53 protein-coding genes (1 of these 53 running past the window's edge) are annotated in these 56,300 nt (G+C 64.9%); 17 read left to right on the top strand and 36 right to left on the bottom strand.

What is annotated here, in order from left to right; all coding sequences use genetic code 11:
- The 14 genes from iolB to MF270_RS18045 form a co-directional block, all read right to left on the bottom strand.
- On the bottom strand, nt 1–210 hold the beginning of the coding sequence (gene iolB, locus MF270_RS18110) for a 5-deoxy-glucuronate isomerase (RefSeq protein ID WP_238367185.1). 597 nt of this gene lie to the left of the window's left edge; 210 of the gene's 807 nt are visible here — the first part of the coding sequence; the start codon lies at nt 208–210; its stop codon lies off the left edge, out of view.
- Nucleotides 203–406: a hypothetical protein gene (locus tag MF270_RS18105; RefSeq protein WP_238367184.1), complete on the bottom strand. Its 204-nt coding sequence runs from the start codon at nt 404–406 to the stop codon at nt 203–205. The genes iolB and MF270_RS18105 overlap by 8 nt, the downstream gene beginning before the upstream one ends.
- A 1-nt stretch (nt 407) precedes the next feature.
- Nucleotides 408–1,313 (bottom strand): myo-inosose-2 dehydratase, encoded by a 906-nt coding sequence (gene iolE, locus MF270_RS18100; RefSeq protein ID WP_238367183.1) that lies wholly within the window; start codon nt 1,311–1,313, stop codon nt 408–410.
- Nucleotides 1,314–1,337: 24 nt separating this feature from the next.
- Nucleotides 1,338–3,182, bottom strand: a complete 1,845-nt coding sequence (gene iolD, locus MF270_RS18095) for a 3D-(3,5/4)-trihydroxycyclohexane-1,2-dione acylhydrolase (decyclizing) (RefSeq protein WP_238367182.1) — start codon at nt 3,180–3,182, stop codon at nt 1,338–1,340.
- Between the two features lie 12 nt (nt 3,183–3,194).
- Entirely contained in the window at nt 3,195–5,120 is a 1,926-nt protein-coding gene (locus MF270_RS18090; protein ID WP_238367181.1) for a bifunctional 5-dehydro-2-deoxygluconokinase/5-dehydro-2-deoxyphosphogluconate aldolase, read from the bottom strand.
- A gap of 58 nt (nt 5,121–5,178) precedes the next feature.
- On the bottom strand, nt 5,179–6,177 hold the full coding sequence (gene iolG, locus MF270_RS18085) for an inositol 2-dehydrogenase (RefSeq protein ID WP_238367282.1): 999 nt from the start codon (nt 6,175–6,177) through the stop codon (nt 5,179–5,181).
- An 83-nt stretch (nt 6,178–6,260) separates the two neighbouring features.
- Nucleotides 6,261–7,094, bottom strand: a complete 834-nt coding sequence (locus MF270_RS18080; protein ID WP_238367180.1) for an ATP-binding cassette domain-containing protein — start codon at nt 7,092–7,094, stop codon at nt 6,261–6,263.
- Between the two features lie 12 nt (nt 7,095–7,106).
- Nucleotides 7,107–8,201 (bottom strand): ABC transporter permease, encoded by a 1,095-nt coding sequence (locus tag MF270_RS18075; RefSeq protein WP_238367179.1) that lies wholly within the window; start codon nt 8,199–8,201, stop codon nt 7,107–7,109.
- A gap of 211 nt (nt 8,202–8,412) precedes the next feature.
- On the bottom strand, nt 8,413–9,357 hold the full coding sequence (locus MF270_RS18070; RefSeq protein ID WP_238367178.1) for a sugar ABC transporter substrate-binding protein: 945 nt from the start codon (nt 9,355–9,357) through the stop codon (nt 8,413–8,415).
- 82 nt (nt 9,358–9,439) lie between these two features.
- Nucleotides 9,440–10,255 carry a TIM barrel protein gene (locus MF270_RS18065; protein WP_238367177.1) on the bottom strand — a complete coding sequence of 272 codons (816 nt, stop codon included), beginning with the start codon at nt 10,253–10,255 and terminating at the stop codon, nt 9,440–9,442.
- A 143-nt stretch (nt 10,256–10,398) separates the two neighbouring features.
- Nucleotides 10,399–11,427 (bottom strand): LacI family DNA-binding transcriptional regulator, encoded by a 1,029-nt coding sequence (locus tag MF270_RS18060; protein WP_238367176.1) that lies wholly within the window; start codon nt 11,425–11,427, stop codon nt 10,399–10,401.
- A gap of 63 nt (nt 11,428–11,490) precedes the next feature.
- Nucleotides 11,491–12,273, bottom strand: a complete 783-nt coding sequence (locus tag MF270_RS18055; RefSeq protein ID WP_238367175.1) for a 3-methyl-2-oxobutanoate hydroxymethyltransferase — start codon at nt 12,271–12,273, stop codon at nt 11,491–11,493.
- Between the two features lies 1 nt (nt 12,274).
- On the bottom strand, nt 12,275–12,583 hold the full coding sequence (locus tag MF270_RS18050) for a MocE family 2Fe-2S type ferredoxin (RefSeq protein ID WP_238367174.1): 309 nt from the start codon (nt 12,581–12,583) through the stop codon (nt 12,275–12,277).
- Between the two features lie 65 nt (nt 12,584–12,648).
- Entirely contained in the window at nt 12,649–13,728 is a 1,080-nt protein-coding gene (locus MF270_RS18045; RefSeq protein ID WP_238367173.1) for a fatty acid desaturase family protein, read from the bottom strand.
- Between the two features lie 138 nt (nt 13,729–13,866).
- Here MF270_RS18045 and MF270_RS18040 point away from each other — a divergent pair, with 138 nt between their 5' ends.
- Both MF270_RS18040 and MF270_RS18035 read left to right on the top strand, forming a co-directional pair.
- Nucleotides 13,867–14,895, top strand: a complete 1,029-nt coding sequence (locus MF270_RS18040; protein ID WP_238367172.1) for a LacI family DNA-binding transcriptional regulator — start codon at nt 13,867–13,869, stop codon at nt 14,893–14,895.
- 22 nt (nt 14,896–14,917) lie between these two features.
- Nucleotides 14,918–15,907, top strand: coding sequence for a LacI family DNA-binding transcriptional regulator (locus MF270_RS18035; protein ID WP_238367171.1), 990 nt, complete (start codon nt 14,918–14,920; stop codon nt 15,905–15,907).
- Here MF270_RS18035 and MF270_RS18030 read toward each other — a convergent pair.
- Genes MF270_RS18030 through MF270_RS18020 form a run of 3 tightly spaced genes read right to left on the bottom strand, consistent with a single transcriptional unit; the run spans nt 15,904 to nt 19,056 of the window.
- A complete protein-coding gene (locus tag MF270_RS18030) occupies nt 15,904–17,037 on the bottom strand; it encodes a Gfo/Idh/MocA family protein (RefSeq protein ID WP_238367170.1) in 1,134 nt (377 codons plus the stop codon). The two genes, MF270_RS18035 and MF270_RS18030, sit on opposite strands and share 4 nt — an antisense overlap.
- A gap of 12 nt (nt 17,038–17,049) precedes the next feature.
- Nucleotides 17,050–17,943 carry a TIM barrel protein gene (locus MF270_RS18025; protein ID WP_238367169.1) on the bottom strand — a complete coding sequence of 298 codons (894 nt, stop codon included), beginning with the start codon at nt 17,941–17,943 and terminating at the stop codon, nt 17,050–17,052.
- Between the two features lie 9 nt (nt 17,944–17,952).
- Nucleotides 17,953–19,056: a Gfo/Idh/MocA family protein gene (locus tag MF270_RS18020; RefSeq protein WP_238367168.1), complete on the bottom strand. Its 1,104-nt coding sequence runs from the start codon at nt 19,054–19,056 to the stop codon at nt 17,953–17,955.
- 87 nt (nt 19,057–19,143) lie between these two features.
- Between MF270_RS18020 and iolC the strand changes: the two genes are divergently transcribed.
- Genes iolC through MF270_RS18005 form a run of 3 tightly spaced genes read left to right on the top strand, consistent with a single transcriptional unit; the run spans nt 19,144 to nt 21,806 of the window.
- Nucleotides 19,144–20,118, top strand: a complete 975-nt coding sequence (iolC, locus tag MF270_RS18015) for a 5-dehydro-2-deoxygluconokinase (protein ID WP_238367167.1) — start codon at nt 19,144–19,146, stop codon at nt 20,116–20,118.
- A 12-nt stretch (nt 20,119–20,130) separates the two neighbouring features.
- A complete protein-coding gene (locus MF270_RS18010) occupies nt 20,131–20,982 on the top strand; it encodes a 5-deoxy-glucuronate isomerase (protein ID WP_238367166.1) in 852 nt (283 codons plus the stop codon).
- A complete protein-coding gene (locus MF270_RS18005; protein ID WP_238367165.1) occupies nt 20,979–21,806 on the top strand; it encodes a class II fructose-bisphosphate aldolase in 828 nt (275 codons plus the stop codon). Before MF270_RS18010 ends, MF270_RS18005 begins: the two co-directional genes overlap by 4 nt.
- Before the next feature lie 636 nt (nt 21,807–22,442).
- Here MF270_RS18005 and MF270_RS18000 read toward each other — a convergent pair.
- The 5 genes from MF270_RS18000 to MF270_RS17980 form a co-directional block, all read right to left on the bottom strand.
- Nucleotides 22,443–23,276 carry a shikimate dehydrogenase family protein gene (locus tag MF270_RS18000; protein WP_238367164.1) on the bottom strand — a complete coding sequence of 278 codons (834 nt, stop codon included), beginning with the start codon at nt 23,274–23,276 and terminating at the stop codon, nt 22,443–22,445.
- Nucleotides 23,277–23,280: 4 nt separating this feature from the next.
- The gene (locus MF270_RS17995) at nt 23,281–24,783 is read right to left on the bottom strand and encodes a tripartite tricarboxylate transporter permease (protein WP_238367163.1); all 1,503 of its coding nucleotides are present in this window, start codon (nt 24,781–24,783) and stop codon (nt 23,281–23,283) included.
- A complete protein-coding gene (locus MF270_RS17990) occupies nt 24,780–25,352 on the bottom strand; it encodes a tripartite tricarboxylate transporter TctB family protein (RefSeq protein WP_238367162.1) in 573 nt (190 codons plus the stop codon). Before MF270_RS17990 ends, MF270_RS17995 begins: the two co-directional genes overlap by 4 nt.
- A gap of 104 nt (nt 25,353–25,456) precedes the next feature.
- Nucleotides 25,457–26,458, bottom strand: coding sequence for a tripartite tricarboxylate transporter substrate binding protein (locus tag MF270_RS17985; RefSeq protein WP_238367161.1), 1,002 nt, complete (start codon nt 26,456–26,458; stop codon nt 25,457–25,459).
- A 144-nt stretch (nt 26,459–26,602) separates the two neighbouring features.
- Nucleotides 26,603–27,535 carry a LysR family transcriptional regulator gene (locus MF270_RS17980; RefSeq protein ID WP_238367160.1) on the bottom strand — a complete coding sequence of 311 codons (933 nt, stop codon included), beginning with the start codon at nt 27,533–27,535 and terminating at the stop codon, nt 26,603–26,605.
- Between the two features lie 21 nt (nt 27,536–27,556).
- Between MF270_RS17980 and MF270_RS17975 the strand changes: the two genes are divergently transcribed.
- Together MF270_RS17975 and MF270_RS17970 are read left to right on the top strand one after the other, a co-directional pair.
- On the top strand, nt 27,557–29,320 hold the full coding sequence (locus MF270_RS17975; RefSeq protein ID WP_336246033.1) for an FAD-dependent oxidoreductase: 1,764 nt from the start codon (nt 27,557–27,559) through the stop codon (nt 29,318–29,320).
- A gap of 2 nt (nt 29,321–29,322) precedes the next feature.
- Entirely contained in the window at nt 29,323–30,132 is an 810-nt protein-coding gene (locus MF270_RS17970; RefSeq protein WP_238367158.1) for a sugar phosphate isomerase/epimerase family protein, read from the top strand.
- 95 nt (nt 30,133–30,227) lie between these two features.
- Here MF270_RS17970 and MF270_RS17965 read toward each other — a convergent pair whose 3' ends face one another.
- Nucleotides 30,228–31,286, bottom strand: coding sequence for an MBL fold metallo-hydrolase (locus MF270_RS17965; protein ID WP_238367157.1), 1,059 nt, complete (start codon nt 31,284–31,286; stop codon nt 30,228–30,230).
- 383 nt (nt 31,287–31,669) lie between these two features.
- Here MF270_RS17965 and MF270_RS17960 point away from each other — a divergent pair, with 383 nt between their 5' ends.
- Together MF270_RS17960 and MF270_RS17955 are read left to right on the top strand one after the other, a co-directional pair.
- Nucleotides 31,670–32,440: an NUDIX hydrolase gene (locus MF270_RS17960; RefSeq protein WP_238367156.1), complete on the top strand. Its 771-nt coding sequence runs from the start codon at nt 31,670–31,672 to the stop codon at nt 32,438–32,440.
- 78 nt (nt 32,441–32,518) lie between these two features.
- A complete protein-coding gene (locus MF270_RS17955) occupies nt 32,519–33,211 on the top strand; it encodes a TetR/AcrR family transcriptional regulator (RefSeq protein ID WP_238367155.1) in 693 nt (230 codons plus the stop codon).
- A gap of 3 nt (nt 33,212–33,214) precedes the next feature.
- Here the strand turns inward: MF270_RS17955 and MF270_RS17950 are convergent, their stop codons facing one another.
- Nucleotides 33,215–34,342, bottom strand: coding sequence for a CaiB/BaiF CoA transferase family protein (locus tag MF270_RS17950; RefSeq protein ID WP_336246032.1), 1,128 nt, complete (start codon nt 34,340–34,342; stop codon nt 33,215–33,217).
- Between the two features lie 220 nt (nt 34,343–34,562).
- Here MF270_RS17950 and MF270_RS17945 point away from each other — a divergent pair, with 220 nt between their 5' ends.
- From MF270_RS17945 to MF270_RS17930, 4 genes are all read left to right on the top strand, one after another.
- Nucleotides 34,563–35,717 (top strand): 2-hydroxyacyl-CoA dehydratase subunit D, encoded by a 1,155-nt coding sequence (locus MF270_RS17945; protein ID WP_238367153.1) that lies wholly within the window; start codon nt 34,563–34,565, stop codon nt 35,715–35,717.
- A gap of 19 nt (nt 35,718–35,736) precedes the next feature.
- Entirely contained in the window at nt 35,737–37,071 is a 1,335-nt protein-coding gene (locus tag MF270_RS17940) for a 2-hydroxyacyl-CoA dehydratase subunit D (RefSeq protein WP_238367152.1), read from the top strand.
- Between the two features lie 23 nt (nt 37,072–37,094).
- A complete protein-coding gene (locus MF270_RS17935) occupies nt 37,095–38,063 on the top strand; it encodes an acyl-CoA dehydratase activase (RefSeq protein WP_238367151.1) in 969 nt (322 codons plus the stop codon).
- A 73-nt stretch (nt 38,064–38,136) separates the two neighbouring features.
- The gene (locus MF270_RS17930) at nt 38,137–38,292 is read left to right on the top strand and encodes a hypothetical protein (RefSeq protein WP_238367150.1); all 156 of its coding nucleotides are present in this window, start codon (nt 38,137–38,139) and stop codon (nt 38,290–38,292) included.
- A 177-nt stretch (nt 38,293–38,469) separates the two neighbouring features.
- On the opposite strand, the gene MF270_RS17925 is transcribed toward MF270_RS17930, so the two are convergent.
- The 6 genes from MF270_RS17925 to MF270_RS17900 form a co-directional block, all read right to left on the bottom strand.
- Nucleotides 38,470–40,122: a class I adenylate-forming enzyme family protein gene (locus MF270_RS17925; RefSeq protein ID WP_238367149.1), complete on the bottom strand. Its 1,653-nt coding sequence runs from the start codon at nt 40,120–40,122 to the stop codon at nt 38,470–38,472.
- Nucleotides 40,123–40,157: 35 nt separating this feature from the next.
- Nucleotides 40,158–41,036: an SDR family oxidoreductase gene (locus tag MF270_RS17920; RefSeq protein WP_238367148.1), complete on the bottom strand. Its 879-nt coding sequence runs from the start codon at nt 41,034–41,036 to the stop codon at nt 40,158–40,160.
- A complete protein-coding gene (locus MF270_RS17915) occupies nt 41,033–41,833 on the bottom strand; it encodes an SDR family NAD(P)-dependent oxidoreductase (RefSeq protein WP_238367147.1) in 801 nt (266 codons plus the stop codon). Before MF270_RS17915 ends, MF270_RS17920 begins: the two co-directional genes overlap by 4 nt.
- Before the next feature lie 23 nt (nt 41,834–41,856).
- Nucleotides 41,857–43,215 carry a 2-hydroxyacyl-CoA dehydratase subunit D gene (locus tag MF270_RS17910; RefSeq protein ID WP_238367146.1) on the bottom strand — a complete coding sequence of 453 codons (1,359 nt, stop codon included), beginning with the start codon at nt 43,213–43,215 and terminating at the stop codon, nt 41,857–41,859.
- Between the two features lie 11 nt (nt 43,216–43,226).
- Entirely contained in the window at nt 43,227–44,378 is a 1,152-nt protein-coding gene (locus tag MF270_RS17905; RefSeq protein WP_238367145.1) for a 2-hydroxyacyl-CoA dehydratase subunit D, read from the bottom strand.
- Between the two features lie 138 nt (nt 44,379–44,516).
- Nucleotides 44,517–46,142 carry a class I adenylate-forming enzyme family protein gene (locus tag MF270_RS17900; RefSeq protein WP_238367144.1) on the bottom strand — a complete coding sequence of 542 codons (1,626 nt, stop codon included), beginning with the start codon at nt 46,140–46,142 and terminating at the stop codon, nt 44,517–44,519.
- Between the two features lie 272 nt (nt 46,143–46,414).
- On the opposite strand from MF270_RS17900, the gene MF270_RS17895 reads away from it, so the two are divergent.
- Nucleotides 46,415–47,656, top strand: coding sequence for an acyl-CoA dehydrogenase family protein (locus tag MF270_RS17895; protein WP_238367143.1), 1,242 nt, complete (start codon nt 46,415–46,417; stop codon nt 47,654–47,656).
- On the top strand, nt 47,653–48,681 hold the full coding sequence (locus MF270_RS17890) for a phosphotransferase family protein (RefSeq protein WP_238367142.1): 1,029 nt from the start codon (nt 47,653–47,655) through the stop codon (nt 48,679–48,681). The genes MF270_RS17895 and MF270_RS17890 overlap by 4 nt, the downstream gene beginning before the upstream one ends.
- A 73-nt stretch (nt 48,682–48,754) precedes the next feature.
- Here MF270_RS17890 and MF270_RS17885 read toward each other — a convergent pair whose 3' ends face one another.
- From MF270_RS17885 to MF270_RS17865, 5 genes are all read right to left on the bottom strand, one after another.
- Nucleotides 48,755–50,047 (bottom strand): TRAP transporter large permease, encoded by a 1,293-nt coding sequence (locus tag MF270_RS17885; RefSeq protein ID WP_238367141.1) that lies wholly within the window; start codon nt 50,045–50,047, stop codon nt 48,755–48,757.
- Nucleotides 50,044–50,532 carry a TRAP transporter small permease gene (locus MF270_RS17880; RefSeq protein WP_238367140.1) on the bottom strand — a complete coding sequence of 163 codons (489 nt, stop codon included), beginning with the start codon at nt 50,530–50,532 and terminating at the stop codon, nt 50,044–50,046. The genes MF270_RS17885 and MF270_RS17880 overlap by 4 nt, the downstream gene beginning before the upstream one ends.
- A gap of 105 nt (nt 50,533–50,637) precedes the next feature.
- Nucleotides 50,638–51,681: a TRAP transporter substrate-binding protein gene (locus tag MF270_RS17875; protein ID WP_238367139.1), complete on the bottom strand. Its 1,044-nt coding sequence runs from the start codon at nt 51,679–51,681 to the stop codon at nt 50,638–50,640.
- A gap of 209 nt (nt 51,682–51,890) precedes the next feature.
- Nucleotides 51,891–53,441, bottom strand: coding sequence for a long-chain-fatty-acid--CoA ligase (locus tag MF270_RS17870; RefSeq protein ID WP_238367138.1), 1,551 nt, complete (start codon nt 53,439–53,441; stop codon nt 51,891–51,893).
- Between the two features lie 36 nt (nt 53,442–53,477).
- Nucleotides 53,478–54,218, bottom strand: coding sequence for an SDR family NAD(P)-dependent oxidoreductase (locus tag MF270_RS17865; protein WP_238367137.1), 741 nt, complete (start codon nt 54,216–54,218; stop codon nt 53,478–53,480).
- Nucleotides 54,219–54,335: 117 nt separating this feature from the next.
- On the opposite strand from MF270_RS17865, the gene MF270_RS17860 reads away from it, so the two are divergent.
- A complete protein-coding gene (locus tag MF270_RS17860; protein ID WP_238367136.1) occupies nt 54,336–55,514 on the top strand; it encodes an acyl-CoA dehydrogenase family protein in 1,179 nt (392 codons plus the stop codon).
- 145 nt (nt 55,515–55,659) lie between these two features.
- Nucleotides 55,660–56,130 (top strand): MaoC family dehydratase, encoded by a 471-nt coding sequence (locus MF270_RS17855; RefSeq protein ID WP_238367135.1) that lies wholly within the window; start codon nt 55,660–55,662, stop codon nt 56,128–56,130.
- Nucleotides 56,131–56,210: 80 nt separating this feature from the next.
- Here the strand turns inward: MF270_RS17855 and MF270_RS17850 are convergent.
- On the bottom strand, nt 56,211–56,300 hold a 90-nt coding region (locus MF270_RS17850; RefSeq protein ID WP_238367281.1), incomplete at its 5' end, for an electron transfer flavoprotein subunit alpha.

Here is a 56,300-nt window from a genome sequence, read left to right as displayed (position 1 = left end):
CTCGCCCCAATCCTGCCCCGCGCCGGTGACGCGTGCCTTGCCCTCGACCATGACAAGGATCACCTCGCGGTCGCCTGTCGCCTCGGCCACGGTTTCGCCCGCGCGCAGGCGGTACAGCGAGAAGCCGACATAGCGCCAGCCCGCCGATTGCGGCGTGATCTCATGCACCTTGCCATGGGTGCCAAAGGGTTTACGCAGCAGATCAGTCATCAGAAGTCCTCTTATCGGTGACCGGCACCCAGGTCAGCAGCAGGACATAGCCTGCCCAGGCCCCGACCGCGCCGAACATCAAAGCCCATCCCGGGCTGCCGGTCAGGAGTTCGACCACGGCCCATCCAAGCGCCAGGACCACCGTCAGGATGCGGCGCCAGATCGGATTGAAGAAGGGGTGGCGCAGGTCGAACATCTCAGCGCGCCACGGTCAGGCCGGACTTGGCGCAGATATCCAGGATGTGATCATAACCCAGCTTGGAATACTCGTAGGGCGGGGCCTTGGCCGGGTCCTGCTCGGCCTCGACGACGATCCAGCCGGTGTAGTCCATCTGGGCCAGACGGTCGGTGATCGCCTGGAAGTCGATGCAGCCTTCGGGGTCGCCCGGCACGGAATAGACCCCCGCCGCCACGCCATCCAGAAAGCTCTCGTCCTGCGCATGGACCCAGTCCAGCACCGGCTGGCGCACGTCCTTGAAGTGGACATGCTTTACCCGGTGGCCCCATCTGTCCAGCACGGCCAAGGGATCGGCCCCGGCAAAATGCAAATGCCCGGTGTCGTAAAGCAGGTGCAGATCGGGGGTCGAGCCCTCCATCAGCCAGTCGATATCCTCGGCATCCTGAACCATCGCGCCCATGTGGTGGTGATAGGCCAAGGGCGTGCCGCGATCCGCCGACCACTTCGCCAGCTCGGACAGTTTGGCGGCATAGGTCCTGACCTCGTCACGGCTCAGCTTGGGACGGCGCGACACGGGCGTGTCGATGGCCCCCTGAATGGTGTTCGAACACTCGGCGTAGACGATGCAGGGCGCGTTCAGCGCGGCGAACTGGTCGACCTGCTGGCGGATCGCGTCTTGTTCGGTCGCCAGATCGTTGACCATCAGGTTGCCTGAACACCAGCCGCCGCACAGCGACACGCCATAGCGGTCCAGATAGGCCCGCAAGCCCTCGGTATCGGCGGGCATGCGGCGGCCGCGCTCGACCCCCTGATAGCCGACCTTCCCCGCATCCTCCATCGCGCCTGTCGTGGTGAAGGCGGCGGTCAGGTCAGGCAGGTCGTCGTTCTGCCAGGCGATCAGCGAGATCCCGATCTTCACGCTCATATCAGTGTCTTTCCCAAAAGGCGGTCAGTTGACCAGCCGTTGCTTCGTCATACCGTCCAGGTAGGCCGCATAGGCCTTGTTCACGCCGTCATGGTCGCTGACCGCGGGCACCGCCACGTCCCACCAGTGGCCTGCCGCGCCAAATCCGGGTCCCTCGGCCGGGTTGGTCTCGATCACGATCACGGTGGGGATGGTGCGGCCACGGGCGTTTGCAATCTCGGTTTCCAAAGCCGCGATGTCGGCGGCCTTGACCGCATGGGCCCCCATGCTGGCGGCGTGGGCGACATAGTCGATCTGCGGCTGGTCCTGCACATTGCAGGTCTCGTAGAGGTTGTTGAAGGACGGCCCGCCGCAGACCAGGGTTTGCAGGCGGTTGATGCAGCCGTAGCCCCGGTTGTCGGTCAGCACGACGGTGAAGGGCACGCGGCGCATCACCGCCGTGGCCAACTCGCTGTTCGCCATCATGTAGCTGCCGTCACCCACAAAGCAGATCACCTCGCGTTCGGGAGACGCCAGTTTCAGGCCCATCGCGCCGGCGATCTCGTAGCCCATGCAGCTGAAGCCGTATTCCATGTGATAGCCGCCCTGGCTGGCTTGCCACAGCAGCTTGAGCGCACCGGGCATCGTGCCGGCGGCGCACATCGCCACGGCATCCTCGCCGGTCGCGCGCTGGACGGCACCGATCACCTCGGCATCGAGCGGGCGATAGCCTTCGCCGCCCGTGCGGGGCTGACAATGGGCGGTGACGGCGTCCAGCCACTCGGCGCGCAGCCTGGCGTCCGGGGCGCTTGCCGCATGGTCGCCCAGGGCGGCGCTGATCTTGTTCAGCGCCACTTTCGCGTCGGCCACCATCGGCACCGCGCCGTGTTTGACGGCGTCATAAGCCGCCACGTTGATCGAGACCAACCGCCGCGCGGGGTTCTTGAACAAGGCCCAGGACCCGGTGGTGAAGTCCTGGAACCGCGTGCCGACCCCGATCACCAGGTCGGCGGTCTCGGACACCGCGTTCGCCGCCGCCGAGCCATCGACACCCGAGGCGCCAAAGTTCATCGGGTGCGCCTGCGCCAGCGCCGACTTGCCCGCCTGGGTTTCCACGAAGGGGATGTTGTGGCGCGTGGCGAAGTCGCCCAGCACGTCTTCGGCCCGAGAGTAGATCACCCCGCCTCCGCAGACGATGACCGGGTTCTTCGCCGCCTTGATCAGGTCAACGACCTCGGCCAGTTCGCCCGCATCCGGCTCCGGGCGACGGATGCGCCAGACGCGCGGCTCAAAGAAGGCGTGCGGATAGTCATGCGCCTCGGCCTGCACATCCTGACAGAAGGACAGCGTGACGGGGCCGCAATTGGCCGGATCGGTCATCACCGCCATCGCACGCGGCAGGCAGGTCAGCAGGTGTTCGGGCCGGGTGATCCGGTCAAAGTACCGGCTGACGGGCCGGAAACAGTCATTCGCCGAGACCGTGCCATCGTCAAAATCCTCGACCTGCTGCAGCACCGGATCGGGGCGGCGATTGGCGAACACGTCGCCGGGGATCAAGAGCAGCGGAATGCGGTTCACATGCGCCAGCGCCGCCGCCGTCACCATGTTGGTCGCGCCCGGCCCGATGCTCGAGGTCACTGCCATGGCGCGCGTCCGCCTGGACGCCTTGGCAAAGGCAATCGCCGCATGTGCCATGGTCTGTTCGTTCTGGCCGCGCCAGGTCGGCAGCGCATCGCCCGCGTCATGCAGCGCTTCGCCGAGGCCGGCCACGTTGCCATGGCCGAAGATCGCCCAGACACCGTCGATGAAGCGCTCGCCGGTTTCGGTCCTTTGCGCCGCAAGGTAACGCACCATGGCCTGCGCGGCGGTCAGTCGGATCGTTTGTGTCATGTCACCAGCCCTTTATTCGGCAGCTTGCAGGGCACCGGCGCGGGCCGTGTCCCAGACTTCGCACAGGTGGGAAAACCGCCTGGCCATCATCCCGACCGCGTCCGCGTCGCTCATCTCGCCCTGCATCCAGGCGCGGGCCGCATCGCCAAAGATCGTGCGGCCGACGGCAAAGCCCTTGACCAGCGGCTGCTTGGCCGCCAGCTGGAACGAAGCCGCCAGTTCATCCTCGGGCGCATCGAGGCCCAGCACCACGATGCCCCGCGTGCGCGGGTCGTTGCGGGTGATCGCATCCACGGCGTTCTGCCAGGCGGCGTCGGTCTTGAACGGCTCCAGTTTCCACCAGTCGGGGTAGACCCCCGCATCGTAGAACTGCTGGATCAGCGTGGCCGTGGTGGTGTCATCGACGGGCGCGACCTTCGACGGGATCACCTCCAGCAGGAATTCCAGCCCGGCCCGCCGCGCGGCGGTGAAGAGGCGCAGGACGCGTTCCTCTTGCAGCGCGCGCGTGGTCGCATCGTCGTCCGGGTGGCAGAAGACCAGCAGCTTGACCACGTCCTCGACCGCCCACTCCCGGAACCGGCCAAAGTCGATGCCAAGGTCCTTTTCGAACTGGATCGGGCGCGAGCCCGGATCCTCGGTCGGGCGCCCGATCCACAGGCCCGAGCCGCTGGCGCGGTGCAGCGCAGACCGCCCGATGCGGTTGTCGCACAGGATCCCATAGCCGGGCTGGCCGTTCCGCACCTTCAGCGCCGCGTCGAGGCACAGCTCCTTGAAGGTCGCGCCCTTGTCGGGCGTATAGCCCGCCATCTCCTCCAGCTGCATCCGGTGGTCAAAGGCAAAGGTCCGCAGCACCTCCGCCTGCGCGCCGGGGCGCGTATGGCGGTTGGTGGCCCAATGGACCTGCTCCAGCTCTGCGTCGTTGCGCAGGTCGGGCTGGATGATGCCGCGCTCGAAGAAGAACTGAAGTTCATCCCATGACGGGTACGCCGGGGTGCAGCCATGCCGCGACACGGCAAACGCCCCGCAGGCATTGGCGTATTTCAGCGCAACGGGCCAGGGCTCGCCATCCAGCCAGCCCTTGAGCAGCCCGGACATGAAGCCATCGCCCGCGCCCAGCACGTTGAACACCTCGATCGGGAAGCCGGGGCCGGTCTGGCCATCGTCCAGCGAGTCCGGAATATCCCCTTCAAAGGCCACGGCCCCCATCGGCCCGCGCTTGCAGACCAGCGCCGCCCCCGACACGGCCCGCACGGCGCGCAGGGCGGCGATGGTGTCGGTCGAGCCGCCCGCGATGTGGAATTCCTCCTCAGTGCCGACGATCAGGTCGAATAGGTGCAGCGTCGATTGCAACTGCGCCGTCACCTCGGCGCTTTCGGCAAAGCGACTTTCGCCGTCGCCATGACCCAAGACGCCCCAGAGGTTCGGTCGGTAGTCGATGTCCAAAGCGGTCTTCACCCCGTTTTCACGCGCGATGGTCAGCGCCTTGAGCACGGCGGCGCGGGTGCGTTCGTGGCTCAGGTGCGTGCCGGTGGGCACGACCGAGCGCGCGGATTTGATGAACTCGGGGTCGATGTCGCCTTCGCACAGCGCCATATCCGCGCAATTCTCGCGGTAGAAGATCAGCGGAAATTGCTCCTGATCGCGGATGCCAAGGATCACCAGCGCCGTCAGCCGCTCGGGATCGGTCTTGACGCCTCTGGTCTCGACCCCCTCGCGCCGCAACTGCTCGACGATGAACCGCCCCATGTGCTCGTCGCCCACGCGGCTGATCAGCGCCGACTTCAGCCCCAACCGCGCCGTCCCGCAGGCGATATTGGTCGGAGACCCCCCGATATACTTGTCGAAGGACGCCATGTCCTCGAGCCGCCCGCCAATCTGCGCGCCATACAGGTCCACGCCCGCGCGGCCAATCGTGATAACGTCCAAGGGTTTCGTCATGGGGAGGCTCCCGTCAAAGGCTGCGACGGATCAAGCGAGACCCGGCGCAGGGATCGTTTCAGTTGGTGGCCAAGGTAACGGCCTGACCGGATTTTGCGGATTGCAGCGCCGCATCGGCCAGCTCGAGCGCGCGCAACCCGTCCAGACCCGTGGTCGGCGTCGGCGCCCCCTGTTCGACCGCTTCGACAAAGGCCGAGATCTCGGCCGCATAGGCCGCCGTGTAGCGCGACATGAAGAAGTTCAGAAGCGGCGGCTTGGTGTAGCCGTCACCATTGGCCAGCTCGATGTTCGCCTCGCGGTGGTTCATGGCAGAAACGGACCCCTTGGAGCCGTGCACCTCGATCCGCTGGTCGTAGCCATAGGTGGCGCGGCGGGTGTTGGTGATGGTGCATTGCTTGCCGCTGGCGGTGCGCAGGATCACGTTGAGGCTGTCGTAATCGCCCAGCTTGCCGATCTCGGGGTCGGTCAGGACCGAAGCCTGCGCCATCACGGTTTCCACCTCTTCGCCCAAGAGCCAGCGCGCCACGTCGAAATCGTGGATCGTCATGTCGCGGAAGATGCCGCCGGAGCTTTTGATGTAAGCGGGCGGCGGCGCGCCCGGATCGCGCGAGGTCAGCGTGACCATCTCGACCTCGCCGATGCGGCCCTCGTCGATGGCGGCCTTGAGCGCCCGGAAATCGGGATCGAACCGGCGCTGGAAGCCGACCATCAGGGTGCCGTTCTGGGCCGCGACGGTTTCGATCACCTGGCGCGCGCGGGCCACGTCGAGATCGACGGGCTTTTCGCAGAACACGGCCTTGCCGGCCTTCACGAAGCGTTCGATCAGATCGGCATGGGTGTCGGTGGGCGTGCAGATGATCACCGCGTCGATGTCATCCGCCTGTTCGATGGCCTCGATGCTGCGGATTTCGCAGCCGTACTGATCCTGCAGCGCCTGTGCCGCTGCCGCGACCGCGTCCGCCACGGCGACCAGAGTGGCCCCGGGGACCGAGGCGATGGCGCGGGCGTGGACTTGTCCGATGCGACCTGCGCCGAGAACTCCGAATTTCACAGTCATAGTCTTCCTCATGAAGGGCACAGCCCGGTTGAGCGCCGCAGGTTCGAGACCGACGGCGATTGTCTTTGCGGCGTGACCGGCGATCAGGCGGCGTCGGCATATTCCGGCTGGGTCTTGGCGCCGGTGATATAGGCCACGACGTCCTCGCCGGAGATTTCGCCGGCCCGGATGTCGAGATTTGCGCAGATGCGCCCGCGCCGGAAGACGACAATCCGATCACACAGGTCCATCACCTGCCGCATGTTGTGGCTGACCAGGATCAGCGGCTCGCCCTGCTCTTTCAGCGTGCGGATGATGTTCTCGACCTGCGCGGTCTCCTGCACGCCAAGCGCGGCCGTGGGTTCGTCCATGATGGTCAGCTTGGAATGGAAGGTCGCGGTGCGGGCGATGGCCACGCATTGCCGCTGCCCCCCCGACATCCGTTCGATCGTGCCACGGATGTTGGGGATCTTGACGCCGGTCTTTTCCAGCGCGCCGATCGTCCGCTCGCGCATGGCCTTGTAGTCGAGGATCGAGAACGGCCCGAGCTTGAACTTGACCAGCTCGCGCCCGAGGAACAGGTTGTCGGGCACATCGAGCTGATCGGCCAGCGCCAGCGTCTGGAACACCGTCTCGATCCCCGCGTCGCGGGCATCCATCGGGTTCTCGAAATGCACCGGCCTGCCGTCAAAGACGACCTCGCCGCGGGTGCGGGTTTCGACCCCGGTGATCTGGCGCACGAAGGTGGACTTGCCCGCCCCGTTGTCGCCCATGATCGCCACGTGCTCGCCCTTGTGCAGGATGAAATTCGCGTCCTGCAGGGCATGCACGCCACCGTAATGCTTGGTGAGGCCGCGCGTTTCCAGGATCACCTCGCCCGACGGCGCCGCGCCGTGAGAGAAGTCCGTGCTGTAAAGATTTGTCTGTACGTCGCTCATGGTCTCTCTCCCTTATCCGCGCGCCGCGGCGCGCCCACGGCGCCACTGGTCGAGCACCACGGCAGCCACGATGATCGCCCCCTTGACCATCTCCTGGTAGTAGGCGTCGAGGCGCAGGTAGGTGAAGCCCGAGATGATCACGCCAAAGATCAACGCCCCCAGCACGGTGCCCACGATGGATCCGCGCCCGCCGGCCAGGCTGACGCCGCCGATGACGGTCATGGCGATGGCGTCAAGTTCATACATCACCCCCATGCCGGCCTGCGCCGTCAGGTTCTTGGAGGCCAGCACCAGCGCCGACAGGCCCGCCAGCATCCCTGCAATCGTGTAGACCAGCACCTTGTGGCGGTCGACCTTGATGCCGGACATGCGCGCCGCGTCCTCGTTGGACCCGATGGCATAGGTGTGCTTGCCGTAGACGGTGTACTTCAGGACAAAGTGGAACAGGATTGCCAGGCCGATGAAGATGACCACGGGCGACCAGCCCGCCAGCCCGTTGCCGATGTCGGCGAAGGGGTCGGTCGGAAACGAGATTGGCTGCCCCTTGGACCACCACTTGGCGGCCCCGCGCGCCGCGACCATCATTCCGAGCGTTGCGATGAAAGGGGGAATCTTGGTGTAGGCGATGAGCAATCCGTTCACCGCCCCGGCAAGGATGCCGATGGCGAGGGCCACGATGATCGGTACGATCACCGGCAGATCCATGAAGGCTTCGCCAAAGATCGCCTTGGGGTTCGGGTTGCCGTTCACCAGCGCGGTCTGCGCGAAACTCATCGAGACCATCGCGGTCAGCCCGACAACCGAGCCGGGCGACAGGTCGATGCCGCCGGAAATGATCACCTGCGTCGATCCGATGGCAATGATGCCGATGATCGAAACCTGAAGGATGATGATCTTCAGGCGGACCATGTTCAGGATGGTGCCGTCGCGGGCTGTGTTGAAATCGAACAGCAGGCTCTGACCGTTCATATAGGGCAGGACTTGCCCCAGCAGCTCGAAGATCGCGATGATGGCGACGAGCGCGATGAACACGTTCATCTCGTTCGGCCATGCGCGTTTCTTTGCGTCGAACGTCAGTCCGCCAATGCCATGGGACGTCTCGGACATCCTCTTCCCTCCCTGTTGCGCGACTTCGTATTAGCGATCGGGCCCGACTTTGCCGCGATCAAATTTGATCTGATCTGATCAAGCGCGCGCCATGACCCTGATCTGGCGCGAAATCGGACGCCGCGCATGTCATCCTTACCCATTTCCGCAGCGGGAAAGTCGGGAGAGCGGAGCCACGAGGGCTCCGCCCAGGCGTCGCATGTCGCGACGGTCAGTTCTTCGACGTATAGTCGGCGAGGTTTGCCGGGGTCACCAGTTCGAACGGGATGTAGACCTTCTGCGGCACGTCCTCGCCGCGCGCCAGTTTCAGCGCCGCGTCAAGCGCGCCGGCGCCCTGGCCCGCCGCGTTCTGGAACACGGTCACATCGAGATCGCCCGCCTGCATCGACGCAAGTGCATCCTGGGTGGCATCCACACCGGTCACGACCACGTCGTCCATCGAGACACCCGCCGCCTTCAGGGCCTGGAGCGCGCCGATGGCCATTTCGTCGTTGTTGGCGAACACGGCCTGGAAAGATGCGCCCGAAGACAGCCAGTTGGTCATCAGGTCCTGCGCCTCGTCTCGCGACCAGTTCGCCGTCTGCTCGTCGATGACGTTGATGAAGCTGCACATGTCCATGCCGATCACGTCATGGAAGTCCTTGGTGCGCTGCACGGCCGCCTGGTTCGACAGCTCGCCCATCATGATGTAGATATCCGCCCCGGCAGAATGACCTGCCGCACGCAGCATCTGGCAGCCTTCGAAGGCGGCCAGCGTGCCGGACTCGATCTCGTTGGACGCCACGAATGCCTGATTGTCGGGGAGGTTATCGACGTTCACGGGCTGGCGGTTCACGTAGACGAGCGGAATGCCTGCAGCGGCGGCAGCCTGCGTCATCGCTTCGGTCGCCGAGGTGTCGACCGGGTTCACGATGATCGCATCGACGCCCGACGCGGCAAAGTTGTTGATCTGGTCCAGCTGCTTGGCCACGTCGTTCTGCGCGTCCTCGATCTGGATGTCGATGCCTTCAAGGCTGTCCGCATAGTCCTGCATGCCGTTGCGCAGCACCGTCAGGAAGTTGTCGTCGAACAGCGCCATCGACACGCCGATGGTTTCGGCCATCGCGGTGGTGGACATGAGCGACACGAGGCTCGCTGCGATCAGGGTCTTTTTCATGGGTTTCCTCCCGTTGATGGTGTCCGGCGCACCACTCCCTATGCCGGATACCCCCTCCTCCAGGGGCCGTCTCGCCTCTGGCTCAGGCGGCTTTCGCCTGAAGTTCAGAGGTGATGAAGTCGAAAGAGCGCTGGAGCGCCGTGAACGGATCGTCCAGCGCGTGAATCTCCGGCGCAAAGCATTCGTAAGAGATCGCGCCGTCGTACCCGGCGGCGGTCAGCGCCTTGATCTGGTCGATATTGCCAAGGCGGTCATGTTCGTTGACCAGCACGCGGTGCGCGTCCTCCATCTGCTCGACGCTCAGGGACGGATCCACCACGCCCGAGATATGCACGATCCCCGTATGCTCCGGAAACAGCGGGCCGCCATCGGCCAGCGTGTGGTGGAAGGTGTCATGCACCAGTTTGTAGCGGTGGCCGGCGTCCAGCGCCTCGATCACGTCGACCAGTTCCTGCTTGGACCGCAGGGACGACCGGCCAAAGCCCAGGGGCTCGACAAGTGCGGTCATGTCCGCGGCCTCCAGCATGGGCAGCACTTCCTTCAGGGCGATGCGCAGGTTGGCCTGACGCTCGCCATTGCCGGTCTGGGTGCCGTCGTTGCGCGGGATCAGGCTGATGGTCTCCGCGCCGGACGCCTTGGCCGCCGCAATGATCGTCTCGACCTTGGTGCGGATCTCGTCGGACCAGCTGTTGAAGGCATAGACCTCGCTCATGCCCAACAGGCGCAGCCCGCGCGTGCGAGCCATGTCGCCTGCTTGCTTCGGATCGATCCCGTCAAACAGCGGGCGATCAAGATCGTTGCGCACCTCGACGCCGATGCATCCAAGCGCCTTGGCAAGATCAAGGAAGGCCACGTAGTCAAGACGGCGCACCGTCATCTGGTTGAGTGCAAATTTCATGGTGTCCTCCCGCCGCGACGCGTTTGCGCCGTCTGTCACGAGGCGGACGTTGCGCCGAAGCGCGGCATTCGGTCAATTGATCGGCCGCATTTTGCGCCATGAATGACGTTTTTCTGCGCGCGCAAAATGACGTTTTAACGCCATTACAGCATTTCCGGCAGCACCAGGTGCGGATCAAGGAAATGTTGCCCCGAGATACCGTCATCCCCCTCTTTGACCGACCGCACCATGTGCGAGATCAGATCAGCGCACAGGGCCGGAAGCGGCGTGCAAATCGCCATGGTGACATAGCCATCCACCAGCGCCGCGCGACTTTCCTTGGTCACCTCGTTGACGACCAAGGCCACGCGCGGGCTGGAATGGGCTTCGCGCAGCGCGGCGATGGCGCCCTCCATCCCGCCGCCCGCCACATAGATTCCCTTGAGGTCCGAATGCCGGCTCAGCAGGTCCAGCGTCGCCTCGTATGTCAGTTGCCGAGTTTCGAGATTGACGAGCGTATCCAGAACGGAAAACCCGGGCGCATTTTCCCGCACATAGGAGCGGAATCCGACCTCTCGCAGGTCATGCCCATGCCAGCGGTTGCCACCGACAAAGATGGCCAGCTTGCCCGGTTGCGGCAGCGTCTTGGTGATCATCCACGCCGCAACCCGCCCTATTTTCATATTGTTCATGCCCAGGTAATTGCGACGCACGCCTTGCGCGAAGTCGTTGAGCAACGAAAAGACCGGTATACCCTTATGCTTCAGCTCGGTGACGACCTGGGCCAGCAGCTGATGGTTGACCGCCGTGGCCGCAATGGCATCGCACTGCGACAGGCTTTGCAGCGCCCTGGCGAAATCTTCGGGGCTTTGTGAGGACGCATACCGGACAACCGCCCGGCCCCGGATATCGGTTCGCGCGGCGACGGCCTGCTCCACCTCGCGCACGAAGTTCTGGTAAAATTCCTGGCTCTTCTTGATGAAGACAAAGCCAAAGGTCATCTCGGGCACGGCGGCGTCGATGTTCTGTTCGATGAGCCCACGCGCATGGTAGCCGACCTTGTGCGCGGCTTGCGCGATCTTGCGCATGGTCTCCTTGCGCACCTTGGCGCGTCCGTTCAGCGCCCGATCGACCGTGGTGACGCTGACGCCCGCCTCGCGGGCGACATCCTGGGTGGTGGGGCGACGGGCCATGACGTCCTCCGTGACGGAATTACGTCATGTCGTCGTAGCGTATCGCCTGATGCGTTGCAAGGATCAGAGCGCGGCGAGGAAACTGTCGAACTCGGCGTCGTCGATCGGCACGACATGACTTGGCGCGGGATACGCCCCGCTGTCCACATCGGCGCGGAATTCACCAAAGGCCGCGACCCGCTCGCGCTGCAGCCGGGAATATTCGCCGGCAAAGTCGCGATAGGTCTTGGCGTGGCGCGGTTTGTGCCCGCGCGTGCAGCCCAGCACATCCTCGGCGAAAAGGTACTGCGCATCGGCCCCCGACCCGGCCCCCATGCCCAGCATGATCAATGGCGTGCGCCTGCTGATCTCGGCCCCGACCCGATCCGGGACCACTTCCAGTTCAGCCCCGAAGGCTCCGACCTCTTCCAGCTGCTTCACATGCCGCCAGACCGCCAGTGCACTGTCCGCCGTCTTGCCGACAGCCTTGAACCCGCCGGTCCAGGTCGATTTGGACGGGATCAGGCCGACATGGCTGACCACGGGGACGCCGTCATCCGCCAACGCCTTGATGGTGCCAAGCGAGGATGCGCAATAGACGCAATCGCCGCCAATCTGCATGACGCGATGCGCCGCGCGCAGGTAGTCCTCTTGCGTGACGAGCTTACCGTAAAGCAAGCCCACCTGAACAAAGCAATCGCCCGCCGCCTCGCGCATCTCCGGGGTCCAGACCGGATCGATGATCGACAGCATGTCGATCCCGGCCTCGGCGGCGGCGGCGGCTTCGTCGGGGGTTTCGACATAAAGCATCGTCAGGGTGCGCTGGCCTTTCAGCGCGCGGATATCCGCAACGGTGGGGCGTGTCATGTCAGACCTCGATCATCACGCGTCCACCTTCCACCTTCACGGGGTAGGTGTTCAGGTTGACGCAGGCGGGGGCGCGCAGCGCCTCGCCGGTGCGATAGTCGAAGGTCGCGTTGTGCTTGGGGCATTCGATCTCGTATTCCATCACCAGTCCATCCTCCAGATGCACCTCTTCGTGGGTGCACTTGCCGTCGGTGCAAAAAAAATCTCCGTCCGGCGAGTGGTAGATCGCGAAGGTCCGTCCGTCGTGGTCGAAGCGGATCAGATCCTCCTGGTCGATGTCGTCGGTCGCGCAAGCGTCAATCCAGGGCATTTTCCTGTGTCCTCCCTAAAGTCCTGTTCGGTGGTAGTGGGCGGGCCCCTCCGACCCGCCCGATGTCATTCTGCCGCGGTGCCAAGGGCATCCTGGTGGAAATCCCCGCGGTACGGTTTGGCCGTGGGGGGCAACCCGCGCTTGATGAAGAAATCCTCGTTCCTGAGCTGCCGCTTCAAGGCGGGCCACATCTCGCGGAACCCGGCGGCAATCGACCGGTTCGGCGCGGGCAGATCATGCTTGATCGCCTCGTGCAGCGCGGGCAGCTGGTGATAGGGCACCATCGGGAACATGTGATGTTCGACGTGGTAGTTCATGTTCCAGTAGATGAAGCGCGAAACCGGATTCATGTAGACCGTGCGCGAATTCAGCCGGTGGTCGATGACGTTGTCCGCCAGTCCGCCGTGCTGCAGCAGCCCGGTCATCACATGGTGCCACGCGCCATAAAGCCGGGGCAGACCGATCACCATCAGCGGCAGGATCGAACCCATCGCCAGGGCCAGCCCGATCGTGGCGGCGTAGATCGCCACCCAGATCCGGGCGACACGGACGACCTTGTGCTGCTCCTGCTCGGGAATCCAGGTGGCCTCTTCCGGGTGGATCTTGCCCGCGGCGTTGTAAAGCATCCGCGCCCAGCCGTTCCATGCATCGAAGATCCCGAAGAAATTCGCGATCAGCCGGGCGAACTCCGGCGGCCGCATGATCGCAATCTCGGGATCACGCCCGACGATGACCGTGTCGGTGTGGTGCCGTGTGTGGCTCCAGCGCCAGGTCACGGGGTTGCGGATCATGCAAAAGCACGCGACCTGATAGAGCCAGTCGTTGTAGTGCCGCGTCTTGAAGGCGGTGCCGTGGCTGCATTCGTGCCAACGCGAATCCATCGCCGAACCGTAGAGCACGCCATAGGCCAGCCAGAACGGCGCCGACCACCAGGACGGCCAAAGCGCGATGCCGATGGCGGCAAACAGGATCATCGACCCGAACAGGATCGCGGTGTCGCGGATGGCCGGGCCATCCTCGCGCTTCATCAGGTCCTTCATCTGCTTGCGCGGGATGTCGGTGTGATACCACTCGGCGGCAGCCAGACCGGTTTCAACCGCGCGCTGCGCATCCGGGCCCAACATGGAATAGTCACGCTTGGTCATAGGTCCTCCCCCTCGCAAAGGCGTGTCGATGGGGCACATTATCCCGGTGCCGTCGGGCAACGAAGACTTTCCGCTTGGAAAGACCTCAAAACACATCATATTGAGAGCTCAGATTGATGTGATTACCCCAAGGCTGGCATGACCCGCAAACCCACGATCGCCGATCTGGCCAAGGCCGCGCAGGTCGGCGCAGCCACAGTCGACCGCGTGCTCAACGCGCGCCCCAACGTCTCGGAGCACGCTCGGATACGCGTGACCGAGGCGGCGGTGCGGTTGGGGTATCCCCTGCCCGCACCCCTTGCCCGGCTGGGCGCCCGGGATCGACCGGAGCTGTCGCTGGGCTTTGTGCTGCACAAGCGCAATCAGGATTTCTACCAGCGCTTCGCGGCAGAGATCGAGACCGCCTGCAAAGCGCGCAGCGATGTGGCGATCGCGCTGCGGTTGAGATTTTCCGGGTCTCAGTCCCCGGATGATTTCGTCAAGGAAATCCGCGCCCTCGCGGGGTCTTGCACGGCTATCGCTGCCACCGGGGTCAACCATGCCAGCCTGACCGGACTTGCCCAAGACCTGGCGCAGCAGGGCATTGCGTTGTTTTCGCTGCTCAATGATTTTGCGGGCTCTGCCGGGCGCGGCTATGTCGGTCTCGACAATCTGAAGGTTGGGCGGACGGCGGGGTGGATGATGGCAACCCGCATTCAAAGGCCCGAAAAGGTGGCTGTCTTTGTGGGCGGCACGCGTTGGCATGGGCAGGCGATGCGGGAAACCGGCTTTCGGTCCTATCTGCGCGAATACGCGGATCGGATCGAAGTGCTCGACACTTCGGTCAATCTCGAAACGCGGCAGCTGACCTACGAGGCGACGCTCGACCTGTTGACCAGGCACCCGGATTTGGCCGGGCTGTACGTCGCCGGCGGCGGCATGGAGGGCGCGATTGCCGCCTTGCGCGAAACCCGTCCCGCGGACAAGGTCACCTTGATCGTGAACGAATTGACTCCCGACAGCCGCCGCGCCCTTGCGGATCGCTATGTGACGATGGTGATGGCCACCCCCTTGGACCAGCTTTGCGCCGATCTGGTCGAGCGCATGGTCGGCGCGGTGCTTGGCAAGACAGGCGGGCCGCCGCCCCGCGATCTCGAACCACGCCTGTATCTGCCGGAATCGGTCTGAGGCCCCACCAGGAGACGACAGAATGGCGATCACGCTGAAAGATGTTGCCGAACGGGCCGGCGTATCCCGATCCGCCGTGTCGCGGACCTTTACCCCCGGCGCATCCGTCTCGGCCAAGACCCGCGAGAAAGTCGAACAGGCGGCGCGCGAACTGGGCTATCACCCCAACGCGCTGGCCTCTTCTCTGACCACGGGGCGGACCAAGCTGATCGGCCTCGTGTCGAACAACTTTCACAATCCGGTCTTTCTGCAGGTCTTCGACCTGTTCACCCGTGCGCTTCAGGACAAGGGGTTGCGGCCGCTGCTGGTCAACCTGTCCGACGAGGTCGATCCGACACAGTCAGTGCGCATGTTGCGGCAATATTCGGTGGACGGGGTTGTCGTCGCCTCCTCGACCCTGCCGCCCAGCTTTGCCGAGGCGTTCCGCGACGCGGGCATCCCCGTCGTCAACAGCTTTGGCAGGCCGACCGCCGCGCCCAGGGTCACGGTCGTGGGCATCGACAATGTCGAAGCCGGGCGTCTAGCCGCGCGCACGCTGATCGCGCGGGGCTACGGGCGGGTCGGGTTCATGGGCGGGCCAGAGACCGCGACCTCGAGCCAGGACCGGCTGGCGGGTTTTGCTGCGGTCATTTCGGCCTGCCCGGCGGTGACCATGACGTACAGCTTTGCCGGTGCCTACAGTTACGAGGCCGGACGGCGCGAGATGGCCCGGCTGGTCGCCGACACCCCGGCAGAGGCGTATTTCTGTGGCGATGACGTGCTGTCCATCGGCGCGCTCTCGGCCCTTCAGGACAGTGGCCTGTCGGTGCCGGGCGATATCGGTCTGATCGGCCTGAATGACATGGAAATGGCCGGCTGGGAAAATATCGGCCTGACCACGATCCGCCAGCCGATCCCCGAGATCGTGCGCGCCTCGATCGATCTGATCGTCGCATTGCTTGCCGATCCGACGCGCCCGACCGAAGCACGGGTGCTGCCCTGCACGCTGATCACGCGCAGGACCCTGCGTTAGCGGAACATCGGCGGGCGGGCATCCACCCAGGCGCCGCTGTCGCGGGCCGAGGTCACCGCCGCATGCACCGCCGCCATCGAGCGCACGCCATCCTCGGCATTGGGCAGGCCGTCCCGCGTCTCGCCCCGGATGGCATCGGCCAGATCGCAATAGATGTTCGCAACCGCCAGGGGAAAACCTTCGGGATGGGCGATGGCGACGCGGGAAAGGCGCATGGCGTCCGCATGCAGCCCGCCCTCGCCCTTTTCGATGATCTGGGTGCGTCCGCCCACCGGCGTATGGATCAGTTGGTTGGGTTGCTCGGAGGCCCAACGCAGCCCGCCGGTTTCGCCAAAGACCTGAATGTCAAAGCCGTGCTGCCGCCCGATCGCCACCGATGACGTCCACAGACGCCCGACCGTGCCGCCCGACATGCGGAAGTTCACCATCGCGTCGTCTTCCAGTTCGCGCGACGGGATGGTCGAGACGAAATCGGCGGACAGGCGCTCGACCTGATCGTTGCAGATGAACGATGCCATGTGCAGCGCGTGGATGCCGCAATCGGCGAATTGCCCGGACACGCCTGCCATGGCCGGATCATAGCGCCAGCGCACACGCGGGTTGTCGGCGTCGGTCGCATCCCCATGGTGACCGTGGCTGAAATTCGTCACCACCAGCCGGACCTTGCCCAACTCGCCCGCCGCCACCATGGCGCGGGCCTGCCGGATCATCGGATAGGCGGAGTAGCAATAGTTCACCGCGCAGATGCGCCCCGAGGCCCTGGCGACGCGAACGATCTCTTCACCCTCTTCGACGGTCATGGTCATGGGCTTTTCGCACAGCACGTTGAACCCGGCCTCGAGGAACGCCTTGCTGATCTCGAAATGGGTGGCATTGGGCGTGGCGACCGTCACCAGATCGACGCGGTCCGGACGGGCCCTTTCGCCCGCCAGCATGTCTTGCCAGTCACCATAGGCGCGGTCTGCGGCAATCCCCAGCTTTTGCGCGTAGGCGCGGCCCTCGTCGGCGCGGTGATCCAGCGCGCCCGCGACAAACTCGAACAGCCCGTCCGCCTGCGCGCCCAGCCGGTGTGCCGGTCCGATCTGGCTGCCCATGCCGCCGCCGATCATGCCCCATTTCAGTTTTGCCATAGCGGGTCGTCCTCAGTTGAAACCAATGCTTTCCAGGTAGTCGCGGTTCTTGCGCGCATCCCCCAGCGGATCCGGGTCCAGCGTCGGGTCGCAATCCTGCTCGACGGTGCACCAGCCCTGGTAGCCGCTGTCCAGCAGGAGCTGCCGCACCGCGGGAAAATCGACCTCGCCATCGGCCAGATTGCAGAAGATCCCCTGCCCGCAGGCGTCATAGAACCCGGTGCGGTTGGCGATCGCCCGCGCCTTGACGTGCGGGTCGGTGGATTTGAAATGCACATAGGTGATCCGGTCCATGTGCCGCCGCATGAAGGCGACGGGGTCGAACCCCGCATAGCTGCAATGACCCGTGTCGATGCACAGTTTCAGCGTATCCGGCGAAACCTCGGACAAGAGACGCTCCACCTCCGGCTCGAAATCCATGAAGCCGCCCGCGTGGGGATGAAGTTCAGGGATCAGCCCATACTCTTCGGCGCCCATCCGGGCGATGGTGACGATCCGGTCGCGATAGGCGGCCCACTCGGCATCGTCCATCTGCGCGGCCTCGCCGGCACGGCCCGCCGTGGGCGCGCGCCGCTCGGCAATGGAATCGATCAGCACGAAATGCCGCGCGCCATGCGCCTTCAGCGCCTTGCAGGTGCGCACCGCCCCGTCCAGCACATCGTCCCATTTGTCCGGATCGTGAAACGGCCGAAACACCACGCCGCCGATCAGTTCCAACCCGTTTTCATCCAGCGCCTCGGCCAGCAGGGCCGGGTCCTCGGGCATGAAACCCACCGGGCCAAGCTCGATGCCCGTATACCCCGCCTCGGCGCAATCGCTCAGCACGCTGCGCCAGCTTGGGTTGCGCGGGTCTGCCGCGAATTCGACACCCCAGGAGCAGGGCGCGTTGCCGATACGGATTGCCATGATGTCCTTTCAGACTTGCGCGACCGGCACCCAATGCCGGGTATTCGATGATGCCAGGACGGCTTCGACCACCTCGGACACGGCCAGACCGTCTCGGAAGGTCGGCCAGACAGGCTGGCCGGTCTCGATGGCACGCAGAAAGTCGCGCGCCTCGATGATGATCTGATCCTGATAGCCGGTGCCATGCCCGGGCCCCTGACAGAAGGGTTCATAATCCGGATGTGCCGGGCCGGTCAGGATCCTGGTGAAACCGCGCGTGGCCTCCGGCCCCTCGGCGCGGTACAGCCAGACGGCATTCTGATCCTCCTGATCGAACTTGATCGCGCCGTCGGTGCCGTGGATCTCGTAGGCATAGCCCATCTTGCGTCCGGTGGCGGTGCGGCTGGAATAGATGTGCCCCATCACGCCCGAGGCAAAGCGGCACATGATCTGGGCGTGGTCGTCATTGGTGACGGTGCCGCCGGGGCGCTCGGCATGGACGGTTTCCACATCGGCCATGACCGACGCGATCGGCCCCATCAGCGCCAATGCGGCATTGATGGGATGCGGGGCCAGATCGCCCATGTTGCCGTTGGACTGCCCCGCCCCGCGCCAGTCACGGGGCGCGTTGGGGTCGGCATAGAAATCCTCGGTATGTTCACCGCGAAACCACGTCACGCGGCCAATCGCCCCCTCGGCCAGCAGCTGGCGCACGAACTGGCTGGCGGGCGTGCGGATATAGTTGAAACCGACCATGTTGGCGACCCCGGCCGCCTCGGCCGCCGTGACCATGGCGCGGGCATTCTCGGTGCTGTCGGCAAGGGGCTTTTCGCACAGGACCGGCTTGCCAAGTGCAAAGGCCGCCTCGGCAATCGGGCGGTGGCTGTCCTGCGGAGAGGCGATCACCACCGCATCGACCGCCGGATCGGCGACCAGTTCCTGCCAGTCTCGCGCCGCGCGGGCAAAACCGAACCTGTCGCGGTACCGCGCGGCGCTTTCGGGGCTGGAGGCGGCGACCATTTCCAGCCCTGGCCGCAGTGCCGTATCGAAAACAGCCCCGACGGCCGACATGGCAACCGCATGGGCCTTGCCCATGTAGCCACCCCCAATGATGCCGATGCCGATCCGGGTCATTCCATGCCGCCTCTCAGGGTTCGATTTTGCATTGCAACCGGTTGCAAAACTCGTAACCTGCCCTCGGGAACGACGCAAGGGGGGATCATGCGGCTCGGCGGACTCGAGAAGAACAGCTTCATCATCGTCGGGCGCGCCGGGATCGACCTGTTCACCGATGCCGGGGTCAGGGTCGAGACCGCGCAGAGCCTGACCGTGGACCTTGGCGGATCGGCGGCCAATACCGCCGCGGGCCTGTGCAAGCTGGGCAGCAAGGCGGCGCTGGTCACGCGCGTATCCGACGATGCGGTGGGCAGCTATTGCATCAACCGCCTACGTCACTACGGCATCGATCCCCGTTATGTGACCCCTGTGGGCGGCGAATATCGCACCTCGCTGGCGGTCTATGAAAGCGTGCTGGACGGGCATCGCAACGTCATCTACCGCAACGGCGCCGCGGATTTCCAGATGGAGGTCGCCGATGTCGAAGCGGTGGATTACGCGGCCTATGGCGCGCTGATCACCGCGGGCACCGTCTTTGCCTCCGAGCCATCGCGCACCGCCGCCTTCAGCGCGATCGAACTGGCCCGCGCCGCCGGTCTGCCCATCGTCTTCGACGTGGACTACCGGCCATATTCGTGGCCCTCGGCGCAGACAGCCGCTGACGTGCTCAGCCGCGCCGCCGCCCTGTCGGACGTGATCGTCGGCAATGACGAAGAGTTCGGATTCATGGCGGGCGGCCATGACAAGGGCCTGACCAAGGCGCAAGCGCTTGCCGATGCGGGCGCCAGCATCGTCATCTACAAGATGGGGGCCGAGGGGGCGATGACCTTTTGCGAGGGCAAGACCCTGCGCACCGGCATCTACCGGGTCGACGCCTTGAAACCTGTCGGTGCGGGCGACAGCTTTCTGGCCGGATTCCTCAGTGGTCTGGCCGGCGGCCAATCCGTGCAGGACGCCGTGCTGCGCGGTTCGGCCTGCGCGTCCATCACGGTGTCGCGCCCCGGTTGCGCCCCCGCCCTGCCCGATACAGCTGAACTCGAGACGTTCCTGGCCACCCATCCCGGCCCAAGCCCGCTTTGACGAGGACATCCCATGCATATCCCGCCCCATGACAACCAGAACCGGCCCATCGTCGGTATCGACAACCCGACCGTTCCGCTGACCTATTTCAACATCGTCAAGTTGCAGCCCGGCGAGGCGTTCGAGTATCAGGTGCCGGGCTATGAGACCTGCATCGTCCCTGCCACCGGCACCGTGGATGTGGATGTCGAGGGTGTCTCTTTCGCCAAGCTGGGCCATCGCGGCGTCGATGTCTGGGATGGTGAGCCCGAAGGGGTCTATGTGCCCGTCGGGGCCAGGGTCACGATGGTCTGCACCCGGGCCGCCGAGGTCTTTGTCGCCGGGGCAAAATTCGACACCGTGCTCGACCCGTTCGACGTGCGCGCGCATGACCTTGTTCAATACGGCTCGGACGACACGAAAACCCATCGCAAGATCAAGCACATACTGGGCCAGAAGCATCACGGCAAGGTCGGGCGCCTGCTGGTGTCCGAACTTTTCACCGTTGGCGCCGGTGGCTGGTCGGGCTTTCCCAGCCATAAGCACGACACGGATCGGCGGGACAGCCTCGGGGGGGAGATAATCGAGACGCGGCATGACGAGACCTACAACTTCCGCTTCCGACCCAACCACGGCTCGGGCGTGCAGATGCTGCAACGCGAGGACGGCAAGCCGGGCGACGCCTATCACATCGTCGATGGATCGACGATCTGCCTGGACAACGGCTATCACCCCTGCTGCGTGCTGCCGGGCTACGAGATGTATTACTTCACCATCCTCGGCGGGCTTTCGCAGCGCCCCCTGGTGCAGTTCTTCCAACCGTCCCATGCCTATCAGATCGAGACGATCCCCGGCATCAAGGACATGATCGCAAAGTTCAAATGACACTGGTCACGCTGGCGGACGTCCTGCAACCGGCCTTGACATCGGGCTATGCGGTGGCCGGGCTGGTCTGCCTTGGCTGGGAAGATATGCGCGCCTATGTCGGCGCCGCCGAGGCGGAGGACCTGCCCGTCATCCTGCAAGCCGGGCCCGCCTGCCGCGCGCATACCCCCTTGCCCGTACTGGCTGCGATGGTCCGGCATCTGGCGGACAACGCCAGCGTGCCGGTCGTGGCCCATCTGGACCACGGCTATACGCTGGACGAATGCAAGCAGGCGCTGGACTGCGGCTTTACCTCGGTGATGTTCGACGGGTCACGCAAGCCGCTCTGGCAGAACATCGACGAGACCGCGCGCATCGCCGAACTGGCCCATGCTGCGGGGGCGTCCTGCGAGGGCGAAATCGGCTTTGTCGGATATGTGAACGGCGCGGAAAGCGCGGGCACCGACCCGGACGAGGCACGCCTCTTCGCGGCGGAAACCGGCGTGGACGCCCTGGCGATTTCGGTCGGCAACGTACACCTGCAGCGGGGGGCGGGCGCCGGTCTGGACGTGGCGCGCATCCGCGCCATCGAGGCGGTGACGACGGTCCCGCTTGTGGTTCACGGTGGCTCTGGCGTGCCGATCGACCAACGGCGGGCGTTGGCCCGCGAAACGAACATCTGCAAGTTCAACATCGGCACCGAATTGCGGCAGGCCTTCGGACAGGCTTTGCGCGATGCCGTGACGTCCGATCCGGAGCGGTTCGACCGGCTGGAGATCATGCGGGAAGTCGAGACGGCTCTTGTCGTCAAGACCAGCCAGGTGATCCGCACCCTGGGGCCGTGAGCTTCCTGCACAGAGGTCTCGGCGCATTCCCGACGTGCAGCTGCAACACGGGGCGTCCGTCGTCTTGTCATGAAGAGACCAACGGCAATGCCGCGCCTGAACGGCAGCCGTGTCCCCGTGAGGTCGTGGTCACGGCCAAATCGGCCGATCGTCGCCTTTCGCCCAGCCCGGCGGATGTCGAGGACCTGCTGGCTGAACGAGATGGAACCGTCAGCCTGGAATGCCTGCGCCATCGGGTGACTCGGTTTGGCCGGCACATGCCCTTTGCATCAAGCGCGACTGCGACTGTCCCGCCTCCCCAAACCAGCCGAAGAAGCGGTTCAGATCGCCTCGACATGAACGGCGATTTCTGGCGGCCCATGATCAAATCAACGCCGACTGCCGACCCCACCGCTCTTGACGCTCAGCCCTCTCATGTCGACACGCCGGGGACGACGGGTGGACCGCAGGACCAGCCGGACTGCCGAAATAGCCGCCTGACGGGCAGAGCCGTCGCTTGTGTCAATCAGGCCGAAACAGGTTGGCGACCCCTTGGGGCATCGGCAAGTTGGCCGATCCCGTCGCCCCCTGGCTTGGCACCGGCATCGCGTAAATCTTGCGGGATGCGGGACATCATGCCGAAGGCGATGACGGGCGTCACGCATCCGTCGCCAATGCCGCGCGCAGCGCCACTTCGTCCAGCGGCTTGCCGTTCGAGAAATGCGCCCAGGCGTGTACGCCCTGCCAGAAGAACAGCTCAAAGCCCGAGATGATGTCCAGGCCCTGAGCCGTGGCATCGGTCAGGAAGCGCGTGTCGACCGGCGTGTAGACCGCATCGAAGGCCCACTCTGCGCCCCGCATGGCGTCCGCCGGCAGCGGCGTGCCCTCGTAGCCGACCATGCCGACGGGCGTGCCGTTCAGCAGACCCTGCGCGCCCCGCGCGGCCTGGGCAGCATCGGAAAAGGTGGCAATGCGGATCGATCCGGCGACCGCACGCAGGTCCGAGGCCAGCGCCTCGGCTTTCGAGGCGTCGCGATCAACCAGCCGAATTTCCGTCGCCTGCAGCGGGATCAGCCCGAAGGCCAGTGCCCGCCCCACCCCGCCCGTGCCGATCAGGCAGCAAATGCCCGGCGCCGTTTGCCGCGCAGCGCGGTAGGCCGCCTTGAAGCCGGTGTAGTCGGTGTTGAAGCCTTTGGGCCCATCCGGGTCGAACAGAACCGTGTTGACGGCCCCGATTGCGCGCACCAGCGGATCGTCCACCGTCACCCTGGTGACCGCGCGTTCCTTGTAGGGATAGGTGACGTTGATCCCGCGCAAGCCCCGGGTCGGGCACTGGTCGAACACCGCATCGAACTCTTGTCCCATGTCGCGCGGGATGAGCCGATCGTATTGCACGGTCATGCCGTTCTGCTCTCCGGCCAGCCGGTGCAGAAGCGGCGATCGGGACCGGGCGATGTTGTCTCCGATCAGGCCCAGATGCAGGTCGGTCATGATGTCAGCTTTCCTTGAACAGCTTGGATTTGCCCCAGCGCCACACGGGGGTTTGCGAGACAAAGATGAGGATCACGGCGACCAGCAGCGTCAGGCTCAGCGGGCTGGTGACGATCCCCCAGAAGAACCGGCCCAGCTCCTCGCGCTCGGATATGATCGCGCGGCGCCAGTTGTCGTCCAGCAGGCGCGACAGGATCACCCCCAGGATCACGGGCCCCAGCGGATAACCGTAGTGGCGCATGAAATAGCCGAACACGCCAAAGCCGAGCATCCAGTAGACATCGGTGACGGCATTGTTCACCGCGAAGGCCCCGACGATGGACAGGAGCATGATCAGCGGGATGAGGACCGCGCGCGGCATTTCCACGATCTTGGTGAACAGCTTGATCCCGGTCAGACCAAAGATCAGCATGAAGACGTTCGCCATGACCAGACAGCCGACGATGAACCAGAACATGTCCGGTTTCTCGATCATCAGCATCGGGCCGGGGTTCAGCCCGTGGATGAACAGCGCGCCGATCATGATGGCGGTCACGGCATCGCCCGGAATGCCAAGGGTCATCATCGGGATGAAGGCACCGCCGACGGCGGCGTTGTTGGCGGTTTCGGGGGCCACGAGACCCTCCATGGCGCCTTCTCCAAAGGGCACTTCGGGGTTCTTGGTGACCCGTTTCGCGTGGTCATAGGCCATGAGCGCGGCGATGTCGCCGCCGGTTCCGGGCAAGGCGCCGATGATGACGCCGATGGTCGAGGTCTGAAGCGACAGCGGCAGGTGCTTCTTCACGGTCGCGAGCGAGGGCACGATGCGCGAGATCTTCTGCCGCACCGCGTCCTTGTCGACGTGGTGCAGTTGCAGCAGCGCCTCGGAGACACCGAACATGCCGATCATCACCGCAATGAACGAGATGCCGCCGTTGAGCAGGTTCAGGTCAAAGGTAAATCGTTCGGTAAAGGTCAGGGGATCGCGGCCCACCGCGCCGATTGCGATGCCGAGGGCGCCCGCGAAGATGCCCTTGACCAGCGAACCCTGCGACAGCGAGCCGACAAGCAGGATGCCGAGGATGGCCAGCAGCATGTAGTCGCGCGGCTGGAACTTGAGCGCGAAGTCCGACACGAAGGGCGCGGCCAGTGCCAAAACGCCGATGCCGATGAACCCGCCGATGAAGGACATGACGGTGGTCACGCCGATCGCCGTCCCGGCCTCTCCGCGCTGAGCCATGGGATACCCGTCAAGCGCGGTGGCGATGGCAGAGGGGGCGCCGGGGATGTTCAGCAGGATCGCCGTGCGCGAGCCGCCATAGACGCCGCCCATGTAGATGCCGATCATCAGCGAGATCGCCGGGTAGACGTCCCAGGAAAAGGTGAAGGAGATCAGGATCGACACCGCCATCGTGACCGACAGGCCGGGGATCGCACCGACATAGACACCGGCAAAGGTGCCAAGCCCGACCAGCAGGAACAGTTGCGGTTGGGTGAAGACAAGGAAGAAATCCATGAGCGCGGTCATTCTGCACCCCCTGAGAACAGCGTACGGAAGAACTGGACCAGCTCGGCCTCGGGCACGATGCCTGCCGGCATGAGAACCGAGAACACGATGCGGAAGATCAGCCAGATCGCGACCAGAGCGGCCAGTGCGATGGAGATGGTCCAAACCCATGACCGCCGCCCCAGCACCTTGATCCCGATGATCAGGAAGGCAGCCGAAACCGGCAGGAAACCGATGGGTCTAAGCGCCATGCCGTAGGCGACCAGCAGTCCGGCGAACACGATCACCGTCCATGGTAGGATATCCTTCGACACCGTCTCGGTCCGGTCCAGCGGCAGGCGCGCGGTCCTGAGCAGGACCAGCGCACCGCTGATCACCATCACCACCGTCGTTGCCAGCGGGATGGAGCGCGGCGAGGACAGCCCGTTGGGGCCAAAGGAATTCTCGATCCCCCAGGCGTCCCAGACCAGGTACAGGCTGGCAACCGTCAGGAAGGCGGCAAACAGCAGCTCTCCCGGGCGACGCTTGTCCGGCTCGCCGCCGGGTGTGGCATCGGATGTGCCGTCGTGATGTTCCGGATCGATCTGCATGGGGCCCTCCTCCCGCTGGACCTGTCTGAAAAAAGGGGTGCCGCACCCAGTGGAATGCGACACCCCGGTCGTGCCTCGGGCCTGGCCCGACAGGGAGAGTCAGGTCACTCGCCGGGGCGTGCGATGCCGAACTCTTCCGGTGATGCCTTCGTCATGCCCGCGTCCTGGAGCAGCCAGGCGGTGCCTTGCTGCCACTTCGAAAGGAACGCCTCGGCCTCGTCGCCCGAGATGTTCATCAGGGTGAACCCGCGGCCTTCCATCAGCGCCACGAAGTCGGCGTTCTGCGCGGCCTCGGCATAGGCCGCGGTCAACTTGGCGACCACCTCGTCCGGCGTGCCGTTCTTGGCGAACACGCCAAAGAACGGGCCCCAGGGCAGGTAGGTGTTGTAGCCGTCATTCACCTCGGCCACGACTTCGACATCGGGCAGGTTCGCGTTCCTGGCCACGTCGACCAAGCCCAGCGCCTTCATGTTGCCGGCCTTCACGCCTTCGATGGCCGCGCCCAGAACGGCGGGCATCACGTCGATCGCGCCGCCTTGCAGGCCGGTCAGCGCCGGGCCGTCACCGTCGTAGGGCACGAAGATCACGTCAAGGTCGCCCTCGACCGCCTCGACCATCGCGGTCACGACGGAGGGCAGGCCGCCCGGACCGGTCGAGCCGAACCGCACTTCGCCCGGATGCTCTTTCACATAGGCGATCATCTCGGAATAGGTGTTGAAGGGCGCGTCATTGTTGGCCACCAGCAGCGGCGTGCCGCGGGCCAGGATGTTGATCGGCGTGAATTCCGAGTAATCCTTGTCGCCAAGACCCATGATCTTGTAAAGCATCGGGTTCTCGGCGCCCATCAGGACCGTGTAGCCGTCAGCCGCGGCATCGGCCACGTAGTTCAGAGCGATGGCGCCCACGGCGCCGGTCATGTTCTGCATCACCACGGTGCCGCCCAGGATCTCTTCGGCATGCGGCGTGACCGACCGCATCACGGTGTCGGTAGAGCCGCCGGCCCCCCACTGGATGATGCCCTGGATTTCCTTTTCGGGGTACTCGGCCACGGCCATGCCGGTGGTCAGTGCAAAGGCCGCAACGGCCCCCATCAGAATGCGCTTCATGGTATCCTCCCTAAGCGTTTCCCTGTCTCCCTGCGGCGGGATCCTCCCGACCGGGCGACGATGGCAGTTGGTATGCATGAGTCGATGCCTTAACGTCAAATACCCATAATTTTCTGATCGTAACCTGATGTTAATTTTTTGCGCTCACGCCTTGCGACTGCCGCGCAGTGACTGCCCCTCCTCGATCGCCTTCGCCAACTCGCGGCGGAACTGCGCGATGGCGTATTCGGCAAACCCGGACAGCACGCGCCCCTTCTTGCGCACCACATGGATGCCGACCTGCGTGTCTTCTTTCAGCGGGCGCCGGATGACGCCGGGCATGTAGACCTCGGCCACCGAGAATTCGTCGATCACGGCAACGCCCAGCCCGTGCCGGACAAAGCTGACAAGCGTCTGGGCAAACCGCCCCCGCATGGCATGTTGCACCGTCAGCCCCTCCTTCTCGAAGGGCCGGGCCAGGAGGCGACCGTAGGGATCAGCCGGCTCAAGACCGATCACGGGGTGCCGGACAAGATCATGCACGGATATCTCGGGCAGGTCCGCCAGGGGGTGCGCTTCGGGCACGATCACCACTAGGCGGCCTTCCGCGATCTTGTCATTCTCCACCGCCGCATTGGCAATCGGCGAGCTCATGACAACGAATTCGCCGCGTTCCAGCAGCAGGTAGTCCAGCGTCTCTTCGATCTTGAGGATGTTGAGGTCGATGAACAGATCGGCATAGCGCGCCCGCACCTGTTTCATCACCCGCGCCGAGATGAACTGCGCGACCGACGGGGCCGAGGCGCAGGACAACCGCACGTCTTCGCCCTTTTGCAATGCGCCGACCGCCTGTTGCAGGTTCTCGACGCCCTTGTAGACCTCGCGCAGCTGGTCAAAGACTTTCGACGCCTCGATCGAGGGGACGAACAGGCCGGACTTGCGTTCGAACAGACGGATTCCAAGGCTTTCCTCGGTGTGCTTGACCAACCGGCTGATCCCCGGGGCCGACACGTTCAGCATTTGCGCGGCGCCGTTGATCGTCCCGGTCATCATCACCGCCCGGACAACCTCGATCTGCCGCAATGTCATTTCAGTCATGGGCTCCTCCACGGCATTAACATGACGTTACCATCAGCGCAAAACAAGCAATTGACGTTACCCGACCCTGTCGCGAACTTGCGCGAAAAAACGAGGGCGATGGACATGGATATGGAATGCGACCTGCTGGTGATCGGGTCCGGGGCGGCGGGGCTGGCCGCGGCCGTCACGGCAGCCCATCATGGCCTGCGCGTGATTCTGTCCGAGAAATCCGCGACACTGGGCGGCACCACCGCCTGGTCGGGCGGCTGGATCTGGGCCCCCTGCTCGCCCGTCGCGCACCGGCACGGTATCGTCGAAGACCCATCCGAGCCGCGCCGGTACCTGGAAGCGGTGCTGGGCAACACCTTCAACGCCGCACGGGTCGATGCCTTTCTGCGCGCCGCCCCCGAGATGGTCGGCTTTTTCGAGACGAATACCGCCCTGACCTTCGATTGCGGTGCCGGTATCCCGGATACCTACAGCCACCAGCCCGGCGCGGGCATGGGCGGCCGGTCGGTCATTGCGCAGCCCTACGACGCCCGGGATCTTGGCGCAGCTGTCGCCCTGTTGCGCAAGCCGATGAAGGAAACGACCTTCTGGGGCATGACGATTCAGGCCGGGCCGGATCTGCGCGCCTTCATGACGGCGACGCGGTCGCCCGGGTCGGCGCTGCACGTCGCCAGGCGCCTCGGGCGGCATCTGTGGGACCTCGCGCGGCACGGGCGCGGGATGCAGCTGCGCAATGGCAACGCGCTCGTCGGGCGGCTGCTGCGCGCGGCGCTCGATCTGCAGGTCACGCTCCTGCCGGGTCATCCGGCCAGGGATCTGTTGCGCGAAGACGGTCGGGTCGCAGGGGCGACATTGGCGGGACCGGATGGCCCGGTGCGGGTGACGGCGCGCCGGGGTGTCGTGCTGGCGGCGGGCGGCTTTCCCCATGACCTCGCGCGCCGCGACGAGCAGTTCCCGCGACCCGAGGCGCACCTGTCGCTGGCGCTGCCCCATGCCACCGGCGACGGGCTGCGGCTGGGCGAAAGCGTCGGCGGCCGTCAGGCCGACACCCTGGCCAGCCCGGGCGCGTGGTGCCCGGTGTCGCAGGTGCCCCATGACGATGGGACGACGGGTGTCTTTCCCCACATCATCGACCGCGGCAAGCCCGGGCTGATCGGCGTTCTGGCCGATGGGCGCCGATTCACCAACGAAGGGCTGGGCTATCACGACTATGTCCGGGACATGATCGACGCCCTACCCGAGGGGGCCGAGGCCGCAAGCTGGCTGATCTGCGATCACCGCTTCATCCGCCGCTACGGGCTGGGCATCGTGCGGCCGGCCCCGGTGCCGCTGGGACCATGGGTCAGAAACGGGTATGTCACCCGCGCCGAAACGCCCGAGGCGCTGGCCAGGGCCTGTGGCATCGACCCGGGCGGATTGACCCGGACGCTTGCCAGGTTCAACGACGGCGCGCGGCGCGGCGAAGACCCGGCCTTCGGGCGCGGCACAAGCGCTTACATGCGTCTTCAGGGTGACCCAGAGGTCGCACCGAACCCCTGTGTCGCCCCGATCGAGACCGGGCCGTTCTACGCCGTCAAGGTCGTGCCGGGCAGCTTTGGCACCTTTGCCGGGCTACAGACAGACGGCGCCGCCCGCGTTCTGGACGCCGACGGGACGCCGATCGCTGGTCTCTACGCGGCGGGGACCGACATGGCCTCGGTCATGGGCGGACATTACCCGGCGGGCGGCATCAACCTTGGCCCTGCCCTCACGTTCGGTTTCATCGCCGGGCGACATGCCGCGACGGGATCCTGACCATGCGACTGGTGTCTCTTGCCCATCTCACCGCCATCGAACTGGATCCCCCCGCGCTGATCCATGCTGCCGCCGAGGGCGGGTTCGACGCGGTCGGCCTGCGCCTGCTTCGGGTGACGCCGACCACACCGGGCTACCCGCTGTGGGAAAATGCCGCGATGCTGCGCGAGACACGCGCCGCGATGACCGCGACCGGTGTGACGGTGCATGACATCGAATTTCTTCGCATCACGCCGGAAACGGATCCGGAGACCTTGCAGCCGTTTCTGGACACCGGTGCGGAGCTCGGCGCAAAGGAGATCATTACCGCGCCCTATGACCCGGACCACGGCCGCATGGCCGACACGCTGGGCCGGTTGTCGGACGCGGCCAGGGACCGGGGCCTTGGTGTGGTGCTGGAATTCTTTCCCTGGACCACCATCCGCACCATTGACGAAGCCGTGCAAACGGTTGGTCAGGCCGGGCCGCATGTCGGCATCCTTCCCGACAGCCTGCATGTCGACCGCTCGGGGTCGTCCCTTGCCACGCTGGCCTCGCTGGGGCCGGAGCGGCTGCGCTTTGCACATCTGTGCGATGCTCCGGTCCTGCCGGCCTATGACGAGGAAACCCTGCTGCACGCGGCGCGCGAAGAGCGGCTGCTGCCGGGAACGGGGCAGATCGACCTCGGCGCCTACTTGGCGGCGCTGCCAAAGGACCTGCCCCTCGGGGTCGAGGTGCCTCGCACCGCCAGGGCACACCGCGTCGGGGCCCTGGAACTGGTCCGGGAAACCGGCAGCGCGGTGCGCTCCTTTCTTGCTTCCGTCGGGCGATAGCGGCCCCAAGGCAGGCTGTAGCGGCGACGGAGCGACGGCCGTGCCTGCGACGCAGCCGCGCCCGGCGCGATCCGGCACGCCTGCCCGGGATGCAGTCAGGCCCGGAGCACGGTCCGATGCGCGAGCCGCCCGTCCCTGCGCACGGGCTCGAGCTCTGAGCGCCGCACCAGGCGATTGACATGCGCCAGCGTCTCGGTGAAGGCAAAGCTCATCTGGTGCGCATCGAGCTGGCGGGTGAACAACACGGGCACAAGGTCGGCCACGGTCTTCGGATCCTGCGCACAGGCCTCCCGGATCAGATCGCAGCGGTGCTCGTGATGGTCTTCCAGCTCGACCGCGCGGGTGTGCAGGCCCCGGAAGGGCCGCCGGTGGCCGGGCAGCACCAGCACCTCGGCCGGAATATCCTGGCGCAATTGCCGAAGGCTGCGCAGGAAGTGCCCAAGCGGGTCGCCGTTCGGATCGGTCGCCGACACGCTGACATTGGGCGAAATGCGCTCGAGCACCTGGTCGGCGGCGAAAAGAAGCCCCTCTTCGTGGCAATACAGCATGACCTGCTCGGCGGCATGCCCCTCTCCGGTCAGCACCCGGAATTCGCGGGTGCCGATGACAAGAACATCCGCGCGGACCAGCCGGTGGAATGAGCGCGGCAGGGGATGCACCAGCCGAAGATAGTCGTTGCCCCGGATCGCCACGATGCCGGCCCCTTCGGCGGACATCCCGTGGCTGACGTAGAAATCGAAGAACTGGCGCGACCCGGTTTCGTTCGGCGCAAGCGAGATCAGCCGGCTTTCGGCATAGGACGACAGGCTGGTCAGCAGCGGGGCATCGAACCTTTCGCACAGCCAGCCGGCCAGGCCGATGTGATCGGGATGCACATGGGTCGCGATCACGCGGGTGATCGGCGCGCCCTGCAGCACGTCGCGCAGCACGGTCTCCCAGGCGGCAAGGGACTCTTTCGTGTTGATGCCGGTGTCGACGATCGCCCAGCCATCGCCGTCGCGGATGAAATAGACGTTCACATGGTCCAGCTGGAACGGCAGCGGAAAGCGCACCCAGAGGATCCCCTCGGCGATCTCGACCGGCACGCCAAAGGGCGGGACGTCCGGGAACGGGAAGGTCAGGGGCGCGCGGTCGGGGTGTGCGGGGTGTGTCATCATCTGTCCAGTCGCGTTCCGGACCGATGAATGGCGTATCTGGCCCGTCTTCCGTTGCCATGTCGCGTGGCGCGCATGCGGCCGGCACGGTCCACGCAGGATGCAAGGACCTGGTATGCCAGCGTACGATTGCTCCTGACATGCGGAAACGCCGGATTCAATCGCAAAACGCCCATCCGGCAAGCGCGTGCAACGGTCGGGCAAGGTCGGCCCCCGGGTTTCGACGGCTGCGTCGCGACGTCATTCCAGGGCCGATGCGGCCCATCCGGCCATGTAAAGAGTGGCCAGAGGCGCGCAATCTGATAGTGCAGAAGCATATGATACACATCCGAAAGGTTCGAGATGCTTGACACGACGGGCGCGCGCACAGGCGCGCAGGTAGCATGATGCCCGCGCGGGACAGCGGACCGATCCGGCTTGCCGCGACGACGATTCTGGTGCGCGAAGGCGACGGGATCGAAACCTTGATGGTCAAGCGCCACCACCAGATCGACTTCGTGGCCGGGGCGATGGTCTTTCCCGGCGGCAAACTGTCCCCTGACGACATGGACCCGGGCTGGCGTGCGCTCGTGCGCGGCTGGGACGACACGCCCGAGATGGAGCGTGGCCTGAGGATCGCCGCGATCCGCGAGTGTTTCGAGGAGACCGGCATCCTTCTTGGCGATCCGGGCCGGGCGCTCGACGATCCGGACAGCGCCGGGGCGCGCCAACGGATCGACCGAGGCGAGCTTTCGTTCCTGGCCTATGTCCGTCAACATGGCGTCGAGCTGGATCTTGCCGCACTGACGCTGTTTTCGCGCTGGGTGACGCCGCCCGTCGTGCCCAAGCGCTTTGACACCTTCTTTTACGTCGCGCGGGCGCCCGAGGGGCAGATCGCGCGGCAGGACGGGCGCGAGGCGGTCGAGGCCGAGTGGATCGCACCGACCCGCGCCCTCGAGCTTGCGCGCACGGGCGACCGGCTGATCGTCTTTCCCACCCGGATGAACCTGCGGGTGCTTGGCGAACATGCCCGCTTTGCAGAGATCGTGGCAGCCGCGCGCCGTCGGGACGTGCCCATCGTCGAACCGGAGATCTTCGAACGGGACGGCAAGCCTCATCTGCGGCTGGGCGAGGCCCTGGGATACGGGTTCGTCGAAGAGCCGCTGGAAACGTGACCCACCGGATGATGGACAAAAGCCCGCGCTTTGTGTCATGAGGCGCGTCAACCCGACCCTGCCAAGGTATGTGACCCCGTGACCGGCCCCGCCAAACCACAGCCCAAGCGCCTGCCTCGCGACAAGCGTGTCGCGTCGATCCTGGAAGCGGCGCGCACGGTTCTGCGGGACCGCGGCAGCGAGCAGTTCACCACGGCCGAGGTCGCCGAGCGCTGCGGCACCTCGGAAGGCACGATCTACAAGTATTTCCCCACCCGGCGCGACCTGCTGGTCATGGTGGCCGAGCAGTGGTTCGACGAGTTCCTCGGCCAGACCTATCCCGACCGGGCCGACAGCCCGATCTCGGAACGGCTGTACCACGCCATCTGGTGGGCTCTGTCCATCGTCCGCCGCGAGCCCGCCTTGACCCGTTTCGTGCTGATGGAGCTGCGGGCGGATCCCGGATACCGCACCCTGCGCATCTACCGGCAGAACCGGCAGACCGTGGAACGGGTCATGAAGGTGGTCCGCGAGGGACAGAGCTCGGGCGACTTTCGCGCCGATCTCGATCTCAACCTCGTCCGCGACATGATCTTTGGCGCGATCGAGCATCAGACCTGGGCCTACCTCAGGGGAGAAGGCGATTTCTCGGTCGACGCATCGGCCAGCGGGATCGCCGACGTCGTGATGCGCGGCATCGAGGTGCCGGGGGCGGCCGGCGATCCGGTCGCCCGCACCGTGAAGCGGCTCGAGGCCGTCGTAGGCCGGCTCGAGGCGAAACTGGACGACTGACGGTCAGCCGGGAAGGACCCCCTGCGCCCGCAGCGCCTCCACCCGGTCGCTGGCGATGCCCCAGTCGGCAAGGACGGCCGCGCTGTCGACCTTTGCATCGGGCGGTGCCCCTTTCAGCCCGGTCTTGGTCCGGCTGAAGCGCGGCGCGGGGTTCGGCTGGATCACCCCCTCCTGCTGGCCATAGACATTGCGGGCGATCGCGGCGGGATGCTGCACAGCCTCGTCCATGTCGAGAACCGGCGAGACACAGGCATCCGTCCCCGCGAAGACAGCTTCCCATTCATCCCGGCTGCGTTCAGCGATCCGCGCGGCGAAGATGCCGCGCAACTCGTCCCACCGCGCCGTGTCGTACTGTCCCGGAAGATCCTTGAGCGACAGCCCGAGCCCTTCGACGAAGAGCGCGTAGAACCGTTTTTCGACCGCCCCGACGGCCAGCCATTTGCCATCCTTGGTCTCGTAGCAGGTGTACCAGGGCGACCCGCCATCCACGCTGTTCGTGCCGCGTTCGAGGTTCCAGAAATCAGCCTGACGATAGCCGCTGTGCATCGACATCAGGCTTGCCACCCCGTCGACCATGGCGGCATCGACCACCTGCCCCTGCCCGCTTGTGCGGGCCTCCACGAGGGCGGCCAGCATCCCCATGACAAGGAAAAGCGACCCGCCCCCGAAATCGCCGACGAGGTTCAGGGGGGCGACCGGGGCGCCGCCGCGCGGGCCGATCGCCGCCAGCGCCCCGGTGAGCGCGATGTAGTTGATGTCGTGACCGGCCATCGCGGACATCGGGCCTTCCTGCCCCCAGCCCGTCATGCGACCGTAAACCAGCGCGGGGTTCAGCTCGAAGCAGGCGTCGGGCCCCAGCCCGAGCCGCTCCATCACGCCGGGCCGGAATCCTTCGACAAGCATGTCCGCCCCGGCGACCAGGTCCCGGACCAGCGCAACCCCCTCGGGCGCCTTGAGGTCCACCGCGACCGCGCGTTTCGAACGGTTCAGCAGATCGAAACGCCGTTCGATGTCGAACCCCAGGTCGCCCGTGGCGAGGCGTTGCACGCTCACCACCTCGGCCCCCAGATCGGCCAGAAGCATCCCGGCATAGGGACCCGGCCCGATGTTGGACATTTCGACGATTCTCACACCTGACAACGGTCCCATTCGATTCCTCTCGAGTTAGGCTTACTATTCGAAAACGCTGCTCACCCGAAGCGGCGCACTTTCCCATGCGCCCCTAAAAGCATGACTTAACATGACGTTGAAAGCCGGGCCGGTCAAACAAAAACGCTAGCGTACAATATGGTTGACTACGGCAATTGGTGAGTTAAACTCATTAGCGAAATTCAAGCCAAATGGAGGCCCCGTGGACAGGTCTGACATCATAGCGAGATTTGCCGAGGTCGCGCAGGACCCGCTGGCCTATGCCGCGGCCTGGAAGGCGCGCACCGGCAAGCAGGTCATCGGGTCGTTCCCGATGAACTTCCCGGGCGAGCTGGCCCATGCCGCCGATACGCTCCCCATGATCCTTCAGGAAAGCGACGAGGCGATCACCGTCGGCCACGGCGTCCTGTTCCCCTTTTACTGCGGCTACACGCGGTCGATGGTGGACCAGGCCGCAAGCGGCAAGTTCGACGTGCTCGACGCGATCATGTTCGGTGACCATTGCGTCCAGCTTCTGGGCGCGGCCGACGCGATCCGGATGAAGCTGACCGATACCCGCGTGATCTTTTTCCAGCTGATCTCGTCGATGTGCGATCCCTGGACGCAGGGCCGGTCCGAGGAAAGCTTTGGCAAGCTGCGCGACGAGCTCGAGGATTTCATCGGCGCCAAGGTCAGTGACGCGGCGCTGCACGCCTCCATCCGGCTGTTCAACAAGAACCGCGCGCTGATCCGCAAACTCTACGAGATGCGCAAGGCCGGCACCGCCGCGATCCGGGCCGTGGAGATGCAGCATGTCGTGAAGTCCTCGATGATCATGGACAAGGCGGAACACACCGACCTGCTGCAAGAGCTTGTCGCCAGCTACACAGACGCGCCGGCGGCGGACCGCAATGTCCGGCTGCACCTGTCGGGCCATTTCTGCCAGGCACCGAAGCCCGAGCTTTTGAACATGATCGAAAGCTGCGGCGTCACCGTCGTGGGGGACGACCTCTATCACGGGTTCCGCTACATTTCGACCGACGTGCCGGAAACAGGCGACCCGGTCGCCGGCCTGGCGCGCTGGTACATGGACCGCAACACGGGCGTCCCCTGCCCCACCCGCGTGCAGAACAATGTGGACTGGGAGGCCTACCTTCTCGACGCGATGCGCGAGGAAAAGGCGGACGGGATGATCGTGCTCATGGCCAAGTTCTGCGAGCCGCACATGTATTACTACCCCGAGGTCAAGGAAGCCTTCGAAGGGGCGGGCGTGCCGCACCTGCTGATCGAAACCGAACACGAGGGCATGGCGATGGAAGGTCTGAAGACCCGCGTCGAGACCTTCGTCGAAATCGTCAAACGCCGCGAAGCCGCCTGAGCGCGGGGAAAGGACAGCCATGAACATCGCCACCAACCCGATGCCGGGCAAGAAAGCCAACAAGCTGAGCGCAACCCGCATCGCGGGCAAGCTCGTGAACGATTACTGGGAAATGGTCTGGCGCGCCAAGGAAGAGGGCAAGCTGATCTGCTGGTACGAAGGATCGGCGATCAACCCGTTCCTCGAGGCCGCCGACATCTGCTGGGTCCATGGCGAAGCCTATTCGGCCATGCTGGCCGCCCGTCACCAGGAGGTGAAGGCGCAGCAGGTCGCGGAAGAGCGCGGCTACATGCGCGAGCTTTGTTCCTATGCCCGCACGCACCTGGGCTGCGCCGTTTCGAACCAGCGCCTGCGCGGTGACGACACCGGCGCCGTGCCGGATGACGACGACCTGACGTGGAAGCTCCCGGCGCCCGACATGATCATCTCGGCCTATGCCTATTGCTCGACCGGGCAGCAGTGGGACGAGATGACCAGCCGCGTGTTCGGCAAGAAGGTCCCGATCTTCAACGTGTCGCTGCCGTGGATCTGGGGGTCCAAGCCGGATGCCGGCTATCTCAAGGGCCAGGAATGGGAAGAGACGTCGGACTACGTCACGCGCCAGCTCAACGACATGGTGAAATTCATCGAGGAACAGACCGGCAAGCCCTATCCCTGGGACCGGCTGTACGAGATGATGGCCGACATCAAGCGCGCCTCGGAGCTGCGGCTCGAGGCGATGGAACTGTGCACCGCCCAGCCCGCACCTGCCAGCTTCTTCGACTGGGTCGTGTCGATCGCGCCGATCAACAACCTGCCGGTCGCCGGGGTGAAGAACTACTTCGAAACCGTGCTGGACGAGGTCAAAGCCCGTGTCGCCGCCGGCGAAGGCTGCGTTCCGGATGAAAAGTACCGGCTGTTCTTTGACGGTATCATGAACTGGAACAAGGTCGGCTGGCTGGCCAACAAGTTCGCCAATTACGATGCGGCGGTCATTGCCGGGCGCTACACCCACATGGCGTTCTGGCAGGAGCCGGGGCTGATCAATCCGAACGATCCCGTGCGGGGCATGGCGCAGAACTACCTGATCTGCCCGAACAACCACGCCTCGCCGATCCTGATCAAGCTGATCATGGACCTGTGCCGCAAGTTCGAGGTGGATGGCATGGTGATCCATGCCTCGCGGACCTGCCGCGCCTTCACCAACCCGCAATTCATGATCGCCGAGACCGCGCAGCGCGAATTGGGCATTCCGTCCTCGATGTTCGAGGGCGATGTGACCGACGAAAGCTTCTACAAGGACGAAGTCCTCAACAGCCGCGTGGAAGCGATGCTCGAAGCGATCGAATCCCGCCGCATGTCGGTTGTCGCCTGAGGCGGGCAGAAAGGAGCGTCATCATGAAACGCCATGTAATGGGGATCGACTTCGGGTCGACCACGGCCAAGTGCGTGATCCTCGACATGAAAGGTAACATCGTCGCCGACAGCGTGGCCCATATGGGCGCGGTGTCCGGCGAAGGCGTGAAGGCCGCGATCCGGGACACGCTGGACAAGGCAGGCCTAGAGCAGGCGGACATGGGACGCACCGTGTCCACCGGCTACGGCCGCCGGATGCTGGACGAGGCCGACAAGAACTATACCGAGATCACCTGCCATGCGCGCGGTGCCGTGGCCATGGTACCGGGGGCGCGGCTGGTGATCGACATCGGCGGCCAGGATTCCAAGGTCATTTCCGTGGATTCGAACGGGCTCGTCGCGCAATTCGCAATGAACGACCGATGCGCGGCCGGCACGGGCAAATTCCTCGAGGTGCTGGCCCGCGCGGTCGAAATCGACCTCGAAAGCCTGGGCGATACGGCGCTGGAGGCCAAGGAAAAGCTCAAGATCTCGTCGATGTGCGCCACCTTCGCAGAGACCGAGGTGATCTCGCTTCTGGCCGAAGGCTACGCGAAGACCGACGTGCTGGGTGCCGTGCATGCTGCCATCGCCGCCCGAACGCTGGGCCTGGTGGGCCGCGTGGGCAAGAACGGGCCGGTCGTGATGACCGGCGGCGTGGCCAAGAATCCGGCGGCGGTGAAGTACATTCAGGACGCCCTTGGCATGCCCCTGCACCTGCCGCACAAACCGCAAATCGCCGGCGCGCTTGGCGCCGCCCTGCTGGGCCTCGATGATTACCGAAAGCAAACGGCCTACGTGATCTCGGAAGAGGAGGACATGGCCCACGAGGACCAGATGGCCCAGGACAAGGCCTGCATTCCGGGATGCCGGGGGACGCCCGAGCTCGTGGTGGACCCGGCCGAGGCAAAGCCGGCCCCGCGCAAGGGCGGGCTGAAGTCCATCCTGAGCACCCTGCAGGACAACCTCTGAGGACGGCCGCCGGATGGATCGGTTTCCAGCACTTCGTCTGATCCTCAAGCTTGGACGCAGGGGGGCCGCGATCATGGCATTCGGCGCGACCTTTCTTTTTATCTGGCAGGCCTGGGGGGCGCTTGTCTGGTGGTCCCTTCTGCCGGCTGTCCCGGTGCTGGTGGTCACCTACTACCTGTTCAAGAGCTACGTCGAGATCGTGCAGATCATCACCGAGATGGTGCACTAGGCGCGATCCCGACGCCGAAGCCCGGTCGACGGCGGGGTTCCCGTACCCTTCCCGATCGACCAGCCGGACCTGTGCCTCCCCTTGGCGCAGGTCCGTTTTCTTTCCGACACCGGCACGAGAAAGGCCGCCGTAAGCTACGGCGGCCCTGGTTTCGCTGGACGGCAGTGCTGCGCGGTCTCAGGCGATCTGGGAATCCCGCTGCGGCCGGCTCCAGGCCGCCGGAGCAAGACGGCCGTCGGCGCACATCTCGAGCAACACGTTCTTCTGGATCTTGCCGGTCGGCGTCATCGGAAACTGCTCGACAAAGATCCAGTGCTCGGGTGTCTTCTGCGGCGACAGGCGCGTGCGACAGTAGCTCCAGAGTGCCGCGCAATCGGGCGGCGCGGCGATGTCCTTGGCCTGGACCACGGCGCAGACCGTTTCGCCCCATGTCTCGTCCGGCAGGCCGATCACCGCGACCTGCCCCACGGCCTCGTGTTCGAAGATCACGTTCTCGATCTCGGCCGGATAAAGGTTCATGCCGCCGCGGATGATCATTTCCTTCAGCCGGCCCGTGATCCGGAAATACCCCTGCGCATCCATCGCCCCGAGGTCGCCCGTGCGCAGCCACCCGTCGGGCGTGAGCGCGGCAGCGGTCTCTTCGGGCTTGTTGTAGTACCCGAGCATCGTGTTGAAGCCGCGCACCCACCATTCGCCGATCGCACCGACCGGCAAGGTCTCATGCGTGACCGGATCGACCACCTTCACCTCGACATGCGGGATCGGGCGGCCGATGGTCGTCGCCTGCAGCTCATCGCTGTCGCTCGTGAAGGTCTCGAGGAAGGGTCCGTTCGATTCCGTCTGGCCATACATGATCGCGAACTGCACGCCGAACTCGGCCTTGGCGCGCTTCACCAGCGCCTCGGGCACGGCCGCGGCGCCCGACAGGATCGAGTTGAAGGTGGACATGTCGCGCGTCTTGAAATCCGGATGGTTCAGCAGCGCGAGGATCATGGTGGGCACGATCAGCGAGCTTTGCACCCCTTCCTCTTCGATCAGTTGCAGGAACAGCGCCGGATCGAAGGCGGGCATGAGGATGAAGGTCCCCTGCCGGGAATAGACGCCGATCTCGGACACGATCGAGCCACCGACATGGAACATCGGCATGGTGTTCAGCCAGATGCCGCCGACCGGGAAGTCGGCCCGTTCGACGATGAAATGCGCGGCGTTGATGACGCCCCGGTGGTGCAGGCAGGCGCCCTTGGGAAACCCTGTGGTGCCCGAGGTGTACTGGATCTGCAGCATGTCGCCCGGGTCCAGATCCGGCAGCGCCCGGTCCGGGTCGGCCCCCGAGATCATCGCGCCCATCTCGGCGACGTTGATCGCGGTGTGCAGGTGATCCAGCCGGTCCATCACCGTCTCGACGATGGCGGCCAGGTTCTTGCCGCGCGACTCGTCCGCATGGATCACGCCGGCGGCTTCGGATGTCGCGAGAACGAATTCCACCTCGCGCGCGGTATATGCCGGGTTGATCGGCACGTTCACGAGGCCGGCAAAGCTCAGCGCCTGCTGGAACAGCACCCATTCCGGGGTTTCCGGGGCAAGCAGACCGATCCGGTCTCCCGGCTCGAACTGCTCGAGCAAGGCGCGGGCGAGCATCTGGGCATCATGGGCCAGCTCGGCAAAGGTCCAGCGCCGGCGCGCGGCGGGATCGGCGATCCCCTCGACCAGTGCGAGGCGATCGGGCACTTCGGCCGCGTTCCTGAGCATCATGTCGCCAAGCGTGCTCTCGATCAGCGGTCCGGTTTCGTACTTCGGAAAATAACTCTCCGTGAATGGCGCTTGCGTCATGGTCTCTCCTCCCATTTGCCCCCCGTGCCGTGGTGTCAGGTCTTGTCTCGCCGCTTGAGCACCTCCGGCATGACAGACCGGTGAAAGCCGTTGAACTCGGGGATGTTCTTCGGCTCGTAATCGGCGGTCCATGTCTGGCGTGCGTTCGGCGCCCCGCCGTCCACCCGCAGGCAGGTGCCGGTGATGTAGGCCGCCGCGGGCGACAGCAGGAACACGATCGCGGCCGAGATCTCGGCCTCGGTGCCGTAGCGGGGCAACGGGACCTTGTCGGCATATTCCAGCAGCCGCTTGGTGATGTGCGGCTCGTACTGGTCGAACCCCGACGAGGCGATGCCGCCCGGCGCCACGCTGTTCACCCGGACCCCGGAATGGGCCCATTCGCAGGCGGCGGTCTGGGTCAGCGTGTGCATGCCGCCGCGCGCCGCGCCGGAATGTGCGAACTCGGGCCAGCCGTGCCACATGTCGGCGGTGATGTTCACGATGGCCCCGCCATGCTCCTCCATCCAGCGCGTGTAGGCCTCGCGCATGAAGATGAAGCCGCCGGTCAAGTTGTTGCGGACGACCGCCTCGAAGCCCTTGGTGGACAGGGTCTTCATCTCGGCCCGGTACTGGCCGCCCGCGTTGTTGACGAGACCGTGCAGCGCGCCGAATTGCTCGAGCGTGCGGTCGATGACCGCGATTACCTGCGTTTCGTCACGGATGTCGCAGGGCATGGCGACGACCTTGCCGCCATCCTCGTTGATCTCGCCGACCACGGTATCAAGCTTGTCGGGATTGCGCCCGACAATGACGACCTGCGCGCCCAGGTAGGCCAGCTCATGCGCGGTGCAGCGGCCAAGGCCGGACCCGCCGCCGGTCACGATGATGGTCTGGCCCTCGAAGAGGCCGGGCGCAAAGACAGAGGTGTAGCTCATGCTGCCGAGATCCCCCCGTTGAGGCTGATGGTCTGGCCGGTCATCTTGGCCGTCTCCGGCCCGGCAAGGAACGCGACCAGCTCGGCCATTTCGCCCGCGGTGACGACGCCGAGGCTGGCCATCTTCTTGGCCTTGGAAAACAGCTTCTGGGGGAATTCGCGCGCCATGACGACGTCATGCAGGTCGGTGTCCTCGATGATCGAGGGCGTGATGCAGTTCACCCGGATATGGGAGCGCTTGAGCTCCATCGCCAGCGTCCTGGTGAACATCATGATCCCGGCCATCAGGCCGCCGATGATCGTCTCGCCCGGTGTCGCGGCCTTGCCCGCGTCCGAGGCGATGTTGATGATCGCGCCGCGATTGCGGGCCTTCATCCCGTCATGGACCGCGCGGGCCAGCAGGAAATAAGGCAGGATGTGCGACGTGGTCATCGACTGGATGTCGTTGATGTCGATATTGTGGAACAGCTCGGGATAGGGATGGCTCGTGGTGGTCGAGATGAGCAGCACGTCGATGCCGCCCATCGCCTCTTCGGTCGACTTGACCATGTTCACCACTGCCTGCGTGTCCGCCACGTCTGCCGATTGGTAGTGGACCTTGCAGTCCGGGAACTCCTCCTGCAGGCGCGCACGGGCCGCTTCGCCACGTTCGGGATTGCGGCCGTTCAGCGTGATCTGCGGCGCGCCCAGCGACGCGAGCTTGCGTGCGCTGGCATAGCCCACGCCCGCCGTGCCGCCGGCGATAAGAACCCGCGCCTCGGTGATCGGAAATGCCCCTGGGGCCTGTGTGTCGCTCATCTTGTCCTCCCTTGCGGCCCATCTCAGGCGGCCCGCTTCCTTGCGTCGATGGCTTCGATCATCGCCTCGAGGCGCACGTTCAGAAGCTCGTCCTTGTAAAAGCTCTCGTCGGCCACGTCGCCTTCGAAGAACATCGCCTGTCGCCCGTATTTCTTTGCCGATCCGGCGATCAGGAACTGCGAATTCGTCATCCCGCGGCAGGTGCGGCTGGCATGGCAGACCACGCCGTCGATATCGAACTTGTCGCAAAGCTTTTCGATCTCGCCGATCATGATCGGGGCGCCGTGGTTGTTCGGGCAGATCAGGTAGTTCTGGGCCATGCCGCGCACCGGGTTCTCGAGGTCGATCAGCTGCGGCTCCTGCCAGAACGACATGTGGGTATAGCGGCCCGCCACCACGCAGGCATTGACCGAGGCAAACTTGTCCGCCAGCCAGCCGACCTTGTTCCAGTTCATCATCCCGTCGAAGAACAGGCGATACTTCTCGTCCTTCACCGCGCCTTCGCCATTGGCGATGCGCGTCTCGATCTCGGCCTTGACCCCCTCGAAATAGGTGACGAGGTTCTGGTCGCCCGGCAGGAAATTGACCGGGGCGATGGAGACGATCCAGTCGAAGAAACTGGCCGGTGACGGCGTGGCAGTGCAAAGGTCCATCGCCTCGAGCCGCAGTTCCGCAGCGCGCTTGACGTAGGACATCGAGTCGGACAGCCGATCGAAATCGAAGGGCCGCCCGGTGTGTTCGGCCAGGAAGTCGGTGAGGGCCATCAGCTGCTCGGCCACGTAGTCCGACCGCTGCTCCCATTCCTCGCCCTGCATGTATCCCGCGTCGGGCCGTCCGCCCCAGAGCAGCGGGATCTGAATGGTGAACATCGGGACCTTCTTGCCGAACATCCGGTAGGTGATGTCGTCCCATTGCTGCCCGGACGAGCAGTAGGGATAGGCGTTCACGATCATGTCCGGCGCCGGCAGCTTGAGCATCGTCTCGATCCGCGGATCGTCGGGGTCGAGGTCGGAGGTGCCGGATTTCAGCTTGTCCATCTCGATCAGCATCTGGCCGATATGCGTGCGGGCATAGGAACACAATTCGCGGTCGTAGCCGCGTGCGTCCCCGCGCGCCTGCGCGCCGATCTCGCGATGCCGGGCCGCCAGCATCGCGGCCCATGCCTCACCATGAACCCAGACAAGGTCATGGGCATGGAAGAACGGAGGAATATAGGTGCCGTTGTACCAGACGACGGTCTTGCCCTCTTCCTTGGCGCGAAAGACCCCCTCCCAGTATTCCGAGACAAGCTTGCCGCCGAATTTCGTCGCGGCGAGCTTGTTGGCCTTTTCGCCATTGCCGAAGATGGGCCTGGTCTGAGCGGTCAGTGTGTCTGGTGACATGTCATTTCCTTTCATGCGGTGGTCAGGGCGGCCTTGCGCCCGGCGACCTCGACAAAGGTTTCCACGCGCGTCTTGAGCGCCTCGAGAGGCATGTCGTCGTGCTCGGTCTCGATCAGGAGATGGGGGACACCGCGCGCGTCGAAGGCGTCCTTGATCTCGGGATAGAAATACATGTGCGGCTCGCAGAACTTGACCATGAGGATGATCAGGCCCCGTGCACGGGTCGATTCGATCCGCTCCAGCAGATAGGTTTCCCAGTCTCCGCCTCGCGTGGCCCGCGTCGGGCAGGGCACGCGGCGGTTCTTGTCGAGGTACCAGCGCGTCATCGCCTCCACGGGGTCGGCGCTTTCGTCCATGTCGGCATGGATGTAGCGCCAGCCGGTAAACAGGTCGTCGCCCACCACATGGGCGCCGCAGCTTTCGATCAGGTCGAGAATTGCGGGCTTGGGGGCGTGACACATATGGCCCGACAGGTAGATCGGCAGGCCCTGAGCCGGGCCGGAGGGCAGGCCGGCAAAGATCCCATCCATCAGCGCGATGTGTTCGGACTTGTCCATCACCATGCTCGATTTCACCACGGTTTGCATGTCACGGGCGGACAGGGCGATGGCCCCGGCCTGGCGCAATGCGTAAAGCTCGCGGATCTGGGCCCGGTTGTGGTTGTAGATGCGGATCGAGTCACGGGCGGCCTCGGTCGTGATCCTCTGTCCGGTCAGGGCCTCGAGTTCCTGCCAGAGCTGGGAGAACGTGCCGCGGGTTTCGCGGGCGGCCCATCCGGCATCAAGCGTGGTGCAGAGCTGGTTGAACAGGATCGGCAGGTCGGGCCGCTCGGCCCGAATCACGTCGGCCGTGCCCAGCAGCTGCACGCAGTGATCACCGAAGAGGATGGCGTCCAGCCCGTCAAAGGCGCCCCTCAACAACTGATCGGTCAGCGACCGGTTGTAGCCGCAGTAGAAGTTGAACACGCTCGACTGGCCGACCGTGATCGGCTCGGGGTCGTCCTGAATGAGTGTCGGGATCGCCCCGGCCGCATGCGCAAGCTCTGCCGGAAAGTGCATCGGGAGGATGCCGATCACCGGCCTGCCGGTCTTTTCCTTGAGCCGCGCGGCATAGGTCAAGGGCGCGGATACCGCCACTTCCATCCTTGCGAGACAATCGCGCATATCACCCTCCCCCTCCATATAGAACACTAGCGTACTAAGTTTCACTCATCAGTCAAACAGTATTTTGAGGCAATGTAATTAAGGACACAGAAGGAGCTGCCGCAGAGCTTTCCATAATCTTGGTAAGCGTCACTCATTTCAGGTTCTCTTGACCAGCGCGATACGCCCCGAGGCGATCTCGTCGACAAGGCGGAACTTCTGAAGCTTGCCGGTTTCGGTCATGGGCATCTGGTCAACCACGTACCAAAGGCGCGGCGCCTTGTAGTGCGCCAGCTCGGCACGGCATCGCGCAAAGAGAGCGTCCGGGTCCGGCGTCACACCCGGCATGGGCTGCAGGACGGCCCCCACTTCCTCGCCCCATTCGGGGTGGAAGATGCCGATCACGGCTGCGGTCGCCAGGCCACCCGCTTCCATCAGCACCTCTTCCACCTCACGCGGGTAGATGTTCTCGCCGCCGCGAATGATCATGTCCTTGATCCGCCCCGTGATCTTGAAGAAGCCGCGCGCGTCCATCTCGCCAAGGTCGCCGGACCGCAGCCATCCCTCGGGCGTGATGGTCGCCGCCGTTTCCTCGGCCATGTCGAAATAGGCGATCATGTTCTGGTAGCCGCGCGACTGGATCTCGCCCTGGGTGTTCAGGGGCACCGTTTCTCCTGTCGTGGGGTCTGCCACCCGCAATTCGACATGCGGCAAAGGTTGCCCGATCGTGCGTTCGGCGTCCTCGGGCGAGTCGTCCGGATGCGTTCCGGTGATGCTGCCATGCATCTCGGTCTGGCCGTAGATGTTCGATATCGTGGCGCCGAGACTGCTCCAGATCCGCCGGATGAGCTGCGCTTCGACGACGGAAGCGCCGGAGGTCAGGCTCTTGAGCGTGGACAGGTTGTACGACTCGCGATCCGGATGCGCGAGCAGCTGCTCGATCATCACCGGGACAAGCAACGAATAGGTCCCGCCGTGCCGTTCGACCGCGCGCATGAAGGCAACGGGATTCCATTCCGGGACCAACACGTGAGTCGCGCCCAGCATCACGGTGCCGATTCCCGCGTGACCCATCGATCCGATGTGGAACATGGGCATGGCGTTCACGAACACGCCCCCTTCCTCGAGGCCGGCGCGCGCCTGGGTGTAGCGCGCCATGTTCGCGACACCCATGTGGGTGAAGATCACCCCTTTCTGCGCGCCCGTCGTGCCCGAAGTGAACATGATGACGGCGGGATCGGTCGGCGCCACATCGGGCAAGGCGCCCCCCTGCCCTTCGCGCAGGAAGGCGGAGAAGGTATCGAGCGGGATGATTTCGCGCAGCGCCGGAAGGTCCTTGGCGACGGCGCGGGCCGTGGCGACAAGGTCATGTCCGCGGTAGTCGGTGTTCACGAACAGCCCGGCCGCCTGCGACTTGCCCAGGACATAGGCCAGTTCACGCGCCTTGTAAGCCGGGTTCACCGTGACCAGCGTGATTCCAGCCATGGCGCAGCCGTAAAGACCGACGATCCATTCGGGCAGGTTGTGCGCCCAGAACGCGACACGCTCTCCCGGTTTGAACCGGACAAGAAGCGCCTGGGCACAGGCCTGGGCGTCGGCGGCCAGCTTGGCGTAGGTCCAGCTGCGGCCATCGCCTTCTGCAAGCTCCTCGACCAGTGCGAGCCGGTCAGGCGCCTGCCTGGCCATGTCGCGCAACGCGTCACCCAGCGTCGTGACCCGAAGCGGCGGGCCGTCCCAGGCAGGCCAGTATGAAGTGTCGAGCGTTCTTTGGCGGTAGTCGTCCATCGCACGGGCCTCCCCTCCCGATGCGAGCCCTCCGGCATCCGGCTGCGCCGAAGTGATCCCTGCTCATCCAAGTTAGAACGCTAGTTTACTTTAATCAAGCGCACGGTATCCTGCCCGAAGTGAGACCATTTCACCTCGACCGGGTCCTCACCGCCAAAAAATTAGAACGCTAGTTTACTTTGTGCTTCCTTACGGTAAACTTGCCTCGAGAGGAAAGCTGGCCCGCCGCCATCACTGATGACGCGGTCCGGAGCACAAGTGGAGGAGACGGCATGGATTTCGACCTGCCCAAGACGATTACCGACAAGCTCGCCGAGCTCGATGCCTTCATCGAGGCCGAAATCAAACCTCTGGAGGAGGCGAATCCGCAGTTCTTCGATCATCGGCGCGAATATTCGCGCACCGACTGGGAGCAGGACGGAGCGCCCGCCCAGGCATGGCGCGACCTGCTGTCCGAGATGGAGCGACGTGCCGACAAGGCCGGGCATCTTCGTCTCTGCCTGCCGGAAAACTGTGGTGGCCAGGCCGCCGGCAACCTGATGAACGCGGCCGTGCGCGAGCATCTCGCGGCTCGGGGGCTGGGATTGCACAACGACCTGCAGGACGAGAATTCGATCGTCGGCAACTTCCCCATCGTGCCCGCCATCGCGCGCTACGGCAGCGAAGAGCAGAAGTCGTTCATCGAAGGGATCATCACGGGGACCAAGCACCTGTCGTTCGCCCTGACCGAACCCGGCCACGGCTCTGACGCAACCTGGATGGAAACACGGGCGGTCCGGGACGGCGACCACTGGGTCATCAACGGTCAGAAGCGCTGGAACAGCCAGGTCGGTCGCGCGCATTCCAATCTCGTGTTCGCACGCACCAGCGGCAAGGATGGAGAGAGCAAGGGCATCACGGCCTTCATCGTGCCCACCGACACGCCCGGTCACAACTGGGTGCGCAACCTCTGGACCTTCAACATGCCGACAGACCACGCCGACGTGGACCTGGTCGATTGCCGGGTGCCGGACAGCGCCATCCTGCACGAAGAAGGGCGGGGCCTCGAGATCGCGATGATGTTCATCCACGAGAACCGCATCCGGCAGGCGGCGGGCAGCGCGGGGGCCGCGCGCTACTGCATCGCCGAAGCGGTGAAATACGCCAAGGAGCGGGTCCTGTTCGGCGACAGCCTTGCCACGCGTCAGGCGATCCAGTTCCCGCTGGCCGAGCTTTACGCAGAATGCGAGCTGGCGCGGACCTACATCTTCCGCACCGCCTGGAAGATGGACCGCCAGCCACCCGCAGAGATCACCGACGAGGTGTCGATCTGCAACTTCATGGCCAACAACCTGGTCTGCCGCGCCGCCGATTTCGCGATGCAGGTGCATGGCGGGCTCGGGTATTCCCGGCACAAGCCGTTCGAACACATCTATCGCCACCACCGGCGCTACAAGATCACCGAAGGGTCGGAAGAGGTGCAGAAACGTCGGATCGCGCACAAGCTCTTCGGGTTCGGGCGCGGGGCGTCATGACCGAAGCGCTCGACTTCGATCCCGAGGCGCTGCGCCGGTTCCTTTCGGACTTCCTCGGTCGGCCCGTGGTCGAACTGACCATCAAGCCGACCCAGGGCGGGATGTCCAACCCGACCTATTTCGTGACCGCGGACGACTGGCGGGCGGTGCTGCGCAAGAAGCCTCGGGGCCAGCTTGCCAAATCCGCCCATGCCATCGACCGGGAATACCGGGTGATGGGGGCGCTGGCGCAAACGGACGTTCCGGTGCCCGAGCTCTATCACTACCACGAGGACGACAGCCTGCTTGGCACGCCGTTCTACCTGATGGAATGGCTTGAGGGGCGGGTGTTCGAAACCTACGCGACGCCGGGCCTCGACCCCGGGGAACGCGGCGCGCTTTTTGCCAGCATGGCGGAGGTGATGGGCCGGATTCACCGCCTGGACATCGCGAGCGCGGGCCTGGCCGACTACGGGCGCGAAGGCAACTTCTTCCGCCGGCAACTTGGCCGCTGGTCACAGCTCTGGCAGCACTACAGCAAGGGGCCCGATGACATCCCCGATATCGACCGGCTGATCGCATGGCTTGAGCCGCGCATTCCCGACAGCGAGACCCTGGCCTTGTGCCACGGAGACTGCCGGATCGGGAACCTGATGTTCCACCCGACCGAACCGCGCGTGATCGGCGTGCTGGACTGGGAGCTGTCGACGCTGGGCCATCCGCTTGTGGATGCCGCGTTCAACACGCAGGCCTGGTACATGGCGCCGGACGAGAACGGCGGCCTTGTCGGGCTGGACCTGGAGGCGCTGGGAATCCCGGCCGAGGCGGACTACCTCGAGACCTATTATGCCGCAGCCGGATCGGACGAGCGCATGGGCGATGTGCACCGGGTCTTCGCGATGTTCCGCGGGGCGGTCGGGTCGGCCGGCGTCGCGGTGCGTGGCGAACAGGGAAACTCCACCCTGCCCGACAGTGCCGCAGTGGGCCGCAAGCTGGCCATCGCCTATGCCGCACGGGGCATGGATATCGCGATGACCCAAGGCTAGCGAGCACCGCCCCCGACGACAGGATTGGACTGCAGGAAAGAGCGGCCTTCGGGCCGCTCTTTCCGCGTGTCCGTCAGAACAGCAGGTTCGGGAGCCAGAGCACCAGGGCCGGGGCCAGGATCAGAAGCGAGACGCGAATGATGTCCGCGATGATGAACGGCACCACGCCCCGGAACACCGTCTGGATGCGGATGTCGGGCTGCATCGTCTGGATGACGAACAGGTTGATCCCGATCGGAGGTGTGATGAGTCCGATCTCGCAGGCGACCACCACGATCAGGCCGAACCAGATCGGGTCGAACCCCAGCGCGGTGACGATCGGGAAGAAGACCGGGATGGTGATCAGGATCATCGAGATACTCTCGAGGAAACATCCCAGCAGAATGTAGATCCCGACCATGACGAAGATGATCGTGATCGGCGCCATGCCCGAATTGGTCACCAGGTCATTGAGGTAGGTATGGATGCCGGTCAGGTTGATGAATTCGACAAAGATCGAAGCGCCGAAGAGGATGAAGAACATGCTCGTCGAAACCAGTGCGCTGTCCACGACGATCTGCCAGATGCCGCGCCACCCCAGCCCCTTGCTGAAGATGGCCAGAAGCAACGCGCCGAACGCGCCGATCCCGGCCGCTTCGGTCGCGGTGAAAAAGCCCGAGTAGATGCCGCCCATCACGAGGCCGAACAGCAGCACCACCTGCCAGACCGATTTCAGCGCGCGCATCCGTTCGCCCCAGCTGACGCGCGGTGTGTCCGCGTGAGCCTCCGGGTCGCGCCAGACGCTCCAGCGGATCGCCGCCATGTAGCCCAGCACGCCGATCACGCCGGGGATCACGCCGGCCGCAAAGAGCTTGCCGATATGGGACTGGGTCGCGACCGCGTAGACGATCATGACGACGCTTGGCGGAATCAGGATGCCCAGCGTGCCGCCCGCGGCCAGCGTCCCGGCGGTGAGGGAATCGCGGTAGCCGTACTTGCGCATCGAGGGAATCGCGATGCGCGACATGGTTGCCGCCGTCGCGACGCTCGACCCGCAGATCGCGCCGAACCCGCCGCAGGCCACGATCGTGGCGTTTGCCAGCCCGCCCTTGCGGTGGCCCAGGAACGCCTGCGCGGTGGTGAAGAGCTTGCCCGAGATGCCCGCGCCCGCGACGAGGCTGCCCATCAGGACGAAAAGTGGCAGGACCGACAGCGAATAGGCCATCGTCGACCCTTCGATGGCGAGGCCCGCGACCGTGCGTGCCGGGCGCCAGCCCAGTTCGGCATACAGCCCGATAAAGCCGACGATGCCAAGGCCAAGCGCGATCGGGATGCGGGCGAGGATCAGGATGAGGGCCGCGCCGAACGCGGCAAGCGCGGCGATCATCGGGCCACCCCCCGGCCGCGGCGCGCGATGGCGATGATTTCGTCAACGATGACGACAAGGCATGCGAGCAGAAGCAGGACGGTAAACACGAACATGCCCCACCAGACCCAGGTCATGCCCAGGCCGAGTTCGGACAGGTTTTCGCCAGAGCGCGCCGTGCGGTCGGCAAAGACCTTGATCTGCGCGATCATCACACCGTAGATCACCAGGCCGATCCCGTTCTCGACGATCCGTTGCAGGCTGTTTGCCAGCGTGCCCGGCGCAGTCCGGAAGAGTTCGACATTGATGTGCTTGCCGCGCAGCGTCAGCAGCGGCACCGCCGCGAAGGCCATGAACCCCATGGCGAGTTCGGTCAGCTCGGTCCCGGCCAGAAGCGGACGGTGCAGAAAGTCGCGCATCCCGACATCGACCACGACCAGAAGCATCAGGAAAACCAGCGCTGCGGCCGACAATGCCTCGAGCGCCTGTTCTGAAAATTTGCGCATCGCACTGCCCTTGTTGGATCATTCGCATGCCTGCCCCGTTCTTTCGGAGCATCGCATGCTGCGCGGCCCGCAGCGGAGCCGCGCAGCAGATTACCTGGCAGTGGCTCAGCTGCCGCTGCTGGTTTCGGCGTAGTCCTTGGCATAGGCGTCCAGCATGGCCTGCGGATCGTCGAGCCCGGCCTCCTTGGCGCGGGCAATCCAGTCCGCGGTGATCGGCGCCGTCATGTCCTTCATGCGGGCAAGCATGTCGTCCGAGAGGTAGATCGGCTCGATGCCGGATTCTGCCAGCTTGGCCATCGCGGTCTCTTCGGCGATCCTGTTCTGGGTTCCCGCCGTGCGCGAGATCGCCTCGCCCGCGATGGCGTCGATCGCGGCCTGGTCCTCGGGGCTGATGCTGTTCCAGGTGTCAAGGTTCATCGCGACCATCGTCACGGTCTGCACGATCCCGCCGGTGACGTGGTAATATTCGTTCGCCACCTCGTCGAGCTTGAACCCGGCGATCGCCGAGGCATTGGTCACGATCCCGTCGATCACACCGCCGGACATCAGTTCGTACACCTCCGAGATCGGCTTGGACACGGGCGAGGCGCCGACCATCTCGATGAACTGGCCACCCATCTGGCCCGGGCTGCGGAGCTTGACGCCCGACAGATCCTCGACCGACCCGATGGCCCTGTCCTTGGTAAAGATATGTGCCGTCGGCGTGCCGATATAGGCCAGAACCTTGACGTCGCCAAAGACCCCGGCCGGCTTCATGAAGTTCTCGTAGGCGCGCCAGCTGGCGACCGAGCGCCCCATGAAGTCGTCGCCGAGCCAGGGCAGTTCCACGCCTTCGGCAGGAACGAAGCGGCCGGTGGTGTAGGACGGCACGATCACGGCGGCATCGGCCAGCCCGTCCACGACCACGTCGTAGGATCCAACGACCGAGCCGATGAACTTGGGCGCGATCTCGAACGTCACGCGGCCCTCGGTGACCTGCTCGACCTCTTCCATGAACGGCAGGAACACCTTGTCATGCAGGTAATAGCCCGAAGGCAGCCAGTTGGAATAGCGGATCGTCACGTCCTTGGCAAAGGCCGAAACGGTGCTCATGCCGACGGCGAGCGCGCCGAGGGCGAGAGTCTTTCCGAGTGTCTCGAAGTTCTTCATGATGTCCTCCCTGACATTGAACACCGGCGTGCCGTCCCAGTCCTCCGACGACAAAACCAATGTAGCTAATCATAATCTAGCGTATTATGAGGGTCACTCACCAGTCAAGATTTTTCGAGAGGGACAGCGTGCAATTCATCGCTCTATTGTGGGGCAAGGGGCCATTGACCCTCTGGTAAGCGGAATTCACCTTGGGCGCGCGTACGCGATCACCCAACCTGCTTTTCGTGTCCCTGCCAATAGGGCGCGCGCAGAACGCCCTTTTGCACCTTGCCGGCGGCAGACATCGGGAACGCGTCGGTGAAGGACAGGCTGCGGGGGCATTTGTACCCGGCAATCCTGTCGCGGCAGAACGCCATGATGTCTTCGGCGCGGGCGTCGTGCCCGGCCTTCAGAATGACGACCGCGTGAACACTTTCGCCCCATTCCTTGCTTGGAATGCCGAAGACCGCGCAATCCTGCACTGCCGGATGCCGTGTCACGGCATTCTCCACCTCGGTCGAAAAGACATTCTCGCCGCCGGTGACAATCATGTCCTTGCTGCGCCCGACGATGGTCAGGAAACCGCGCGCGTCCATCCGGGCCAGGTCGCCGGTATGGAGCCAGCCATCGCGGATCGTGTCGGCCGTGGCACCGGGGTTGTTCCAGTAGCCAAGCATTACGTTTCCGCCCCGGACGACGATTTCACCGGTTTCGCCAAGCGGCGTGTCCCGCCCGGTCTCGTCCACCAACCTCAGTGTCACGCCGGGAATCGGTCGGCCGGTTGCCGTCCGCTTGTTGGCCTCCCCTTCGCCGAAGTGATCGGCCCAGGGCAGCGTCGTCAGGATGCCGGTCGTCTCGGTTTGCCCATAGCCCTGGATGAATTCCCAGGTCGGCAGATTGTCGATCATCCCCTCGATAAGAATGTCCGGAATCGGAGAGCCGCCATAGATGCACCTGCCCATGCTCGTCAGATCGAACTCTCCGAACCGGGGATGATTGAGCATCATCGACAGCATGGTGGGCACGAAGGTCGCGAAATTGGTCCGTTCCCGCTCGATGGCCCGCATGGTGGCGACCGGTTCGAACTTGTCCTCGATGACATGTGTGCCACCCGTCATCGTGACCGCAAAGACGGGCATGGTAGAGACGATGTGGAAGAACCCGGCAATGTGAAGGTAGCGGGTGCTGCGCCCGATCCCGCCGCCGATCATCCAGAACATGGCCGAGATGAAGAGGTTGCGGTGGCTCAGCATCACACCTTTCGGATGGCCCGTCGTTCCGCCGGTGTAGAGAATGCCCCAAAGGGCATCCTCGCCACCGGGCCATTCATCGGCGGGCGCAAGGTCCGGCAACTGCGCGGCATAGTCCTCCATCCCCACGGGGCAGGGCCCGTGCCCGGTGTGGACGAGGGTCAGACCCGGGATCTCGCGCCTCAATCCCTGAGCCAGGTCCGCGAAATGGTGATCGACGGCAAGGACCTGCGCCCCGCAATCGCGCAAGGCATGGACAAGTTCTTCCAGGGACCAGCGGGTGTTCAACGGCACGATCGCCGCCCCGACCCAGGGCACGGCAAACAGCCAGTCGAAGAAGGTGGTGGAGTTCAGGGCAAGCACCGCCACGCGGTCGCCGGGCGCCACCCCCTGCGTAATCAGGAACCGACCGGCGCGGGCGATGGTATCGGCGGTGTCGCGCCAAGTCCTGCCGACCCCGCGTTCGATCACGGCGATACCGTCCGGGTTCGTCTGCAGGCAGCGTCGCAGCAGGTTCGTGAGTTGCATCGTCTCCTCCCATCTGCGCGCCCTGCACAGGTTGCCCTATTGCGCCGTGACCCCTCCGTCCACGGGAATGGCGGTGCCGGTGATAAAGCCGGCCTCTGGGGACAGAAGCGTCGCGATCACCGTCGCCACCTCGCGCGGTTGCCCCAGTCGCCGCATCGGATGCGCGCCGCCAAGCACCTCTTCGGGCGAACGGTCCGGATCGGCATAGCGCGCAAGTTTCGCCAGCATCGGCGTGTCGATCCCGCCGGGACATACCGCGTTGATGCGAATGCCACGGGCGGCCTGTTCCAGCGCCACCGCGCGGGTAAGCCCGATGACCCCATGTTTCGCCGCCGAATAGAGCGAGAGCCGCTTCATGCCGCGAATCCCGGCGACCGATCCGATGTTGACGATCGACCCGCCACCGGACATCAACGCGATCTCGCCCTGCATGCACAGCATCGTGCCCAGAACGTTGATCGCCAGCACGCGGTTCATTTCATCGACCGTGCGCTCGGTGAACGCACCGATCGGCCCCTCGTAACCGGCTGCATTCAGGGCGGCGTCGAGCCGTCCATGCGTGGAACGGATATGCGTCATCAGGCGGTCGACATCCGCAGGGTCTGACACGTCCGTCATGACCGATTCGGCCGAGCCGCCGGCCGCGCGAATGGACTGCACAGCCTCGGTCGCATCGCTGAGATCGGCAATCACCACGTGATCCCCCCGCTCTGCGAGAAGCTCGCTGGTGGCGCGGCCAATGCCGCTGGCACCTCCGGTGACAAGTGCGATCCCCATCAGTTCCTCCCCGACAGCTTGCATGTGGCGCTCGGGACAGGAATAATACGAAAGGTGATGGTACGCAAGCATACCTTTATTGTGACCGTTGCGCGGCCACGGCCGGGAGGAGGCAACATGAACGAACACGGTACTCTGGAGGCAACCCGAACCTTCGTGGAGCGGCGTCTTCTGGGGGAGTTTGCCTCGGAAGACGCGATCTCCGACGAGGCGGTGCGCGAGATGAAATCGCTGGGTCTCTTCGGCACGTTGATCGCCAGGGACCATGGCGGCCTGGGGCTCGATCTGATCACCCATGGCAGGATCATCGAAGAATTGGCGCGCGGATGGGTGTCGGCAGCCGGCATCCTCAACCCCCATGTGCTTTGCTGTACACTGGTCTCAACGGCGGGAACCGAGGCGCAGAAGGCCGCCCTTCTGCCACGTCTCGCAACTGGCGAATTGCGCGGGGCCTTTGCGCTCAGCGAGCCGCACGCCGGATCGGATGTGCAGGCGATCACCACCCGCGCAGAGGCGCAGCCCGACGGCGGATATCGCCTGAACGGGCGCAAGCGGTGGATCACCAACGGTCTCGCGGCCAACGTGGTCTTCACATTGGCCAGGTCCGATCCCGATGCGCGGCCGGCTCACAGGGGCATGACCTGTTTCATCGTCGAGAAGGAGCCGTTCGCCCGGGTCGGATCAAGCCCGTATGCCGGCGTGGACATTCCCGAGATCATCGACAAGATGGGCGATCGCGGGGTGGAGACGACGGACATGGTGCTGACCGATTACCACTGCCCCTCCGAGCGGGTGCTCGGAGAAGGCGCGGGAGTCGGCCAGGGTTTCACGCAGATGCTCGCCGCGATGGAAACCGGGCGGATCGGAGCCTCCTCCATCTGTCTTGGCGTCGCGCGGCGCTGCATGGAGGTGGCCGTGGACTACGCGCTTGACCGCGAGACCTTCGGACAGCCCATCGCGGACCACCAGGCGATCCAGTTCAAGCTGGCCGACATGGCCGTGAAGATCGAGGCGTCGCGGTGCCTGATCGAGGCGGCGGCCGCGGCGCGGATGCGCGGTGAACGCTCGGACCGCGCGGCCGGGATCGCAAAGCTCTATGCCTCGGATGCGGCCGTCGAGATCGCCGAGGAAGCCTTCCGCATTCACGGGTCGAACGGGTATTCCAAGGGGTCCGAGATCGAACGGCTCTACCGTGACGCCCTATCCCTGGTGAGCGCCGAGGGGCCCTCCGAGATTCAGCGGCTCATCATCGGGCGGGGCATTGTCAGCGAGGCGCGCCGCCGCAAGAACGGCTAGGGATACGGGACGGGCGAGGGTTCCGTCTAGGCCGCAACCGGCCCGCAGCAGCAGAATCGCCTTTGATGCCCTCAGGTCGGCACCTGCACGCTTGCTTTTCGTACGCTAGCAAACTATTTTTGCATGACGCGCAAGGGAGGCGACCATGGATGGTGAATACAGGGCTCGATTGTACTGGTTCGAAGACCTCGAGATCGGGGCGCAGGGTCGATCGGCGTCGCGGACAATTACCGAACATGATGTCGGGACCTTCGCGGGCCTGACCGGCGACAACGCCGAATTGCACACAAGTGAGACCTATGCCGCCGAGTCGATTTTCGGCGGGCGGATTGCACATGGGATGCTGAACCTCGTGATCGCGCACGGGCTGATGGTGCGGGCCGGCTATCTCGATGGCACCGGGGTGGCGCTGCTGGGCTGGAACAACACGCGCTTCGTAGCCCCCGTCCCCATCGGAACGACCGTGCGGGCCGAGTGGGAAACCATCGCCCTGCGCGGCAGTACCTCGCGCCCGGACGTGGGTATCGTCACCGACCGTGTCGTCCTGAAACGCGCGGACGGGGTGGTGGCCATGACCGGCGAAGTGACCGAGATGGTGCGCCGACGGCCATTCTGACCCCTGCCGGACGAAAAAGGCCCGCGCATCGGCACGGGCCTTTCGTCCTTCCGTAGGGCGGGGTTTCACCCCACCGTGCCTCACAGCTTTTCGGTCAGCTCCGGGACGGCGGTGAAGAGATCCGCGACCAGGCCGTAGTCCGCGACCTGGAAGATCGGCGCCTCTTCGTC

Source organism: Mesobacterium pallidum (assembly GCF_019966535.1).
Taxonomy (GTDB): domain Bacteria; phylum Pseudomonadota; class Alphaproteobacteria; order Rhodobacterales; family Rhodobacteraceae; genus Mesobacterium; species Mesobacterium pallidum.
This window is presented reverse-complemented; position numbering and strand designations above follow the sequence as displayed.

What these genes read in the sequence shown, in the direction of transcription:
- MF270_RS17970 (WP_238367158.1), top strand. Translation starts at nt 29,323, where the DNA reads ATGCGACTGGTGTCTCTTGCCCATCTCACCGCCATCGAACTGGATCCC.
- MF270_RS18000 (WP_238367164.1), bottom strand. Translation starts at nt 23,276, where the DNA reads ATGACCGACCTGCATCTGGGCCTGATCGGAGACAACATCGCCCGGTCC.
- iolE (WP_238367183.1), bottom strand. Translation starts at nt 1,313, where the DNA reads ATGAGCGTGAAGATCGGGATCTCGCTGATCGCCTGGCAGAACGACGAC.
- MF270_RS17925 (WP_238367149.1), bottom strand. Translation starts at nt 40,122, where the DNA reads ATGACGCAAGCGCCATTCACGGAGAGTTATTTTCCGAAGTACGAAACC.
- MF270_RS18070 (WP_238367178.1), bottom strand. Translation starts at nt 9,357, where the DNA reads ATGAAAAAGACCCTGATCGCAGCGAGCCTCGTGTCGCTCATGTCCACC.
- MF270_RS18030 (WP_238367170.1), bottom strand. Translation starts at nt 17,037, where the DNA reads ATGGCAAAACTGAAATGGGGCATGATCGGCGGCGGCATGGGCAGCCAG.
- MF270_RS17975 (WP_336246033.1), top strand. Translation starts at nt 27,557, where the DNA reads ATGACGTTACCATCAGCGCAAAACAAGCAATTGACGTTACCCGACCCT.
- iolG (WP_238367282.1), bottom strand. Translation starts at nt 6,177, where the DNA reads ATGACTGTGAAATTCGGAGTTCTCGGCGCAGGTCGCATCGGACAAGTC.
- MF270_RS17865 (WP_238367137.1), bottom strand. Translation starts at nt 54,218, where the DNA reads ATGGGGATCGCACTTGTCACCGGAGGTGCCAGCGGCATTGGCCGCGCC.
- MF270_RS18105 (WP_238367184.1), bottom strand. Translation starts at nt 406, where the DNA reads ATGTTCGACCTGCGCCACCCCTTCTTCAATCCGATCTGGCGCCGCATC.
- MF270_RS17995 (WP_238367163.1), bottom strand. Translation starts at nt 24,783, where the DNA reads ATGACCGCGCTCATGGATTTCTTCCTTGTCTTCACCCAACCGCAACTG.
- MF270_RS17860 (WP_238367136.1), top strand. Translation starts at nt 54,336, where the DNA reads ATGAACGAACACGGTACTCTGGAGGCAACCCGAACCTTCGTGGAGCGG.
- iolC (WP_238367167.1), top strand. Translation starts at nt 19,144, where the DNA reads ATGCGGCTCGGCGGACTCGAGAAGAACAGCTTCATCATCGTCGGGCGC.
- MF270_RS17880 (WP_238367140.1), bottom strand. Translation starts at nt 50,532, where the DNA reads ATGCGCAAATTTTCAGAACAGGCGCTCGAGGCATTGTCGGCCGCAGCG.
- iolD (WP_238367182.1), bottom strand. Translation starts at nt 3,182, where the DNA reads ATGACACAAACGATCCGACTGACCGCCGCGCAGGCCATGGTGCGTTAC.
- MF270_RS17920 (WP_238367148.1), bottom strand. Translation starts at nt 41,036, where the DNA reads ATGAGCTACACCTCTGTCTTTGCGCCCGGCCTCTTCGAGGGCCAGACC.
- MF270_RS18080 (WP_238367180.1), bottom strand. Translation starts at nt 7,094, where the DNA reads ATGAGCGACGTACAGACAAATCTTTACAGCACGGACTTCTCTCACGGC.
- MF270_RS17930 (WP_238367150.1), top strand. Translation starts at nt 38,137, where the DNA reads ATGGCATTCGGCGCGACCTTTCTTTTTATCTGGCAGGCCTGGGGGGCG.
- MF270_RS17885 (WP_238367141.1), bottom strand. Translation starts at nt 50,047, where the DNA reads ATGATCGCCGCGCTTGCCGCGTTCGGCGCGGCCCTCATCCTGATCCTC.
- MF270_RS18020 (WP_238367168.1), bottom strand. Translation starts at nt 19,056, where the DNA reads ATGACCCGGATCGGCATCGGCATCATTGGGGGTGGCTACATGGGCAAG.
- MF270_RS17940 (WP_238367152.1), top strand. Translation starts at nt 35,737, where the DNA reads ATGAACATCGCCACCAACCCGATGCCGGGCAAGAAAGCCAACAAGCTG.
- MF270_RS17985 (WP_238367161.1), bottom strand. Translation starts at nt 26,458, where the DNA reads ATGAAGCGCATTCTGATGGGGGCCGTTGCGGCCTTTGCACTGACCACC.
- MF270_RS17905 (WP_238367145.1), bottom strand. Translation starts at nt 44,378, where the DNA reads ATGCGCGATTGTCTCGCAAGGATGGAAGTGGCGGTATCCGCGCCCTTG.
- MF270_RS17900 (WP_238367144.1), bottom strand. Translation starts at nt 46,142, where the DNA reads ATGGACGACTACCGCCAAAGAACGCTCGACACTTCATACTGGCCTGCC.
- MF270_RS18035 (WP_238367171.1), top strand. Translation starts at nt 14,918, where the DNA reads ATGGCGATCACGCTGAAAGATGTTGCCGAACGGGCCGGCGTATCCCGA.
- MF270_RS17855 (WP_238367135.1), top strand. Translation starts at nt 55,660, where the DNA reads ATGGATGGTGAATACAGGGCTCGATTGTACTGGTTCGAAGACCTCGAG.
- MF270_RS18075 (WP_238367179.1), bottom strand. Translation starts at nt 8,201, where the DNA reads ATGTCCGAGACGTCCCATGGCATTGGCGGACTGACGTTCGACGCAAAG.
- MF270_RS17910 (WP_238367146.1), bottom strand. Translation starts at nt 43,215, where the DNA reads ATGTCACCAGACACACTGACCGCTCAGACCAGGCCCATCTTCGGCAAT.
- MF270_RS18050 (WP_238367174.1), bottom strand. Translation starts at nt 12,583, where the DNA reads ATGCCCTGGATTGACGCTTGCGCGACCGACGACATCGACCAGGAGGAT.
- MF270_RS17895 (WP_238367143.1), top strand. Translation starts at nt 46,415, where the DNA reads ATGGATTTCGACCTGCCCAAGACGATTACCGACAAGCTCGCCGAGCTC.
- MF270_RS18065 (WP_238367177.1), bottom strand. Translation starts at nt 10,255, where the DNA reads ATGAAATTTGCACTCAACCAGATGACGGTGCGCCGTCTTGACTACGTG.
- MF270_RS18010 (WP_238367166.1), top strand. Translation starts at nt 20,131, where the DNA reads ATGCATATCCCGCCCCATGACAACCAGAACCGGCCCATCGTCGGTATC.
- MF270_RS17890 (WP_238367142.1), top strand. Translation starts at nt 47,653, where the DNA reads ATGACCGAAGCGCTCGACTTCGATCCCGAGGCGCTGCGCCGGTTCCTT.
- MF270_RS18090 (WP_238367181.1), bottom strand. Translation starts at nt 5,120, where the DNA reads ATGACGAAACCCTTGGACGTTATCACGATTGGCCGCGCGGGCGTGGAC.
- MF270_RS18045 (WP_238367173.1), bottom strand. Translation starts at nt 13,728, where the DNA reads ATGACCAAGCGTGACTATTCCATGTTGGGCCCGGATGCGCAGCGCGCG.
- MF270_RS17935 (WP_238367151.1), top strand. Translation starts at nt 37,095, where the DNA reads ATGAAACGCCATGTAATGGGGATCGACTTCGGGTCGACCACGGCCAAG.
- MF270_RS18005 (WP_238367165.1), top strand. Translation starts at nt 20,979, where the DNA reads ATGACACTGGTCACGCTGGCGGACGTCCTGCAACCGGCCTTGACATCG.
- MF270_RS17870 (WP_238367138.1), bottom strand. Translation starts at nt 53,441, where the DNA reads ATGCAACTCACGAACCTGCTGCGACGCTGCCTGCAGACGAACCCGGAC.
- MF270_RS17875 (WP_238367139.1), bottom strand. Translation starts at nt 51,681, where the DNA reads ATGAAGAACTTCGAGACACTCGGAAAGACTCTCGCCCTCGGCGCGCTC.
- MF270_RS18040 (WP_238367172.1), top strand. Translation starts at nt 13,867, where the DNA reads ATGACCCGCAAACCCACGATCGCCGATCTGGCCAAGGCCGCGCAGGTC.
- MF270_RS18055 (WP_238367175.1), bottom strand. Translation starts at nt 12,273, where the DNA reads ATGACACGCCCCACCGTTGCGGATATCCGCGCGCTGAAAGGCCAGCGC.
- MF270_RS17980 (WP_238367160.1), bottom strand. Translation starts at nt 27,535, where the DNA reads ATGACTGAAATGACATTGCGGCAGATCGAGGTTGTCCGGGCGGTGATG.
- MF270_RS17915 (WP_238367147.1), bottom strand. Translation starts at nt 41,833, where the DNA reads ATGAGCGACACACAGGCCCCAGGGGCATTTCCGATCACCGAGGCGCGG.
- MF270_RS17960 (WP_238367156.1), top strand. Translation starts at nt 31,670, where the DNA reads ATGATGCCCGCGCGGGACAGCGGACCGATCCGGCTTGCCGCGACGACG.
- MF270_RS18060 (WP_238367176.1), bottom strand. Translation starts at nt 11,427, where the DNA reads ATGGCCCGTCGCCCCACCACCCAGGATGTCGCCCGCGAGGCGGGCGTC.
- MF270_RS18025 (WP_238367169.1), bottom strand. Translation starts at nt 17,943, where the DNA reads ATGGCAATCCGTATCGGCAACGCGCCCTGCTCCTGGGGTGTCGAATTC.
- MF270_RS17965 (WP_238367157.1), bottom strand. Translation starts at nt 31,286, where the DNA reads ATGACACACCCCGCACACCCCGACCGCGCGCCCCTGACCTTCCCGTTC.
- MF270_RS17990 (WP_238367162.1), bottom strand. Translation starts at nt 25,352, where the DNA reads ATGCAGATCGATCCGGAACATCACGACGGCACATCCGATGCCACACCC.